The sequence below is a fragment of the Streptomyces sp. NPDC050264 genome, from assembly GCF_040655895.1.
Taxonomy (GTDB): Bacteria; Actinomycetota; Actinomycetes; order Streptomycetales; family Streptomycetaceae; genus Streptomyces.
The window spans coordinates 150,972-198,134 of sequence record NZ_JBFAKV010000016.1 but is presented as its reverse complement, the minus strand read 5'-3'; the positions used below and the strand labels follow the sequence as shown (position 1 = coordinate 198,134).

The 47,163-nt window shown below is 70.9% G+C and carries 39 protein-coding genes; 13 read left to right on the top strand and 26 right to left on the bottom strand.

Annotation, left to right across the window (positions count from 1 at the left end; all coding sequences use genetic code 11):
- Positions 1–85: 85 nt before the first annotated feature.
- The 4 genes from AB0J02_RS27225 to AB0J02_RS27210 form a co-directional block, all read right to left on the bottom strand.
- On the bottom strand, positions 86–1,174 hold the full coding sequence (locus AB0J02_RS27225; protein WP_363196400.1) for a PDZ domain-containing protein: 1,089 nt from the start codon (positions 1,172–1,174) through the stop codon (positions 86–88).
- A 56-nt stretch (positions 1,175–1,230) separates the two neighbouring features.
- A complete protein-coding gene (locus AB0J02_RS27220) occupies positions 1,231–1,395 on the bottom strand; it encodes a hypothetical protein (protein WP_363196399.1) in 165 nt (54 codons plus the stop codon).
- 102 nt (positions 1,396–1,497) lie between these two features.
- A complete protein-coding gene (locus tag AB0J02_RS27215; protein WP_363196398.1) occupies positions 1,498–1,962 on the bottom strand; it encodes a molybdenum cofactor biosynthesis protein MoaE in 465 nt (154 codons plus the stop codon).
- Positions 1,963–2,073: 111 nt separating this feature from the next.
- A complete protein-coding gene (locus tag AB0J02_RS27210; RefSeq protein ID WP_363196397.1) occupies positions 2,074–3,186 on the bottom strand; it encodes an SDR family oxidoreductase in 1,113 nt (370 codons plus the stop codon).
- A gap of 193 nt (positions 3,187–3,379) precedes the next feature.
- On the opposite strand from AB0J02_RS27210, the gene AB0J02_RS27205 reads away from it, so the two are divergent.
- Both AB0J02_RS27205 and AB0J02_RS27200 read left to right on the top strand, forming a co-directional pair.
- Positions 3,380–4,861 (top strand): zinc-dependent metalloprotease, encoded by a 1,482-nt coding sequence (locus AB0J02_RS27205; RefSeq protein ID WP_363196396.1) that lies wholly within the window; start codon positions 3,380–3,382, stop codon positions 4,859–4,861.
- Complete coding sequence (locus AB0J02_RS27200) at positions 4,858–5,382, top strand: NUDIX hydrolase (protein ID WP_363196395.1); 525 nt, start codon at positions 4,858–4,860, stop codon at positions 5,380–5,382. Before AB0J02_RS27205 ends, AB0J02_RS27200 begins: the two co-directional genes overlap by 4 nt.
- 90 nt (positions 5,383–5,472) lie before the next feature.
- Here the strand turns inward: AB0J02_RS27200 and AB0J02_RS27195 are convergent, their stop codons facing one another.
- The 4 genes from AB0J02_RS27195 to AB0J02_RS27180 all read right to left on the bottom strand — a co-directional run bounded on the left by AB0J02_RS27195 (position 5,473) and on the right by AB0J02_RS27180 (position 9,283).
- Positions 5,473–6,228, bottom strand: a complete 756-nt coding sequence (locus tag AB0J02_RS27195) for an AIM24 family protein (protein WP_363196394.1) — start codon at positions 6,226–6,228, stop codon at positions 5,473–5,475.
- Positions 6,229–6,245: 17 nt separating this feature from the next.
- Complete coding sequence (locus AB0J02_RS27190; protein ID WP_363196393.1) at positions 6,246–6,926, bottom strand: AIM24 family protein; 681 nt, start codon at positions 6,924–6,926, stop codon at positions 6,246–6,248.
- A gap of 11 nt (positions 6,927–6,937) precedes the next feature.
- The gene (locus AB0J02_RS27185; protein ID WP_363196392.1) at positions 6,938–8,572 is read right to left on the bottom strand and encodes a TerD family protein; all 1,635 of its coding nucleotides are present in this window, start codon (positions 8,570–8,572) and stop codon (positions 6,938–6,940) included.
- A gap of 114 nt (positions 8,573–8,686) precedes the next feature.
- On the bottom strand, positions 8,687–9,283 hold the full coding sequence (locus AB0J02_RS27180; RefSeq protein WP_363196391.1) for a M48 family metallopeptidase: 597 nt from the start codon (positions 9,281–9,283) through the stop codon (positions 8,687–8,689).
- Positions 9,284–9,492: 209 nt separating this feature from the next.
- Here AB0J02_RS27180 and AB0J02_RS27175 point away from each other — a divergent pair, with 209 nt between their 5' ends.
- Together AB0J02_RS27175 and AB0J02_RS27170 are read left to right on the top strand one after the other, a co-directional pair.
- On the top strand, positions 9,493–10,656 hold the full coding sequence (locus AB0J02_RS27175; protein ID WP_363196390.1) for a ThiF family adenylyltransferase: 1,164 nt from the start codon (positions 9,493–9,495) through the stop codon (positions 10,654–10,656).
- Positions 10,657–10,723: 67 nt separating this feature from the next.
- A complete protein-coding gene (locus AB0J02_RS27170; protein ID WP_363196389.1) occupies positions 10,724–12,088 on the top strand; it encodes an AarF/ABC1/UbiB kinase family protein in 1,365 nt (454 codons plus the stop codon).
- Here AB0J02_RS27170 and AB0J02_RS27165 read toward each other — a convergent pair whose 3' ends face one another.
- The 5 genes from AB0J02_RS27165 to AB0J02_RS27145 all read right to left on the bottom strand — a co-directional run bounded on the left by AB0J02_RS27165 (position 12,089) and on the right by AB0J02_RS27145 (position 16,012).
- On the bottom strand, positions 12,089–12,289 hold the full coding sequence (locus AB0J02_RS27165; RefSeq protein ID WP_363196409.1) for a hypothetical protein: 201 nt from the start codon (positions 12,287–12,289) through the stop codon (positions 12,089–12,091).
- 140 nt (positions 12,290–12,429) lie between these two features.
- Positions 12,430–12,753, bottom strand: a complete 324-nt coding sequence (locus AB0J02_RS27160; RefSeq protein ID WP_363196388.1) for a hypothetical protein — start codon at positions 12,751–12,753, stop codon at positions 12,430–12,432.
- The gene (locus AB0J02_RS27155; protein WP_363196387.1) at positions 12,750–13,118 is read right to left on the bottom strand and encodes a WhiB family transcriptional regulator; all 369 of its coding nucleotides are present in this window, start codon (positions 13,116–13,118) and stop codon (positions 12,750–12,752) included. The genes AB0J02_RS27160 and AB0J02_RS27155 overlap by 4 nt, the downstream gene beginning before the upstream one ends.
- Positions 13,119–13,305: 187 nt before the next feature.
- Entirely contained in the window at positions 13,306–13,629 is a 324-nt protein-coding gene (locus tag AB0J02_RS27150) for a hypothetical protein (RefSeq protein ID WP_363196386.1), read from the bottom strand.
- 163 nt (positions 13,630–13,792) lie between these two features.
- Positions 13,793–16,012, bottom strand: a complete 2,220-nt coding sequence (locus tag AB0J02_RS27145) for an ATP-dependent DNA helicase UvrD2 (protein ID WP_363196385.1) — start codon at positions 16,010–16,012, stop codon at positions 13,793–13,795.
- Between the two features lie 162 nt (positions 16,013–16,174).
- Between AB0J02_RS27145 and AB0J02_RS27140 the strand changes: the two genes are divergently transcribed.
- On the top strand, positions 16,175–16,417 hold the full coding sequence (locus AB0J02_RS27140; RefSeq protein WP_363196384.1) for a mycoredoxin: 243 nt from the start codon (positions 16,175–16,177) through the stop codon (positions 16,415–16,417).
- Between the two features lie 9 nt (positions 16,418–16,426).
- Here AB0J02_RS27140 and nudC read toward each other — a convergent pair whose 3' ends face one another.
- From nudC to AB0J02_RS27115, 5 genes are all read right to left on the bottom strand, one after another.
- On the bottom strand, positions 16,427–17,386 hold the full coding sequence (gene nudC / locus AB0J02_RS27135) for an NAD(+) diphosphatase (protein WP_363196383.1): 960 nt from the start codon (positions 17,384–17,386) through the stop codon (positions 16,427–16,429).
- Positions 17,387–17,469: 83 nt separating this feature from the next.
- Entirely contained in the window at positions 17,470–18,882 is a 1,413-nt protein-coding gene (locus AB0J02_RS27130) for a dipeptidase (RefSeq protein ID WP_363196382.1), read from the bottom strand.
- 10 nt (positions 18,883–18,892) lie between these two features.
- On the bottom strand, positions 18,893–22,441 hold the full coding sequence (locus AB0J02_RS27125) for an ATP-dependent DNA helicase (protein WP_363196381.1): 3,549 nt from the start codon (positions 22,439–22,441) through the stop codon (positions 18,893–18,895).
- 63 nt (positions 22,442–22,504) lie between these two features.
- The gene (locus tag AB0J02_RS27120) at positions 22,505–25,807 is read right to left on the bottom strand and encodes an ATP-dependent DNA helicase (RefSeq protein WP_363196380.1); all 3,303 of its coding nucleotides are present in this window, start codon (positions 25,805–25,807) and stop codon (positions 22,505–22,507) included.
- 278 nt (positions 25,808–26,085) lie between these two features.
- Positions 26,086–26,460: an MGMT family protein gene (locus AB0J02_RS27115; protein ID WP_363196408.1), complete on the bottom strand. Its 375-nt coding sequence runs from the start codon at positions 26,458–26,460 to the stop codon at positions 26,086–26,088.
- A gap of 155 nt (positions 26,461–26,615) precedes the next feature.
- Between AB0J02_RS27115 and AB0J02_RS27110 the strand changes: the two genes are divergently transcribed.
- The 3 genes from AB0J02_RS27110 to AB0J02_RS27100 all read left to right on the top strand — a co-directional run bounded on the left by AB0J02_RS27110 (position 26,616) and on the right by AB0J02_RS27100 (position 32,758).
- A complete protein-coding gene (locus AB0J02_RS27110; protein WP_363196379.1) occupies positions 26,616–29,384 on the top strand; it encodes a lysylphosphatidylglycerol synthase domain-containing protein in 2,769 nt (922 codons plus the stop codon).
- A gap of 107 nt (positions 29,385–29,491) precedes the next feature.
- Positions 29,492–31,036 carry an alpha/beta hydrolase gene (locus tag AB0J02_RS27105; RefSeq protein WP_363196378.1) on the top strand — a complete coding sequence of 515 codons (1,545 nt, stop codon included), beginning with the start codon at positions 29,492–29,494 and terminating at the stop codon, positions 31,034–31,036.
- Positions 31,037–31,132: 96 nt separating this feature from the next.
- Entirely contained in the window at positions 31,133–32,758 is a 1,626-nt protein-coding gene (locus AB0J02_RS27100) for an alpha/beta hydrolase (protein ID WP_363196377.1), read from the top strand.
- Between the two features lie 112 nt (positions 32,759–32,870).
- Here the strand turns inward: AB0J02_RS27100 and moeZ are convergent, their stop codons facing one another.
- The 7 genes from moeZ to AB0J02_RS27065 all read right to left on the bottom strand — a co-directional run bounded on the left by moeZ (position 32,871) and on the right by AB0J02_RS27065 (position 42,056).
- The gene (gene moeZ / locus AB0J02_RS27095) at positions 32,871–34,049 is read right to left on the bottom strand and encodes an adenylyltransferase/sulfurtransferase MoeZ (protein WP_363196376.1); all 1,179 of its coding nucleotides are present in this window, start codon (positions 34,047–34,049) and stop codon (positions 32,871–32,873) included.
- Between the two features lie 63 nt (positions 34,050–34,112).
- Positions 34,113–34,862 carry a spherulation-specific family 4 protein gene (locus AB0J02_RS27090; RefSeq protein ID WP_363196375.1) on the bottom strand — a complete coding sequence of 250 codons (750 nt, stop codon included), beginning with the start codon at positions 34,860–34,862 and terminating at the stop codon, positions 34,113–34,115.
- The gene (locus AB0J02_RS27085; RefSeq protein WP_363196374.1) at positions 34,850–35,821 is read right to left on the bottom strand and encodes an NAD-dependent epimerase/dehydratase family protein; all 972 of its coding nucleotides are present in this window, start codon (positions 35,819–35,821) and stop codon (positions 34,850–34,852) included. Before AB0J02_RS27085 ends, AB0J02_RS27090 begins: the two co-directional genes overlap by 13 nt.
- Before the next feature lie 253 nt (positions 35,822–36,074).
- A complete protein-coding gene (locus AB0J02_RS27080) occupies positions 36,075–37,571 on the bottom strand; it encodes a hypothetical protein (protein ID WP_363196373.1) in 1,497 nt (498 codons plus the stop codon).
- Positions 37,568–39,493 carry a DUF3492 domain-containing protein gene (locus AB0J02_RS27075; protein WP_363196372.1) on the bottom strand — a complete coding sequence of 642 codons (1,926 nt, stop codon included), beginning with the start codon at positions 39,491–39,493 and terminating at the stop codon, positions 37,568–37,570. The genes AB0J02_RS27080 and AB0J02_RS27075 overlap by 4 nt, the downstream gene beginning before the upstream one ends.
- A gap of 200 nt (positions 39,494–39,693) precedes the next feature.
- The gene (locus AB0J02_RS27070; RefSeq protein WP_363196371.1) at positions 39,694–41,010 is read right to left on the bottom strand and encodes a DUF3152 domain-containing protein; all 1,317 of its coding nucleotides are present in this window, start codon (positions 41,008–41,010) and stop codon (positions 39,694–39,696) included.
- An 8-nt stretch (positions 41,011–41,018) separates the two neighbouring features.
- Positions 41,019–42,056: an alpha/beta hydrolase gene (locus AB0J02_RS27065; RefSeq protein ID WP_363196370.1), complete on the bottom strand. Its 1,038-nt coding sequence runs from the start codon at positions 42,054–42,056 to the stop codon at positions 41,019–41,021.
- Positions 42,057–42,283: 227 nt separating this feature from the next.
- Here AB0J02_RS27065 and AB0J02_RS27060 point away from each other — a divergent pair, with 227 nt between their 5' ends.
- The 4 genes from AB0J02_RS27060 to AB0J02_RS27045 all read left to right on the top strand — a co-directional run bounded on the left by AB0J02_RS27060 (position 42,284) and on the right by AB0J02_RS27045 (position 44,257).
- On the top strand, positions 42,284–42,502 hold the full coding sequence (locus tag AB0J02_RS27060) for a hypothetical protein (RefSeq protein WP_363196407.1): 219 nt from the start codon (positions 42,284–42,286) through the stop codon (positions 42,500–42,502).
- Between the two features lie 176 nt (positions 42,503–42,678).
- On the top strand, positions 42,679–43,320 hold the full coding sequence (locus AB0J02_RS27055) for a TetR/AcrR family transcriptional regulator (protein WP_363196369.1): 642 nt from the start codon (positions 42,679–42,681) through the stop codon (positions 43,318–43,320).
- A gap of 204 nt (positions 43,321–43,524) precedes the next feature.
- A complete protein-coding gene (locus AB0J02_RS27050; RefSeq protein WP_363196368.1) occupies positions 43,525–43,752 on the top strand; it encodes a DUF3107 domain-containing protein in 228 nt (75 codons plus the stop codon).
- A 232-nt stretch (positions 43,753–43,984) separates the two neighbouring features.
- Positions 43,985–44,257 carry a hypothetical protein gene (locus AB0J02_RS27045; RefSeq protein WP_363196367.1) on the top strand — a complete coding sequence of 91 codons (273 nt, stop codon included), beginning with the start codon at positions 43,985–43,987 and terminating at the stop codon, positions 44,255–44,257.
- A 9-nt stretch (positions 44,258–44,266) separates the two neighbouring features.
- On the opposite strand, the gene AB0J02_RS27040 is transcribed toward AB0J02_RS27045, so the two are convergent.
- Positions 44,267–45,013, bottom strand: coding sequence for a ferritin-like fold-containing protein (locus tag AB0J02_RS27040; protein WP_363196366.1), 747 nt, complete (start codon positions 45,011–45,013; stop codon positions 44,267–44,269).
- 513 nt (positions 45,014–45,526) lie between these two features.
- Here AB0J02_RS27040 and AB0J02_RS27035 point away from each other — a divergent pair.
- On the top strand, positions 45,527–47,163 hold a 1,637-nt coding region (locus tag AB0J02_RS27035), incomplete at its 3' end, for a DEAD/DEAH box helicase (RefSeq protein WP_363196365.1).

Here is a 47,163-nt window from a genome sequence, read left to right as displayed (position 1 = left end):
GCACGGGCTGACGATGCGGCTGTTCTGCATGCGCTGGTTCCACTGGACCGTCGCGTAGAGACTCAGATCCTCGGCTTGCCTCGGCTCAGCCCTTGGTCGTGCACGAGGGCAGATCGGCCGTGTCGCCGCTGCGGATGTCCTTCAGGGCCTTCATCGCGTCGTCGATGGTGTTCACCTTGACGAGCGTGAGGCCGTCCGGGGTGTCCTTGGCAGCCGTGGCGCAGTTGTCCTTCGGCGTCAGGAAGTACCGTGCGCCCTTCTCGCGTGCGCCGACGGTCTTCATTCCGATGCCCCCGATGGGGCCGACCTTGCCGTCGTCGTCGATGGTGCCGGTGCCCGCCACGAACTTGCCGCCGGTCAGGTCGGTGGGCGAAAGCTTGTCGACGATGCCGAGGGAGAACATCAGGCCCGCGCTGGGGCCGCCCACGTCGGCGAGCTTGATGTCGATCTGGAACGGGAAGGTGTGGTCGGTTCCGGCCTGGATGCCGACGATCGCGCGGTTGTCCTCGGCCTTGTCCGTCTTGATCGTGACGTTCTCCGTACGGGTCGCCTCCTTGCCCTCCTTCTCGGCGGCGGCGGCGTCCTTGACGGGCACGACGGTGAAGACGACGTTCTCGCCGGCCTTGTGCTTGGTGACGAGCTTCGCGACATCGGCCGGCTTGGTGACCTTGGTGCCGTCGACCGCCTTGATGACGTCACCGGCGTGCAGCTTGCCCTCTGCCGGGCTGTCCTTGACGACGGTGGAGACGATCACCCAGGACTTCACGGGGATGCCCAGCTCGTCCAGGGCGGCGACCTTGGCGCTCTCCTGGGACTGGCTGAACTCCTCGGCGTTCTCCTGCGAGGACTGCTGCTCCGTCTGGCCGTCCGGGTAGAGCGTGTCGTGCGGCACCACGATGCTGTCGTGCGCGAGCCACCCGTAGACGGCGGACACCAGATTCATGTTGTAGTCGGCGCTCGTGACGCGGACCGTCGTCATGTTGAGGTGACCGGACGTCTCGTACGTCTTGTGACCGGAGATCTGGATCACGGGTTCACCCTCGTGGTCCGCGAGCGTGTTCACCGTCGGACCCGGCGACATCTCCGCGTAGGGCACTTTGATGAGCACCCCCGCACAGAGCAGCGCGATCAGCATCAGGGTCGAGGCGAGCATCGTCGCGGTGCGGCGTGGCATGGAACGACAGTACGGGACGTGTCTGTCGACGCACTTGTGGGGCCGGGGCGTTGCCCTCACGTCCCGGAGTGCGACTTCTCCATGGCTTCTCGGAAGCGGGCGTAGCCGCTGAGTTCGTTCACGTCACCCGTCTTGTGCCGGTTCCGGCCTGCCCAAGTGCCCCACAACCCGGCACCGATCGCAGCGACAACCGGAATCAGCAGCCACATGAGCGCTGCCATGCCGACCTCCCGACCCCATGAGCGACCGCAACTGACTGATCAGCAGATTAACCATCCGCACTGTCAACGCTCGCTGCCGGGGTGCGGTTACGCAAGCGGAGTTCAGCAGGCGCCGACCCACTCCTCGGTTCCGTCGGAGAATTCCTGGTGCTTCCAGATGGGTACTTCGTGCTTCAGGTCGTCGATGAGCCGGCGGCACGCCTCGAAGGCCTCGCCGCGGTGCGGGCACGACACGGCGACCACGACGGCCAGGTCGCCGACCGTCAGATCACCGATCCGGTGGACTGCCGCGAGGGCGCGCACGGGGTACGCGGCGACGATCTTCTCCGCGATGCGCCGCATCTCCGCCTCGGCGGTCGGGTGGCACGAATAGCCCAGCCGGTCCACGCCGGCCCCGCCGTCGTGGTTGCGCACCGTTCCCACGAAGAGCGCGGTGCCGCCCGCCGCGTCGTCCCCGACGGCCTTGAAGACCTCGTCGAGGGAGAGCGGCGTCTCACGGATGGCGAGCAGTTTGATCGGGTCCTGCGCCGCCTGCTCACCTGGGTGGTCGTGCTGGGTGCGTGCCATGGACTCATCGTGCCGTACGCCGCCGACAACCGTGAATAGCGTTTTCGACCGGCACACGCGCGTGGCGGCTTGGAGCCTCCTACAACAGGCCCGCGGACCCTCCCTCGGGCCTCAGATACGCCGTCTCGCCTTGCGCACCCGCCGTACGACAGCCGCCGTGCCCAGCAACGCCACCGTCGCGCCCGCGGCTCCGGCCGCCGTCGCGTCCTTGCGGCCGAGCCGTCGGCCGGCGACCGTACGCCGTCCCGCGACCTCTTCGAGAAGCTCGGCGAGAACCTCCTCGTTCGTCCACTGGGGGCGCCACCCGGCGTCGTGCAGCCGGCTCCCGCTCACCACCCACGGGTACATCGTGTAGGCGAGGTCCCCGGCCGGAGAGGGCGTCAGGCCGATCCGGTGCAGCCGCGCGGCCGCTCCGAGCGCGACGGCCGACGGCAGCTCCATGCGCCGGATCCCGCTGAGCTCCTCGACCTCCTCCTGCTCCAGCCACCCGTCGCAGCCGACCGTGAGCTCTCCGTCGACCTTCTCCAGAACCGCGTACTCCAAGGCACTGCACAGGTCCTCTACGTGACAGAACTGCCAGGCGGGCCGCGAACCGGCCACCACAAGAAGGCGCGGTGACTCGAAGTAACGCGTCAGGGCCGTGTCCGTGCCGCCGACGAGCACCGCGGGACGCATCACGGTGACATTGAGGCCCGGGTGCGCGCGCGGGGCCCGCCGCGCGAGCCGCTCGATCTCCAGAAGGTCGCCGACGCCCGTGGCCTCCGCCGTGGCACGCAGCTCGGCGTCCTCGGAGAGGGGCAGCTCGTTGTCGGCGAGCGCTCCGTAGACCATCGCCGAGGTGCACAGCACGACACGGTGCACTCCGGCGGCGGCCGCGGCGGTCAGCACGGTCTGGGTGCCGCGTACGTTGTACGCGGTGCGGGCCGCGGCGTCCGACTCCAGGTCGAGGTCGAGCGCCAGATGGACGACGACGTCCGCGCCGCGCAGCTTCTCGGCGATGGCCGGATCCCGTACGTCGAGGATGTGCCACGTCGCGGAGGCGCATGCGCCGCGCCGTTCGTCGATGGCGAGCACCTGTTTGATCTCGTCCGACGCGGCGAGCCGCTCGGTGAGCAGGGCGCCGATGCCGGACGCTGCACCGGTGACCGCGACGACGGGGCCGCGGACGGCCGGACTGGTTGAGGGGTTTCGCGCTGCGCGAACCTGCGGATCTGGGGAACTCACCGGGCGTCTCCAGCGGTTGTCTTCAGTACGTACGTGTATGACGCGTACGTACCAGGAGGCATCCATCCTGCCGCAGGCCATGAGTCGGCGAAGCACCGAGGCCCGATCCCGTCACGGTGTCTACGCTGGGTGTGTGTAGTCGGGCAGTCGCCGCCGGGACAGAAACCGGTGGCCTTACCAGCCGAGGAATCCCGTGAGTGACACCCCATTTGGTTTCGGCCTTCCGCCGGAGGAGCCGGACGACGGCGACGAGGGCAAGAAGAAGGACCAGCAGGGCGGTGGCGGTCAGGGACCGGCCAACCCCCTCGGATTCGGCTTCCCGGGCCTGCCCGGCGCGGGCGGCCCCGGCGGCGCGGGCGGGGACAACCCGTTCGCGGCGATGTTCGGCTCGATGGATCCGAACGATCTGGGGGCGGCCTTCCAGCAGCTCGGCCAGATGCTCTCGTACGAGGGCGGTCCGGTGAACTGGGACATGGCCAAGGACATCGCCCGCCAGACGGTCTCCCAGGGCACGCAGGACGGCGTGAAGGACGCGAGCGTCGGTCCCGCCGACCGCACCGCGGTCGAGGAGGCCGTCCGCCTGGCCGACCTGTGGCTGGACGACGCGACGTCGCTGCCGTCGGGCGCAGGTTCCGCGGTGGCCTGGAGCCGCGCCGAGTGGGTCGAGGCGACCCTCCCGGTGTGGAAGGAGCTCGTCGACCCGGTCGCCGAGCGCGTCGGCCTGGCCATGGGCGACGTCCTGCCCGAGGAGATGCAGGCCATGGCGGGCCCGCTCATCGGCATGATGCGCTCCATGGGCGGTGCCATGTTCGGCTCGCAGATCGGGCAGGCCCTGGGCGTGCTCGCGGGCGAGGTCGTCGGTTCCACGGACATCGGTCTGCCGCTGGCCCCCGCCGGCAAGGCGGCGCTGCTGCCGTTGAACATCGAGGCGTTCGGCAAGGACCTCGGCATCCCGAAGGAGGAGGTCCGCCTCTACCTGGCGCTGCGCGAGGCCGCTCACCAGCGGCTGTTCACGCACGTGCCGTGGCTGCGTTCGCACCTGTTCGGTGCGGTCGACGGGTACGCGCGCGGGATCAAGGTCGACACCTCGAAGCTGGAGGACGTGGTCGGCCAGTTCGACCCGCAGAACCCGGAGCAGCTGCAGGAGGCGCTGCAGCAGGGCATGTTCCAGCCGGAGGACACCCCGGAGCAGAAGGCCGCCCTGGCGCGCCTGGAGACGGCTCTCGCGCTCGTGGAGGGCTGGGTGGACGCGGTGGTCCACGCGGCCGCGAAGCCGCGTCTGTCGTCCGCCGACGCGCTGCGCGAGACGCTGCGCCGCCGCAGGGCGTCCGGCGGTCCCGCGGAGCAGACGTTCGCGACGCTGATCGGCCTGGAGCTGCGTCCGCGCCGCCTGCGGGACGCCTCGCGCCTGTGGGCCTCGCTCACGGACGCGCGCGGTGTGGACGGCCGTGACGGCCTGTGGGAGCACCCGGACATGCTGCCGACGGCCTCGGACCTGGACGACCCGGACGGCTTCGTGCACCGCGAGCAGCTGGACTTCTCCGAGCTGGACAAGATGCTCGGCGAAGCGGCCGGCGGCAGCGGAGAGAAGCCGAACCTCTCCAAGGACGACTCCAAGGGCGACTCCAAGAACGACGAGTCCGACAGCGACGGCAAGGGCGACAGCGACAAGTGACCCTGTACGACGACGCGGTCCTCGTGCTCAAGAGCTACGAGGACCAGCCGGAGCTGCGCCAGGCCTACCTGGACCATCTCGCCGCCCACGGTGACGCCGCGATGTGGAAGTCCTGCACCGCGGGTCACCTGACGGCCAGCGCGCTGGTGATCGACCCCGAGCGCGGGCGCGTCCTGCTCACGCTGCACAAGAAGCTGCAGATGTGGCTCCAGATGGGCGGGCACTGCGAGCCCGGCGACCCGACGCTGGCGGCCGCGGCCCTGCGCGAGGCGACCGAGGAATCCGGCATCGCGGGGCTCGCGCTGCTACCGGGCGGCCCGGTCCGCCTCGACCGGCACCCCATTCCGGGCCCGTGCACGCAGCACCTGGATACGCAGTACGCGGCGCTCGCCCCGGCGGACGCCACGGAGGCCATCAGCGACGAGTCCCTGGACCTGCGCTGGTTCTCGTACGACGAGGTCGCGGACGTGGCCGACGCCTCGGTCGTGCGGCTGGTCGAGGCGACGCGCGCCCGCCTTTGAGGCGTACGCGCATGTGTAAGGGGCGGGCGCCGGGCGCCCGCCCCTTACACATGCCCCTACCCGGTTCGCCGGGTAGTCGTCAGGCAGCCGTCAGCTCCAGACGTTTCCCTGGTTCTGGCCGCGGGCTCCCTGCTGGCCCATTCCGTACTGCGCCGCGATCCCCTGGCCGGCCACCGCGTTCTGCGGCGGCAGCAGCTCGCTGGGCTGGACGAGCGCGTAGCCCTGCCCCATGAAGCTGAGCTCCCAGCCCTCGCCGGTGTTGCCGCGGCGCCGCCAGACGCCCGAGGAGTGCGTCTGCGCCTGCATCTGCACCCGCAGGCCCGTCGACCAGGCGACGACGGCGTCAGCGTCGGCGTTGACGTAACGGTCGGGGGTGACCTGGAGCATCAGCGGCTGGCCGGACGTCATCAGCGCGACCTTGCCGCGCCCGGTGATGTTGAGCTGGTACTTGCCGGAGCCGGAGATGCCGAACTGGCTGTCCACGGCGATGACCTCATGGTGCAGCGACGAGTCCATCGCCAGCACGTAGTTGCTGTCGACGGTCAGTCCGTCCTGCTCGACATCCACTACGTGGATGTACTGGGCAAGGTTCGCCAGATAGACGCTGCCCTGCCCGTGGCAGCGCATCAGATCCAGGCCCTCGCCGGTGTGCGCGCGGGAGCGCCGCTGCCCGGACGTCTGGATCTCGCCGTCGAACTCCATCAGTCCCTGGTAGGCGACCATCGAGCCCTTACGGGCGAGGATGTCGTCGTGTCCTTCCAGGGCGACCCGCAGCATCTGCGGGTTCTGCACCGTGTAGCGCTCCTGGGACTGCTGCTCGGTGTACGCGAAAAGCGGACTCTGCATGGTGTGTTCGCTCCCCCTCAGCCCCGGGCTCGGAGGCGGTCGGTGCTGTCTTCACTGGGCTGTACGACGACGATGCCCTCCCCGGAGAAGCCCATCTGGTAGGCCTCGCCGCTGCCCCGCCCGATGAGCGAGCCGGCCTTGAAGCTGCGCTTGCCCTTCACCTTCAGGTTCGGTGACCAGGCGATGAGCGCGTCCGGGTCGACGTACGTCTCGTCCTCGCCGCGGCCGCAGTCGACGACGATGGGGGTGCCGCGCGAGGTCAGGGCGACGTGCCCCTGGCCACTGATCTTGATGTTCCACAGGCCCTGCCCCGCGAATTTGGCGAGGCCCTTCACGCGTTCGACGCCCCACTGGAGGTGGGCGTCGAAGGCGAGCAGGTTGGTGCCGTTGACGGAGATCGACTCGCCGCCGAGGTTGATGACGACGACGTCCGCTCCGTAGTCGGCGAGGTAGAGCAGGCCGTCACCGGAACACTTCATAAGAGGCGCGCCCTCGCCGGTGATCCAGTCGCGGGCGATCTGGCGTACGGCGGGCGGGTTGGGCTCGTACTGGACGAAGCCTTCGTAGGCGACCATCGAGCCCACGCGCGCGAAGAGGTCGTTTCCGGTCTGCATGGCGACCTTCAGCATGTTGCTGCCGTGGTTCTCCATGCGGGTGGCTACCGGGGTCGGGGCGAAGCCCGCGAGCGGCTGATTCATGACGGGCTCCCTCAGACCTCGTACGGCTGGACGACGATGAAGTTGCCGGGTGCGCCCCGGAACTGCAGGTTCACGCTCTCGCCGCTGTGTCCGGGATAGGCGTTGCGGCGCATCCGGACCTGGCTGGAGATGATCGCCTGCGCGGCCGCGGACCAGGCCACGACCGCGTTGCAGTCGGCGAACGTCGTCGGCGTCACCGGCAGCACGACGGGTGTCCCGTGGGTCTTGACGACGACCGTTCCGGTGCCCTGGAACTGCATCACGAACAGCGCGCCCCCGGGGATGCCGTGCCCCTCGATCCTGCGCACTTCGTACTGAAGGCTCTCGTCGAAGGCGAGGACGTTCTCGGCGGAGACGCAGATCGCGTCTCCTTGGAGTTCGATGGGGTGCAGGTGGGCGGCCTCTTCGGCGAGGAAGACCTGGCCGCGGCCGGTGCAGCGCATCAGCTGCATCTCCTGGCCGGTGGCGTTGCCCACGACGCGTCCGGCGAACCCGGCGCCCTTGTAGCCGAACTCGACCTTGCCCTGGTAGAGCACCATGCTGCCCTGCCGGGCGAGCACGGGCTGGTCGCCGCCGGCGCCGAGGTCGACCCGGATCAGCTTCTTGTTCTGGAGCGTCCAGCGCTGCCCGGTGGGGGCCTCGCGGTACTTCTCCAGCGCGGCCGCCACACCCGGCGCGACCGCCTGCTGCGGGACGCCCTGAGGCGCGCCGTACGGGGAGGGAGCGGCGGGCGGCTGTCCATAGCCGGGCGGTGCCGACGGCGACTGGGGCTGCTGGCCGTATCCGGGCGGCAGGGTCGCGCCGCCCTGGCCCGGCACCTGCCCGTACTGAGGCGGTTGTTGCCCGTACGGAGCGGGGGCTGGAGGCGGCGGCACCGCACCCGGGGGCGGTGCCAGCGGCGCGACGATGGTCGGCGCCGCGTGGACGGGAGGCACGGCCGGGGCGGGAGCCGGCGGGGGCGTCGGGCTCTGCGGCGGCGCGAAGGGCTGCGGCGTGGGCGCCGGGGCAGGAGCGGGCGCGGGTGCCGTCGGGGCCCCGAAGGCGGGCGGCGCGGAAGCCTGCGCGGGCGGCGCGAAGCCGGGAGCCGCGGCGGACTGCGGCTGCGCGGCGGGTTCCTCCTCCGCGACCTCGCCGCCGAAGTTCTGCAGCAGCGCGTCCAGGCCACCGTCGAAGCCCTGTCCGACGGCCGCGAAGCGCCACACGTCCTTCAGGTAGAAGTCACCCAGCATCACCGCACGCTCGGTGGAGAACTCGCCGCCCTGGAAGGAGTACCGCGCGACCTCTTCACCACCGGCGACGATACGGATGTAGCCGGGCGCCACCTGTGACATCTGACCGGCGCCGTCGAGCGTCGCGGTGAACGACAGCTTCTGGATGTTCGCGGGGATCTTGTCGAGCGTGACGCGGAAGGACTCGGTGTCACCGGCCTGCGCGCCGAGCAGCTGGACGGACTCCTCGGGCGTTTTGGGCTGGTTGAAGAAGACGAAGTACCGGTCGTCGGACAGCCGTTCCTCGGCGTCGAGGCCGAAGCAACTGATGTCGAAGGTCAGTCCGGGGCCGGTGATCTGCACGCCGACGTACAGATCCGTGCCCGCGGTGAGGTCGCTGATCTTGGCCTTGTGGCCGCGCTGGAATTCCCTGGCCATGCGTAACGACCGTCCCCCATCCCGATGGTGATTGCGTCGCGTCAGGCTAACTGCAAAGTCTGGGAACGGGAGAAGTCGGTACAGCCCTGGTACAGAAGCGGCCCCTGGGGCCCGTTATTCGCCGCGTGTGCTCGGCGGATGCGGCAGCCGGTCCGCCGCGACCACCCCTTCGAGGTATCCGCGCGCACGCTCGGTGCGGGGGTATGCCTCCAAAAGCCGCCAGAAGCGCGGTCCGTGGCCCGGGACCAACAAGTGCGCGAGCTCGTGGACGAGCACGTAGTCGACGACGTATTCGGGCATGCCCTGCAGGCGGTGCGATAGGCGGATACTGCCCTCCGCGGGCGTGCACGAGCCCCATCGGGTGTTCTGGTTGGTGACCCAGCGCACCGACGCCGGCCGGGCCTTGCCGCCGAGGTACTGCTGCGAGAGCCGTCCGGCGCGCTCGGCCAGCTCCGCGTCGCCGAGGACCCGCTTGCTCTCCTGCGCTGCGAGCTTGTCGAGCATGACGGTCACCCAGCGCTGCTCCTCGGCCTCGGACATCCGGGCCGGGATGAGGACCACGGTGCGATCGCCTTCGCGGTACGCGGACACCGTTCTGCGGCGCCGGGAACTCCGGCGGACCTCGACCGCGCTCGCCCCCGGACCGCCTGGCGGCGGGCTGGTCGTGCTGCGCTGTGTTTTCTTGGCACGGTGCAGAGGGTCGACGGGCACGCCCTGACGTTACCCGCTGAGCAGGGTGGAAGTCCCGTCTCCGGAACTGTTTCGGTGCGCTGCCGCACCCCGGCCGCTCGATTGGTACGACTATCACCCACAGCCTGTGGACAACCTCCGTCACGCATCTGGCCGAGCAGGCATGCTGGCCCTCGATCGACGTGATCGGCTGACGCAGTCGGCCGGACGGCACAGCACGGGGGACAACCATGCATCCGATCCTGAAGCCCGCGCTGCGGCGCGGCTGGCACGACCTGAACACGGTCCAGTTCGGGCTGACACCGGCGCACGCCGTGGTGCTCGGCCCGGTCGACACGGCCACGGGGAGCTTTCTGACCCTGCTCGACGGAACGCGCGGCGTACCGCTGCTGCGTGACGAGGCCCAGCGGATGGGCCTGCCCGAAGGGCACGTGGACGCGCTGCTGGAGCGGTTGACCAGGGCGGGTCTCCTCGACGACGCCACGGGAGGCGGCCCGGCCGCCGAAGCGCTGCGCAAGCAGACGGGGGTGATGGACCGGCTCCGAGCCGACCACGCCGCCCTGACGGTGACGACGTCCGAACCCGCCGAGGGCGCGCGCAGGCTGGCGGCACGCCACGGCATGCGGGTGCAGGTGAGAGGCGCCGGGCGGGTGGGCGCACTCGTGGCCTCGGTCCTTGGCGCGGCGGGCGTGGGCCATGTCGAAGTGCGGGACGGCGGTTGCGTCGAGCCGTGGGACGTGGCGCCGGGAGGTCATCCGGTGGAGGCGATCGGCGAGCGCCGGGACGTGTCCGCGCGGCAGCTGGTGCGCGCCGTCGCGCCGGCCCGGCCCCCGCGCCCTGACCGGCGCAGGACGCAGGCCCCTGCGGTGGACGAGGGGCAGGGGGAGCCGGCGCTCTCCCTCGTGATCCTCACCCCGCGTGACGGACTCGCGATCCACTCCCCCGACCCCGGCGCCGCTGCGGACCTGATCGCGGCGGGCATCCCCCACCTGTACGCGGGCGTGACCGAAGCCACCGGGATCGTGGGGCCCCTGGTACTGCCCGGCGGGACCGCCTGCGCGCACTGCCTGCTTCTCGCGCGCACGGATCGCTACGTGACGTGGCCGCGGTTGCTCGCCCAGTGGCGGTCGGGGCACTCCGCCCGCCAGATCCAGGCCTGTGACCTGGGCCTGGCCACCGCGGTCGCAGGCCTCGCCGCGGCCCACGGGCTGGCCTTCCTGGACGGGGAACTGCCGTCGAGCACAGGGTCCCGCTGGGAGGCGTCTACACCGGGGCTCGACTGGCATGCCCGGCCGGTGTGGCCACATCCGGAGTGCCCATGCGGTGCGGGTGAGGGAGGTAACGGGAAGGAGACCTCCGTGGAGGAAGGGCCGCACGACACAATGGCGGTGTAAGCAACGGCTGACGGCGTCATGACGCCTGGGCATGCGCGGCACGGCTGTCCGGCACTTGGAGGGGTGTATGTCTGATCTTCCCCGGAAGGCGGTTACCCGTACCGCCAAGCTGGCCGCACTACCGATCGGCTTCGCCGGCCGAGCGACCTGGGGCATCGGCAAGCGCATCGGCGGCAAGTCCGCCGAGATCGTCGGCCGCGAGCTGCAGCAGCGCACGGCGGAGCAGTTGTTCAAGGTGCTCGGCGAGCTGAAGGGCGGGGCCATGAAGTTCGGGCAGGCCATGTCCGTCTTCGAGTCCGCTCTGCCGGAGGAGGTCGCGGGCCCGTACCGCGCCGCGCTGACGAAGCTGCAGGAAGCCGCGCCTCCGATGCCGACGCGCACCGTGCACGCGGTGCTGGAGGAGCGACTCGGCGCGCAGTGGCAGGACCTGTTCCTGGAGTTCGAGGAGAAGCCGTCGGCCGCCGCATCGATCGGCCAGGTGCATCACGCCGTGTGGCACGACGGGCGCGAGGTCGCCGTCAAGGTGCAGTACCCGGGCGCGGGTGAGGCGCTGCTCTCGGACCTCACCCAACTGGGCCGCTTCGCGCGCCTGTTGGGGCCGCTGATTCCGGGGATGGACATCAAGCCTCTGATCGCGGAGCTGCGCGACCGGGTGACCGAGGAGTTGGACTACGCGCTGGAGGCGCAGGCCCAGCACGCCCATGCCGAGGAGTTCGAGGGCGACCCCGATGTCGTGGTGCCGCGCGTGGTGCATCAGTGCGAGCAGGTCCTGGTGACGGAGTGGATCGACGGGACGCCGCTCGCCGAGATCATCAACGACGGGAGTCAGGAACAGCGGGACCGCGCCGGCCAGTTGCTGGCGCGGTTCCTGTTCTCGGGCCCGGCGCGCACGGGCCTGTTGCACGCGGATCCGCACCCGGGCAACTTCCGGCTGCTGCCGGACGGCAAGGACGGCTGGCGCCTGGGCGTACTGGACTTCGGAACGGTGGACCGGCTGCCGGGCGGGCTGCCCGCCGTCATAGGCAGCTCGCTGCGGATGACGCTCGACGGCGAGGCGGGTTCGGTCTATGAGCTGCTGCGCGAGGAGGGCTTCGTCAGGGAGTCGATCGCACTCGAACCGGACGCGGTGCTCGACTACTTGCTGCCGATCATCGAGCCCGCTCAGGTCGACGCGTTCACGTTCACCCGTTCCTGGATGCGCAGTCAGGCCGCCCGGATCGCCGACCCCCGCTCCCCCGCCCACCAGCTCGGCAAGCAGCTCAACCTGCCGCCGTCGTACCTGCTGATCCACCGGGTGACGCTCAGCACGATCGGGGTGTTGTGCCAGCTCGGCGCCACGGTGCGGCTGCGGGACGAACTGGAGTCGTGGGTACCGGGGTTCGTGGCCGAGGCCGAAGAGGAGCCCGAGGAGGAGTCGGCCGCGGAGGCCTGATCACCACCGGTCCGAGTCGAGCCGGCCTTCGATGGCCCTGATGTTCTCCCGGGAACAGTCGTCGCAGAAGAGTCGGCGGACGCCACCCTCGACGGAGCACGTCCAGGTCAGCGGCGTCCCCGGGGCTGTCGCGCCGCACCGGGCGCACACGACGGCCTGCGGATCGGTCTGAGGCGCGGAGTCCCCGCCAGGAAGAGACATCACTCCGCGACGATAACTCCATGGACCGATGATCGTCCGGCACAACGCACCGCGGGGGCCGGTCCCTTCCGGACCGGCCCCCGCGGGAGCAGCCGCGTACCGCCGCGGCTCAAGTCGACGATGGTGGTGCCGACGGACTGTTACTGCATGACGGCCATGGCGAGTGCGCGCCGGGCCCGCAGCGAGGCGCGCTCGGCGCGGCGCTGCATCCGACGGGCGACCACCAGGCGCAGGGCCTGGCGCTCGGCGTGGGCGTCCCGCAGCTGCTCGTGCATATGCGCACGAGCCAGGGCTTCTGGGATGAGTTGCATCTGACGGGTCCTGTTCTGACGCGAGTCGTTCGCATCGGACATGGGGAAGTCCGGGATCGCGGAGCCGGCGGGCTCGCTCGTGGACGGCTTCATCGGGGCCTGCTTCTTGGGGTCGTGCGTCAGGGGGCGGTCGATCGTTCCTCGGATGGTCATGCCGCGACCGGGTTCTTGCGCGGGCGACCACGCGGCCGCTTCCGGGCGACAACGACGCCCTGGACGAACAGCTCGCCACCCCAGACGCCCCAGGGCTCACGCCGCTCCTTGGCGCCGGCCAGGCAGGCCTCCATCAGCGGGCAGGTACGGCAGAGGGACTTGGCGTACTCGACGTCCGCCGGCGACTCCGCGAAGAAGACCTCCGGGTCGTAGGCACGGCAGGGGACGGGCACGCCGAGGTTCTCGATGGCGTCGTCGAGCGCGGTGAGCGCAGTCAGCGGGTACAAGGTGGAGTCCTCCGTGGACACGGGCGGGGGAAGAGGGTCTGAAGGCGGTACGGACGGGGCGTGCGCTTCGAGTTGCACGGTGTTTTCTTCCTCGTCTGGTCATTCCGGCCGGTGGGCCGGGTGGCGGTGGTACCGGGTTCTTTTCTTGTCCCGAGGCCCCTTCGTTCTGGTCCCTCGGAAGATCGCTGGGTCTTCCGGGAAAACAGAAGGGCCGCGGATCCCGGGTGGGGTTCCGCGGCCCTGAAGGCGCCGGTCTGATCGTCGATCAGACTGGATCACTCCAGGGTTCGAGCCCACGGAAGGCCCACATCGTGTGATGCTGCGTCGTCTGCTTCCCGAATCCGGCACCGGCCGCGGCAAAGGCATAGGCCTGAGCCTGTGCCGTCGCTACTGCTTCCGGTGCCTTGGTCGGTCGCTCATTGCCCTCGCGAATGGGAAGACCCGCGAGAGACAGGCCGGACTCCGGACGCATGGCGCTGACGCCAGACAGACCAGTGCCCAGGTTCGAGAAGCCGAGCAGGCAGGAAGCGACGACCGAGCGATCGGTCATTTTCACGGTGCTGATGGAGCTGGCGTTGATGCTGATCACTGGAATCGCCTCCTCTCGGCGTCTAGGGGACCGGCGCGAACCGGTCCGACGGCTTTCAAGTACATCACGGAACCAGGGCCTTCGAGAAGGCCGCTGCTTTCGTGATTAAGAACCTATGGGGATTACTGGGGCATGCGCAAACTATTTTTTCGACGAGTTTGCATCAGTCCTCCTCGTCGGCTCCCCCGAGCTCCTCACCCATGACCTGACCTGCACAAATGGCCAGCACATCGGATCCGTGGGCGCGAAACTTCCGCACGCCGACGCCCGGGATGCGGGACAGCTCGCCCTCGTCCTCCGGCGCGGCCTCGGCGATGGCGATCAGGGTCTTGTCGGTGAAGACGCAGAACGCGGGCTGGCCGAGATCTGCCGCCGTACGGGCGCGCCACTCGATGAGCCGCTCGTACACTCCCTCGTCCATGTCGGACGGACAGTCCTCGCAGCGCATCAGCTTCATCTCGGCCGCTTCGAGCGTGCGCCCGCACATCCGGCAGCGCGCCACCTTTCTGGCACCCCTGCGGCGGGCGGCGGCACCCAGCGGCTCCAGGGCGTCCGGTCGCGTCCCGTGCTCGACACCACCGCGCCCCACGCTCGCGCTCCGCCCGGCCGCGCCCGTGGAGCCCGGCCGCAGTCCGTCGAGGAAACGGCTCGGTCGGCGACCGGGACGGCCGCCGGGCGAGCGGGACAGCGCCCAGGACAGGCCGAGGTGGTGCCGGGCCCGGGTCACGCCGACGTACAGCAGCCGGCGCTCCTCCTCGATCTGCTCATCGGTCTTGGCGTACGTGATCGGCATCATGCCCTCGGCGAGGCCGACGAGGAACACGGCGTCCCATTCGAGTCCCTTGGCGGCGTGCAAGGACGCGAGGGTGACGCCTTCCACGGTCGGGGCGTGCTGCGCGTTCGCCCGCTCGTCGAGCTCGGCCACGAAGTCGGCCAGCGTGGCCTCGGGCTTGGCCTGCGCGCAGTCCTCGGCGAGCCGGGCGAGGGCCGCGAGTGACTCCCAGCGGTCCCGGACCGCGCCCGAGCCCGCGGGCGGTTCGGTCGTCCAGCCCTCGCCGGACAGGACCGCCCTGACGAGCGAGGGCAGGTCGACCGCCGCGTCCAACCCTGCGTCGTTGTTTCCGAAGCGGGCTGCCGCACGCAGCGCGTGGCCTGCCTTGCGCACCTCCGCGCGCTCGAAGAACCGCTCCGCTCCGCGCAGCAGGTAGGGCACGCCGGCGTCGGCGAGTGCCTGTTCGTAGATGCCCGACTGGCTGTTCGTCCGGAACAGGATCGCGATCTCGCCCGCGGAGACACCGGAGGCGATCAGCTCGTGGATGCGGCGTGCCGCGCCTTCGGCTTCGGCCGGCTCGTCGGCGTACTCGACGTAGACCGGCTCGGGTCCTGTCTCGCGCTGCGAGATCAGCTCCAGGCGGTGGTCGGCCGCCCGGCCGCTGGCCCTGGCGAGGACGCCGTTGGCGAGGCGCACGACCTGGGGCGAGGAGCGGTAGTCGCGGACGAGCTTGACGACGGTGGCACCGGGGTGGCGGTTACGGAAGTTGAGCAGGTGGTCGGGGGTGGCACCGGTGAAGGAGTAGATCGTCTGGCTGGCGTCACCGACGACGCAGAGGCTGTCCCGCTCCCCGAGCCACAGATCGAGCAGGCGCTGCTGGAGCGGGCTGACGTCCTGGTACTCGTCGACGACGAAGTGCTGGTACTGGGCACGGATCTGGTCGGCGATGTCGTGCCGGTCCTGGAGGATGCCGACGGTCAGCAGCAGGACGTCCTCGAAGTCGATGACGCCCCGGTCGCGCTTCAGCGTCTCGTAATTGGCGTAGATCTGGGCGATCTCGGCGGGGTGACGGACGGCCTCGCGCCCGGCCTTGTGGGCCGCGGCCGCATAGTCCGAGGGGACGGTCTGAGTGACCTTGGACCACTCGATCTCCGCGGTCACGTCGCGCAGCTCGCCCCGGTCGAGGCGCAGCCCGCAGGCCACCGCGGCGTCGGAGACCAGCTGGATCTTGCGGTCGACGAGTCGGGGCAGCTCCCCGCCGACGGCCTTGGGCCAGAAGAACTGGAGCTGGCGCAGGGCCGCCGAGTGGAACGTACGGGCCTGGACTCCCCCCGCGCCGAGCTGTCGCAGGCGGCCGCGCATCTCGCCGGCCGCGCGGTTGGTGAAGGTGACGGCGAGCACACTGGCGGGCTGGAGGATCCCGGCGCGAACGCCGTACGCGATGCGATGGGTGATCGCGCGTGTCTTGCCCGTGCCCGCGCCCGCGAGCACGCACACCGGACCGTGCAGGGCCGTCGCCACGGCGCGCTGCTCGGGGTCGAGCCCGTCGAGCACCGCGTCGGCCGATTCCGGGACCTGCGGGAACAGGGTGGAGTGCGTTGCTGCTGTCACCCCGCCATGCTGCCAGGTCCGCGAGGGCGGGTGCGTCACGTTGTCCACAGGCAGCCAGGGTTAGTCGTACTGGCACGGCCGACGTGCGGGAATGGGGGCCGCGTCGCGTACGTTCGACTGATTGCGAACACGCACCCCCAGCCACGAAGGAGCGCGAGGAACATGCCGGGCACTGTGACGATGTACAGCACCACCTGGTGCGGCTACTGCCAGCGGTTGAAGAAGCAGATGGACCGCGAGGGCATCGGATACACCGAGATCAACATCGAGCACGACCCGGATTCGGCCGCGTTCGTCGAGAAGGCGAACGGTGGGAACCAGACGGTCCCGACCGTTCTCTTCGACGACGGCTCGACGCTCACCAACCCCTCGCTGGCGCAGGTCAAGCAGAAGATCGGCGCCTGATCCCGTCGCTCACAGCGCGTCGTTGGGCTTCGGCAGGGGCTTGCCGTACCAGAGTTCGATCAAGCGGGCCGCAATCGAGATTCCGTAGGGAGGCATGACCTCCCCGGTCTCGAAGGCGGCCCGCAGGTCGTCGCGGGAGAACCAGCGCGCTTCGTGGATCTCCTCACCGTCGACGTTGATCTCCGTCGAGGTCGCCTGCGCCATGAAGCCGAGCATCAGGCTGGAGGGGAACGGCCAGGGCTGGCTGGCGACGTATTCGACGTCACCGACGAGGACACCCGCCTCCTCGAAGACCTCGCGGCGCACCGACTGCTCGATGGACTCGCCGGGCTCCACGAAGCCCGCCAGCGTCGAGAAGCGGCCTTCGGGCCAGTGCACCTGGCGGCCGAGCAGGATGCGGTCCTGCTCGTCCATGACCGCCATGATCACGGCCGGGTCGGTGCGCGGGTAGTGCTCGGCCCCGCAGGCCTGGCAGCGGCGGATGTGGCCCGCGGCGGCAATGACGGTGCGCTCGCCGCAGCGGGAGCAGAAGCGGTGCAGTCGCTGCCAGTTCTCCAGAGCGACGGCGTGCACCATGAGGCCGGCGTCCCGCTGTGAGAGCAGCAGGCCCGCCTCGCGCAGTCCTGCGGGGCGCGCGGACTGGTCCATGCGCCCGGGAAGCGTGTCCTTCTGGAGCGCGAAGTAGCTCACGCCGTCCTCGTCGGTGCCCAGGAAGTAGCGGTGGGCCTCGGTGAGGGGCGCCTCGAAGGCCGGGGTCATGACCAGTTCCGTCGCGCCGTCCGGTGTCTCGTCGATGAGCACCTGGCCGCCGGAGACCACGAAGACACGGGTCGTCGGGTGGCTCCACGCGGCGGCGAGCCAGGCTTCGTCGAGGCGGTGGTGCGCGGCACGATCGATCCCGCTCGGCGCGGCGAGCGAGAGCGGCCGGTCTGCGGCGTTGTCGGCGGTGCGGTCGGTCCAGGTGGTCACAGGTGCTTCCAACTCCCCCGGTGGAAAGGGTGGTTCGGCGGGCGGTTCAGCAAGACGTACGGCGGGCGGGGGCGGGACTGCGTTCAGGGAGCATCCGTCCAGCTCTCCGCGAGATCGCCCCATAGGTAGGCGGTGGTTTCGACGCCCTTCATAAGGAGGTCGAGTTCGACCTTCTCGTTCGGGGCGTGCCAGCCGTCCGAGGGCACGGAGATGCCCAGGAAGAGCACGGGGGCCTCAAGGACGTCCTGAAGGTCGGCCGCCGGCCCCGACCCGCCTTCACGCGTGAAGCGGATCTCCTCTTCGAAGGCGCGGCCCATGGCGCGTACGACGGACTGCAGAGCCGGGTGATCGAGGGGCGTGAGGCACGGCCGGGTGGCGGCGCCGAAGGTGACGGTGTGGCTGATCCCCGCCGGCAACTGCTCGGCGACCCAGGCGGTGACCGCCTTCTCGATGTGGTCGGGGTCCTGCCCTGCGACGAGCCGGAAGGAGAGTTTGAGCTGGGCGGAGGACGGCACGATCGTCTTGCCGCCCGGGCCCTGATATCCGCCGCCGATGCCGTTGACCTCTGCGGTGGGGCGGGCCCAGATGCGCTCCAGGGTGCTGTGCCCGGCCTCTCCGTACGTGGCACGGGACTTGGCCGTGCGCAGCCACTGCGCCTCGTCGAAGGGCAGCTCCGCGAAGAGTTCGCGCTCCCGGTCGGTGAGCTCGATGATGCCGTCGTAGAAGCCGGGCACGGCCACGCGCGCGTGGTCGTCGTGCAGCGCGGCGACAAGGCGGGCGGCCGCGGTCGCCGGGTTCGGGACGGCGCCGCCGAACGAGCCGGAGTGGATGTCCTGGCCGGGACCGCGCAGCTCGATCTCGCAGTCGGCGAGGCCGCGCATGCCGGTGCACACCGTGGGGGTGTCCTCGGACCACATGCCGGTGTCGGAGACGATCACGGCGTCGGCGGCGAGACGCTGCTTTTCTGCCTCCACCAGGGCGCGGAAGTTCGGTGAGCCCGACTCCTCCTCGCCTTCGATCAACAACTTGAGGTTCACGGCGGGTGCGGTGCGCCCTGTGACGGCGAGGTGGGCGCGGACTCCGAGTGTGTGGAAGAACACTTGCCCCTTGTCGTCGGCGGCACCGCGCGCGTGGAGCCGGTTTCCGACGACGACGGGCTCGAAGGGCTCGGTGTCCCAGCCGTCCTCGCGGGCGGCGGGCTGCACGTCGTGGTGTCCGTAGACGAGGGCCGTGGGGGCCTTCGGGTCGCCGGAGGGCCACTCGGCGAACACGGCGGGGGCGCCGGGCGTTTCCCACACCTCGGTGGTCGGGAAGCCGGTCGCGGCCAGTTGGGCGGCGAGCCAGTCGGCGCTGCGTCGCACGTCCGGTGCGTGGGCGGGCTGGGCGGAGACGGAAGGGATCCGCAGCCAGGCCGCGAGGTCGTCGAGGAACGCCGCACGGTGGTTCTCGATGTACGCACGTACGGTGCTGACGGCGCTGTCAACGGGCTTGCTCATGCTCACGAGCCTAGTCCCCCACCGGAGCGTGCTCGTCCGGCGGCTCCTCGACGGACTCCCCCGCGGCCTGCGGTTCCTCCGTGAGGAGCCGCTCCAGCTCCGCACGGCCGGGCAGCCGTCGCGGGCGGACCGTCTCGCCACTGCGCACGTACACGAAGGCGGCGCTCACCGACTCCAGGGGCACCCCCTGAAGCTCGGCCCAGGCGAGCCGGTAGACGGCGAGCTGGAGGGGGTCCCCGGTCTGCTGATGGCCGGTCTTCCAGTCGACGATCTCGTACGCCACCTCGTCGCCGTCGCCCCTCTTGTAGACGGCGTCGATGCGGCCGCGCACCACGCGGCCCGCGACGGCCAGCTGGAAAGGCAGCTCGACCCGGTAGGGAGCCAGGTGCGCGTACGGGGTGCGCTCGAAGGCTTCCTTGAGAGCCTCCAAGTCCTGCTCGTCCGCGATCTCCGCGTCGCTGCCGGGCAGCTCCTCCGGGCCGAGCATGGGAAGACGCAGTTCCTCGAAGCGCGATTCGACCCAGGCGTGGAAGCGGGTGCCCCGGCGGGCCGCCGGCTGGGGCGGGCGTGGCATGGGGCGGGCCAGCTCCTGGGCGAAACCGTCGGGGTCGGCGGCCATGCGCAGCACCTGGGACGCGGTGAGCGAGTGCGGCACGGGCACATCGCGCACGCCCGCACGGGCACGCAGCAGCTCACCCGCGAGGGCGTCCAGATCGCGGTCCCAGGACGCGATGGTGCGGGCCTCCTCCGGAGTGGGCATGGTCTCCGGGGCGGGCGCGGGGTGCGGGACGACGACGGGCGCTGTGCCCGCCTCATGGGGCTCCACCGCGCGCGCGTGGATCGGCGGCTCCGGTGCGGGGTGCGGGACGGTGGGACGCTCGGCGGACAGGTCCTCCCAGTCGTCCGCGGCATCGCCCAGGAACTCTTCGTCCTCGAAGAGAAGCTCGTCGTCGTCGGGTGGGGGCGGCCAGTCCGGGTCTTCGAAGGGCGGCTCATCGTAAGCGGCGGGGTGGGTCTGCGTGTGCGCGCGGGCTTCCGCGGTGCCGCCGGTGTGCGCGGCACGCTCCAAGTAGGCGAGAACCGTGTCGGCCGCCGCGCGGCGGCGGGCCAGGGACGCCTCGTCGAGCGGCAGCGGCCAGGCGTGCTCGGCCGACGCCTCCTGGAGTGCCGGGTTCTCCTCGTCCTCCGCCGGTTCGTCCGCCCAGACCTCGATCTCGCCGTATCCGGCGGCGCAGTGCTCGTACAGCGCCTGAAGGAAGGCGGACGGCCCGCGCCGCTTCTTCTGGGAGGGCCCCCACCAGTGGCCGGAACCGAGCAGCAGCGTGCGAGGGCGCGTGAAGGTGACGTACCCCAGGCGGAGTTCCTCGGTGTGCTGGTGGTCCTTCATGTCGGCGTGGAAGGCCTTCATGCTCCTGGAGTCCCAGGCTTCTATGCCCGGCAGGATCGCCGCGTCCCCGCGCAGTTCGTGCGGCAGGACCTTGCCCTGTGCCGTCCACTTCTCGCGGCCCTGGGCGCTCGGGAACGTGCCGTTGACGAGCCCGGGGACGGCGACGACGTCCCACTCCAGGCCTTTGGACTTGTGGGCGGTGAGCACCTTCACGGTGTTCTCGCCGCCCGGGAGCGCGTTGTCGAGGCCCTTCTCGTACTGGGCCGCGGTGCGCAGGAATCCGAGGAAGGCGAGCAAGGACGCGGAGCTGTCGTTGGCCGCGAAGGAGGCGGCGACGTCGAGGAAGTTGGACAGCGTCTCGCGGCGGCGGGCCGCCAACGCGTGCGGGGACGCCGAAAGTTCGACCTCCAGACCGGTGACGGCCAGCACACGGTGCAGGACGTCCATGAGCGGGTCGGACAACGAGCGGCGCAGGTCGCGCAGTTCGGTGGCGAGCCGGGCGAAGCGCACGCGCGCGTCGGGCGAGAAGGGCAGCCCGTCGGCGTCCCTGTCCGCCTCGGCGGAGGTCTCGAGGAACGTGTCGAGCGCGTCCGCGAGCGATATCACTTCGGACGGGTCGACGCCCTCGACGGCCTCGGCGAGGCGGCGGTCCGGATCGTCTTCGTCGCCTCCGCGCGCGTGGGAGACCAGCAAGCGGGCCCTGCGTCCCAGCAGGGCGAGGTCGCGCGGACCGATGCGCCACCGGGGGCCGGTCAGCAGCCGCACCAGAGAGGCGTTGGCCCCGGGGTCCTGGAGCACCTCGCACACGGCGACCAGATCGGCGACTTCGGGGAGGTGCAACAGCCCCGAGAGGCCGACCACCTCGACGGGGATGTCGCGGGCGACGAGTGCGCCCTGGATCTCGGCGAAGTCAGTGGCGGTACGGCACAGGACAGCGATCTCGCCGGGCTCCTTCCCCGTGGCGACGAGATGGGCGATGGAGTCGGCGAGCCAGTCGATCTCCTCGCTGTGGGTGCCCAGGAGGGCGCAGCGCACGGTGCCGTCGCGCTCGGCCCCGGGGGCGGGCCGCAGTGCCTCCACGCCCGCGTGCATCGCCCGCAACGGCTCGGCCAGTCCGTTGGCCAGGTCGAGGAGGCGGCCGCCGCTGCGCCGGTTCTCGCTGAGCGCGAAGCGGGTGGCCGGACGGCCGTCGCCGTAGGCGAAGTGGCGCGGGAAGTCGTCGAGGTTGGCGACCGAGGCGCCGCGCCATCCGTAGATCGCCTGGCAGGGGTCGCCCACGGCCGTCACGGCGTGGCCGGTGCCGGCGCCGAACAGGCCCGCCAACAGGATTCGTTGGGCCACGGACGTGTCCTGGTACTCGTCGAGCAGGACGACCCGGAACTCGTCGCGCAGGATCTCGCCGACCTCGGGCCGCGTGCCGGCGAGCGTGGCCGACAGCGCGATCTGATCACCGAAGTCGAGGACGTCCCGCGCCCGCTTGGCCTCCCTGTAGTGGCCCACCAGTTCGGCCAGCTCCAGTCGGGCGGCGGCGGCCTCGGGGACCTTGCGCAGATCCGCGTTGCTCAGCTTGGCGCCTTCGAGGGCGCGCAGCAGTTCGTGGTCGTACGCCCGCAGTTTTTCGGGCCGCACGAGGTGCTCGGACAGCTCGGCGTCGAGGGCGAGCAGATCGCTGATCAGGTCGGCGAAGGAGCGGGTGAGGGCGGGGTACGGGCCCGGTGCCTCGCGCAGCACACGCGCGGCGAGCTGGAAGCGGGTGGCGTCGGCGAGCAGCCGCGTCGTGGGTTCGAGGCCGATGCGCAGCCCGTGGTCGGTCAGGAGGCGGCCGGCGAAGGCGTGGTAGGTCGAGATCACGGGCTCGCCGGGAGGGTTGTCCGGGTCGATGGTGTCGGGGTCGGTGACGCCCGCCTTGACGAGGGCCTTGCGGACGCGCTCGGCCAGCTCGCCCGCGGCCTTGTTGGTGAACGTGAGGCCGAGCACCTGCTCGGGCGCGACCTGCCCGGTGCCCACCAGCCAGACCACCCGCGCGGCCATCACCGTCGTCTTGCCGGAACCGGCCCCGGCCACGATCACCTGCGGAGCGGGCGGCGCGATGATGCAGGCCGTTTGCTCCGGGGTGAATGGGATGCCCAGCAGCTCCTTGAGCTGCTCGGGGTCGGTGAGGCGTGTGGTCACCTCATCGAGGCTAACCGGCACCACTGACAGCGCCAGCCTGTTTTGGCCCGGCGGAGGCGTACGTCACTCCACGACGTGATGGCCCTCGGGCCGTGCGCTGCACGAGGCGCGGAAGGCGCAGTGCGTGCAGTGCTGTCCGGTGGTCGGTGCGAAGCGCTCGTCGAGCACCTTGCCCGCGGCGGTGGCGAGGAGGTCGCCGACCCACTCCCCTTCGAGGGGCTCCTGCGCCTGCACCTTGGGGAGCGTCTCGCCGCCGTCCTTCTTGGGTGCGCCCTGACGCAACTGCACCAGTTCGGCTCCCCCGGGGTGGGGGCGGGCCCCGTCGAAGAGCTCGTCCACAGCGCCCTCGCGCACGGCGAGCTGATATACGGCGAGCTGCGGATGGCGGGCGACGTCGGCCGCGCTGGGGACCTGCTTACCGGTCTTGAAGTCGACTACGTAGGCGCGCCCTTCGGTGTCGTGCTCGACGCGGTCCATGGATCCGCGGATGCGTACTTCGTAGGAGCCTGCTTCGAGGGTCACGTCGAAGCCGTGCTCGCTGGCGACCGGAGTGCGGCCGGTGCGGTCCATGACGTGCCATTGAAGGAAGCGCTCGAGCGCCACGCGCGCGTGCTCCTTCTCCTGGGCCGACTTCCACGGCGCGTCGAAGGCGAGGGCGTCCCATACGGAGTCGAGGCGCTCCATGAGGACCGCGAGATCGGCCGGCGTGCGGCCGGATGCGACCTCGTCGGCCAGGACGTGCACGACGTTGCCGAAGCCCTGGGCGGCAGTGGCGGGGGCGTCGGCCTTCACCTCACGGCCCAGGAACCATTGCAGCGAACACGTGTTGGCGAGTTGATCGAGGGCGCTTCCCGACAGCACGACGGGCTTGTCCCGGTCCCGCAGCGGGACCTTGCTCTCGGTGGGCTCGTACATGCCCCACCAGCGGTACGGGTGAGCGGACGGCACGAGCGGACGGCCGTCGTCGTCACTGAGTGCGGCGAGGCGGGCGAGGCGACGGGCAGCGGCCTCCCTCAGGGCGTCGGAGATGCGGGGGTCGACCGTGGTGGCACGCAGTTCCGCGACGAGAGCCGCCACCGACAGCGGACGTCGTGGACGGCCGGCGACGTCCTTGGGCTCGATGCCGAGTTCGGTCAGGAACCGGGAGGGCTGGTCGCCGTCGTCCGCGGGCGCCTTCACCGCGGTGACGACCAGCCGCTCCCGCGCGCGCGTGGCAGCCACGTAGAACAGGCGCCGCTCCTCGGCCAGCAACGCGCCCGGGGTGAGGGGCTCGGCGAGACCGTCGCGTCCGATGCGGTCGGCCTCCAGGAGGGAGCCTCGACGGCGCAGATCCGGCCACAGGCCCTCTTGTACGCCTGCGACGACGACCAGCCGCCACTCCAGCCCCTTGGAGCGGTGCGCGGTCATCAGGCGCACGGCATCGGGACGTACCGCTCGTCCGGCGAGGGTGTCGGCGGCGATGTCCTGGGCGTCCAGCTCCGCAAGGAAGTTGCGGGCGCCACGGCCTCCGGTGCGCTCCTCCGCGCGGGAGGCGATGGCGAACAGGGCGCAGGCGGCGTCCAGGTCACGGTCCGCGTTGCGCCCTGCCGCGCCGCCGCGTCGGGCGGCACGCTCCAGACGCTGCGGCCACGGTGTGCCGTTCCACAGCTCCCAGAGGGCTTCCTCCGCGGTGCCGCCGTCGTCGAGCTTCTCGCGGGCCGTCGCCAGCAGTGCGCCGAGGCGTTGTGCACCGCGCGCGTACGCCGGATCGTGCAGGGCGAGGCGCCCCGGCTCGGCGAGCGCGCGGGCGAGCAGTTCGTCGGAGGGCGGCGGCACATGGTTGCCGGCCGCGCGCTCCTCCTCGCGCAGGGCGCGTCCCAAGCGGCGCAGATCGGCGGCGTCCATGCCGGCCAGTGGCGAGGCCAGGAGCGTGAGCGCGGTCTCGGTGTCGAACCGCAGCCCGCCTTCGGTGTCGTCCTCCGCGTCGCCCTCGGGCGGGCTCTGTGCCACCGCCTTCAACGCGGTGAGCAGGGGCGCGACCGCCGGCTCATGGCGCAGCGGCAGGTCGTCGCCGTCGATGTCCAGGGGAACACCGGCCGCCGTGAGCGCGCGCCGCACCGAAGGGATGCTGCGCGTGCCCGCGCGCACCAGCACGGCCATGTCGCTCCACGGAACGCCGTCCTCCAGGTGGGCCCTGCGCAGGATGTCCGCGATGTTGTCGAGCTCGGTGCCCGAGGTCGGGTACGTGCAGACCTCGGCCCGGCCGCCGTCGCGCACAGGGGTGAGCGCGCGGTGGGCGCGCACCTTCTGGGTGGGCAGGCGGGTCAGCGGCATGCGCTGGGTGATGCGGCGGGTGGCTTCCAGCAGGTGGCTTCCGGAGCGCCGGGACGTGGTGAGGACCTCGACCGGGGCGGGGGCGCCGTCCGCGCGCGGGAAGTCGTCGGGGAAGTCCAGGATGCCGTTCACGTCGGCGCCGCGGAACGTGTAGATCGACTGGTCCGGGTCGCCGAACGCGACCAGGGTCCGGCCGCCGCCCGCGAGCGCGTGCAGCAGCCGGACCTGGGCCGGATCGGTGTCCTGGTACTCGTCGACGAACACGGCGTCGTACTGCGCGGCGAGTTGGTCGGCGACTTCCTGCTGCCGGGCGAGGAGCACGGCGCGATGGACGAGTTCCGCGTAGTCGAGCACGCCCTGCATGTCGAGCACGTCCAGGTACTCGGCGAGGAATGTGGCGGCCGCGCGCCAGTCTGGGCGCCCGATGCGGCGCGCGAAGGCGTCCAGGGACTCGGGTCCCAGGCCCAGCTCACGGCTGCGGGCGAGGACCGCGCGCACCTCGTCGGCGAAACCCCGCGTGGTGAGGCAGGCGCGCAGCTCGTCGGGCCAGCGCACATGCGCGAGCCCGGCCTTGTCCAGGTCGACCTGGCCCGCGAGCAGTTCGCGGACGGCGACATCCTGTTCGGGGCCGGACAGGAGGCGGAGGGGTTCCGCGAAGAGGTCCGCATCCTGGTGGGCACGTACGAGTGCGTAACAGAACGAGTGAAACGTCGTCGCCTGTGGGGCGCGTGCGGCTCCTATGCGCAGCGCCATACGGTCGCGCAGTTCGACGGCCGCCTTGCGGCTGAACGTGAGCACAAGAATGCGAGCGGGTTCGGTGCCCTTGGCGATGCGCGCCGACACCGCTTCTACAAGAGTCGTGGTTTTGCCCGTCCCCGGTCCGGCCAGGACGAGCATCGGTCCATGGCCGTGGTCAACCACAGCACGCTGAGGTGCGTCCAGACGAGGGGGGTCCACGGCAGCCGCCGGGGTACGCACCAGGCGATACGCGCCCGGGACCGCCTGTCGAACCTGGTGGTGCGACAGGTGCCGGGTGGACGAAGAGGAACTCACGTGGATCGCTGGTCCTGGTGGGTGTGCTGGTGGTCGAATCGCTGTCCGCGCGGTGCGGTGGCTACGGGGCGAAGGAGGTGTCTGCCATCGATGGTGCCGTCGACGCTACGCCGTCGAGTGTGGCGGAAGCCGAGCTTCCGACGCCTCCCTCTCGTCGCTTTCGGCGCAGGTGTGCCCTGTCTCACGAACGGGCACTGCCGTGGCGAAGTGCCCCGAGTGCCCCTTTTCCCCCGTACGGGTCACCGGCACCCCGCCCGCGGCAAGGATGGTCGAAGGTGTCAATTGTGAGCTTCCGTACGCGTCCGGCCGTCCCACCGCGCCCGCTTCATGTCGAGGCGCGGCAGGTGGCCCTCCGCGGCACGGGAGGCATCGCGCAGCGGCGTGCTCTCCTCCCTGTAGTGGCCGAGCGCCCGCAGTTCGTGGCCCGGGAGCAGCGCCCCGTCGGCGCGCACCACGCGCCACCACGGCACGGCCCCTCCGTAGAGGGCCATCACGCGCCCCACTTGGCGCGGGCCGCCCTCCTCCAGCCACTCGGCGACGTCCCCGTACGTCATGACCCGGCCCGGCGGAATCAGCTCGGCGACCTCGAGGACCCGCTCCGCGTATTCGGGCAGTGCAGCTGTCGGCTCGCTCTCCTCGCTCATCCGGCCCATCCTGCCCCACGACACCGACAACATGGAGAGACGTACAAGCGGCCTCCTGGAGAGACATACAAGAAGGCGCTTGCCGACGACTTCGCGCTCCTCGAATGCACCCTGATACCTCCCTGTGGCGAGAGGACATGCCACCATCGTGCGGGCGGTGACTGGTGATACGAGATCAAGAAGAGACGACGGAGCAGCAGAGCGTGGACCCCGAGAAGGCGGAGGGCCCCTCTGTGACACCGGCGCGCCCTGAGGATCCGGCCGAGGAGGCCGCCGAGGCGAAACACGAGCAGCCACTGCACGATCCCGACTGCGTGGACGCGGATACGCATGTGGAGCGGGTCGACGGTGACGAACCGTTGCTTCCCGCGCGCGTGCACCGCCCCTCCGACCTGATGCGCCTGCTCGTGGGTGTGCTCGCGGTCGCCGTGCTGCTGGCCATCGCCGCGTTCGCGCACGCCACGACCTCGGGCTTCGCCCAGGACATCAACAAGGGCACAGGGCAGGCCCCGGACCTGCTCACCAAGTTCGCGGGGCTCGCCTCGAGCATCGCGATCCTTCTCGTGCCGGTCGCGTTCGCCATCGAGCGGCTCATCAAGCGCGACGGCCTGCGGATCGCCGACGGGGTGCTCGCGGCGGTCCTCGCCCACGGGGTGACGCTCGCGACCGACCTCTGGGTCGCCAAGGCCGCGCCGCAGTCCATCCAGGACGCGCTCACCAAGGTGTCGCCCGGCGACATCCATGCGCTCACCGACCCGGTGCACGGCTACTTGGCGCCCGTCATCGCCTACATGACCGCCGTCGGCATGTCCCGGCGACCACGATGGCGCGTGGTCCTGTGGGTGGTGCTGCTGCTCGACGCGTTCGCGATGCTGGTCACCGGTTACACCACGCCGTTCTCGATCATCCTGACGATCCTCATCGGCTGGACCGTCGCCTACGGAACGCTCTATGCCGTCGGCTCCCCCAACGTGCGCCCTACAGGACAGACGCTCCTGGCCGGCCTGCGGCATGTCGGCTTCCATCCCGTCAGTGCCTCGCGCGAGGAGGCCCACGAAGGCGCGACGGAGAACGGCGACAGAGGCCGGCGCTACTTCGTCACCTTGGAGGACGGCCCACCGCTGGACGTCACCGTCGTCGACCGCGAACAGCAGGCGCAGGGCTTCTTCTACCGCGTGTGGCGGCGCCTGACGCTGCGCGGCATCACCCAGCGCCGCAGCCTCCAGTCGCTGCGCCAGGCACTGGAGCAGGAGGCGCTGCTCGCCTACGCGGCGATCTCGGCGGGCGCGAACGCGCCGAAGCTGATCGCCACCTCCGAGCTGGGCCCCGACGCCGTGATCCTCGTGTACGAGCACATCGGCGGCCGGTCCCTGGACACGATGCCGGACGAGGAGATCACCGATGACCTGCTGCGCGACACCTGGCACCAGGTGCAGGCGCTGCAGTCCAGGAGGATCGCGCACCGGCGGCTCGCGGGCGACGCGATTTTGGTGGATCGTTCCGGCACGGTGATCCTCACGGACCTGCGCGGCGGCGAGATCGCCGCGGGCGATCTGGTCCTGCGCATGGACACCGCGCAGCTGCTCACCACGCTGGGCCTGCGCGTGGGCGCCGAACGGTCCGTCGCCTCCGCCGTAGGAGTCCTCGGCCCCGACACCGTCGCCGACTGTCTGCCGCTGCTGCAGCCGATCGCGCTCACCCGCTCCACCAGGGCGACGCTGCGCAAGCTCGGGCGGGAGCGCGCCCAGCGCGAGCGCGAGGCCGTTCTGGAGGCGTCCAGCAAGGCCAAACAGGCACGCCTGGAAGAAAGCGCCGAGGTCGACAGCGACGAGAGAAAGTCCGTACGCGCCGAGAAGAAGTCCGAGAAGGCCGAGCGGCAGGCCGAGAAGCGGGCCATCGACGTGGCCCTCGACGAAGCGCGCGAGGAGGATCTGCTCACGCAGATCCGCCATCAGGTGCTGCGCATCCGACCCCAGGCACCCGTCGAACCGGCCCGCCTGGAGCGCATCCGACCGCGCACGCTGATCAGTTTCATCGCCGGTGCGATCGGCGCGTACTTCCTGTTGTCGCAGCTCACCCACATGGACTTGGGCGCGATCGTCAGCGAGGCCGAGTGGGGCTGGGTGGGCCTGGCGGTGCTGTTCTCCGCACTCAGCTACGTAGCGGCGGCCATGAGCCTGCTGGGCTTCGTGCCCGAACGGGTTCCCTTCATGCGGACCGTCGCGGCTCAGGTCGCCGGGTCGTTCGTGAAGATCGTGGCTCCCGCTGCGGTCGGCGGCGTGGCGCTCAATACACGCTTCCTGCAGCGTGCCGGTGTGCGCCCCGGACTCGCGGTCGCCAGTGTCGGCGCCTCCCAGCTGTTCGGCATGGGCAGCCACATCCTGCTGCTGCTCACCTTCGGCTACCTGACAGGGACCGAAAAGACGCCTTCCTTGTCGCCGTCCCGTACGGTCATCGCGGGTCTGCTGACGGTCGCCGTACTTGTCCTCGTCATGACGTCGATTCCCTTCCTACGTAAGTTCGTCGTCACGCGCGTGCGGTCGCTGTTCGCCGGTGTCGTGCCGCGCATGCTCGACGTGCTGCAGCGGCCTCGCAAGCTGCTCACGGGCATCGGCGGCATGCTGCTGCTGACCGCCTGCTTCGTGATGTGTCTGGACGCCTCGATCCGTGCTTTCGGCGACAACACGACGAGTCTGAGCCTGGCCAGCGTCGCGGTGGTCTTCCTGGCCGGCAACGCGCTCGGTTCCGCCGCGCCGACCCCCGGCGGCGTGGGCGCCGTCGAGGCCACACTGACGGTGGGTCTCATCGCGGTGGGACTTCCCAAGGAAGTGGCCGCTCCGGCGGTGCTGCTGTACCGATTGCTCACCTTGTGGCTGCCCGTGCTGCCCGGCTGGCTGTTCTTCAACCACCTGACGCGCAAGGGCGCTCTGTAGAGAGGCCTTTGCAGGAGTCCGCGTCCTGGACGAAACGGCCTGAAGGGACCTCACCCGCACAGCCCGTACCCCGAGCGCGCCGCACGCGGCCGCCGCAGGATGGACGCATGCCCAATCCGTCCCGGCCCCGCGCCGCTGCCCTGGCCGTCACCGCCGCCCTGCTGTCCGCCTCACTCGCGGCCTGCAGCGAGTCCGAGGACGCCGTGGATCTGCCGTCCCAGACCCTGAGCTGGAAGGACTGCCCCGCACCGGCGGAGTCCGAGGGCGGCGGCGCTGCCCCGTCCCCGCTGCCCGGCGGCACCACCTGGCAGTGCGCCACCATGAAGGCCCCCCTCAACTGGGGCGACCCCAAGGGCAAGACGATCGGCCTCGCGCTGATCCGTGCGAAGGCGAGCGGCGACAAGGACCGGCGCATCGGCTCGCTCGTCTTCAACTTCGGTGGCCCGGGCGGCTCGGGCGTCACCACCCTGCCCGCGTTCGGCACCGACTACGCGCAGCTGCGCACCCGCTACGACCTGGTCAGCTTCGACCCGCGCGGGGTGGGCCGCAGCGCCGGCATCGAGTGCGAGGACGACGAGGAGCTCGACGAGTACTTCCAGCAGGACTCGACACCGGACGACACGGCGGAACAGACGAAGTTCGTCGACAACATCACGTCGTTCAACGGCGCCTGCGAGAAGAATTCCGGCGCGGTCCTCCCCCATGTCCGCACCACCGACGCTGCCCGCGACATGGATCTGATGCGTCAGGTCCTCGGCGACGACAAACTGCACTACTTCGGCATCTCCTACGGCACCGAACTCGGCGGTGTCTACGCCCACTTGTTCCCCAAGAACGTGGGCCGCGCCGTGTTCGACGGAGTCGTCGACCCCACGCAGGACGCGGAGCAGAGCTCGCTCGGCCAGGCCAAGGGGTTCCAGCTCGCCCTCGACAACTACGCGAAGGACTGCACGTCCAAAGCCGAGGACTGCCCGGTCGGCGATACTTCTCAGGACGTCAAGGACAAGATCGCCAAGCTGCTCGACGAGCTCGACGACAAGCCCATCCCGGGTATCTTTCCGCGCGATCTGACACAGACCGCCGCGACCAACGGGATCGCGCAGTCCTTGTACTCGCAGGACTTCTGGGAGTACCTCACCGAGGGGCTCCAGCAGGCGTACGACGGCGACGGCAAGATCCTCATGCTGCTGTCCGACTCGATGAACGGGCGCAACGAGGACGGCAAGTACAGCAACATCCAGGCCGCCAACGTCTCCGTCAACTGCGCCGACGACAAGCCGCGCTACACGACGAAGGACATCGAGGCGAAGCTGCCCGAGTTCCGTGCCGCATCCCCGTTGTTCGGTGACTACCTGGCCTGGGGCATGCTCGGCTGCACCGACTGGGCCGTCGACGGAGCCGCCGCCCACCCGGACGTGAGCGCGCCCGGCTCCGCGCCGATCCTCGTCGTCGGCAACACCGGTGACCCGGCGACCCCGTACGAGGGCGCGCGGAAGATGGCGGCCGCGCTGGGTGACGGCGTGGGTGTCGAGCTGACGTACAAGGGCCAGGGCCATGGCGCGTACGACAGCGGGAACAAGTGCGTGCACACCGCTGTGAACAGCTATCTCCTCGACGGGACGGCCCCGAAAGAGGGAACGGTCTGCTCGTGATCGCGGAGTTGTCCACAGGCCGGAGCGGATGTCCGCGTCCCCTCCTACGATGGCCTGACTGTCTCTCGAACGGGGGCGGTTGAGGGGGGAGGTGCCATGGCACCAAGGGATTCGCGTGCCCGCGCAGGCGCACGCACACATGTGGGAACAGGGGCCAGGGCAGTCGCGCTGGCAGCGGCCGTCGTCCTCACGACCGGTCTGCTCACAGGCTGCACTGGCTCAGGCGGGGGCAGGGGCGGAGGGGACGATCCGAAGCCGTCGACGGGCGGTGCCTCGCGATCCACCGCGTCGGCACCACCCCGCGCGGCCGCGCTGCCTCCTCTTCCCTCGTCGCTCACGAGTCAGCGTCTGAGTTGGGGCCGTTGCGGGGCGACCGCGGGCGCGCCCGCGCCCGGGTCCGACTGGCAGTGCGCGACGCTCAAGGCCCCGCTCGACTACGCGAAGCCGGACGGGCCGGCCATCGGCCTCGCCCTCATCCGCGCCAAGGCCCGCGGCGGCGGGGACGATCGGATCGGCTCGCTCTTGTTCAACTTCGGCGGCCCCGGCGGTTCCGGTGTCGATCTGATGCCGGCCTTCGCCCCGCAGTACGCGAAGCTGCGCGAGCGCTACGACCTGGTGAGCTTCGACCCGCGCGGGGTCTCGGCCAGCGAAGGGATACGGTGCCGCGGCGACAAGGACATGCGGGCCGCCGAATCCGTCGACCTCACCCCCGACACCGCGGCCGAGGAGAGGGCGTACCTCAAGGACGCCGAGGACTTCGGTGCGGGCTGCGAGAAGGCCGGAAAGTTGCTCGGCCATGTGTCGACGACCGAAGCGGCTCGCGACCTGGACCTGATGCGTGAGGTTCTCGGGGACGACGAGTTGCACTACATGGGCGTCTCGTACGGGACCGAACTCGGAGGCGTCTACGCCCGCTTGTTCCCAGGCAAGGCCGGCCGACTCGTCCTGGACGCCGTCGTCGACCCGACGGCGGGGCGGGTCGGCGAGGCCGAGAACCAGGCACGCGGTTTCCAGCGCGCCCTCGACAACTACTTCACGTCCCGCGGCAAGGACCCGAAGGAGGGATCACGCGAGATCGCGGCGCTCCTGAAACGGCTCGACGCACAGCCACTGCCCGCATCGGGCGGCCGCGAGCTGACCGAGTCGCTCGCGACCACGGGCATAGCCGTCACCCTTTACAGCAAGACCAGTTGGTCGGCCCTCACGAGGGGGCTGCACGACGCGGAGAAGGGCGACGGCACGACACTGCTGGCACTCGCCGACTCCTACAACGACCGTGACGGGAGCGGGCATTACGGCACGGCCAGTCACTCGCAGCGGGCGATCTCCTGCCTCGACGACAAGGCACGGCCGACGATCGCGCAGACGAAGGCACGGCTTGCGAAGTTCCGCGCCATCTCCCCCGTCTTCGGGCAGTACATGGGCTGGGACACTGCGGGCTGGTGCCACGACTGGCCGGTGCCGGGGCAATGGACCGACCCGGACGTGAGCGCGCCGAGTGCGGCGCCGGTACTCGTCGTCGGCAACACCGGCGATCCGGCGACGCCTTATGAAGGCGCGCGGCGCATGGCGGACGAGTTGGGCAAGGGCGTCGGCGTCGAGCTGACCTGGAAGGGCGAGGGACACGGGGCGTACGGCTCCGGCAGCTCCTGTGTCGACTCGACGGTGAACTCGTATCTGCTGGAGGGGCGAATACCGCGCGACGGCAAGGTGTGCTCCTGACCGTGGGCGGCCCGGACGCGCTGCGGGACCCCGACATGCCGGACGGGCCCCGCGCACTGTGCGCGGGGCCCGTCCGGGAAGGTCATGGCCGAGTGGCGGCTCGGCCGACCGGCTAGTACACCGGCTTGTCGGGCTCGATCTGGTTGACCCAGCCGATGACGCCGCCGCCGACGTGCACGGCGTCCGCGAAGCCCGCGGACTTGAGCACGGCGAGGACTTCCGCACTGCGGACACCCGTCTTGCAATGCAGGACGATCTTCTTGTCCTGCGGGAGCCCCTCCAGGGCGGTGCCCATGAGGAACTCGTTCTTCGGGATCAGCTTGGCGCCCGGGATGGAGACGATCTCGTACTCGTTCGGCTCGCGGACATCGATGATCTCGATGCTCTCACCGTCGTCGATCCACTCCTTGAGCTGCTTGGGAGTGATCGTCGAACCGGCGGCGGCTTCCTGCGCCTCCTCGGACACGACGCCGCAGAAGGCCTCGTAGTCGATGAGTTCGGTGACGGTCGGGTTCTCGCCGCAGACCGCGCAGTCGGGGTCCTTGCGGACCTTGACCTGGCGGTACTGCATCTCCAGGGCGTCGTAGATCATGAGGCGGCCGACCAGCGGGTCGCCGACGCCGGCCAGCACCTTGATCGCCTCGGTGACCTGGATGGAGCCGATGGACGCGCACAGCACGCCCAGGACACCGCCCTCGGCACAGGAGGGGACCATGCCGGGGGGCGGGGGCTCCGGGTACAGGCAGCGGTAGCACGGACCGTGCTCGGACCAGAAGACCGAGGCCTGGCCGTCGAAGCGGTAGATGGAACCCCATACGTACGGCTTGTTGAGCAGAACGCACGCGTCGTTGACCAGGTAGCGCGTCGCGAAGTTGTCCGTGCCGTCGACGATCAGGTCGTACTGGCTGAAGATGTCCATCACGTTCTCGGCTTCGAGCCGCTCTTCGTGGAGGATCACGTTCACGTACGGGTTGATGCCGAGGACCGAGTCCTTCGCGGACTCCGCCTTGGACCGGCCGATGTCGGCCTGGCTGTGAATGATCTGGCGCTGCAGGTTCGACTCGTCGACCTCGTCGAACTCCACGATGCCGAGCGTGCCCACGCCGGCCGCGGCCAGATACATCAAGGCCGGCGACCCGAGGCCGCCGGCGCCCACACAGAGCACCTTGGCGTTCTTCAGCCGCTTCTGCCCGTCCATCCCGACATCCGGGATGATCAGGTGGCGGGAGTACCTGCGGACCTCGTCTACGGTGAGCTCAGCAGCTGGCTCGACCAGGGGTGGCAGCGACACGGGGACTCCGTTGGTCGGTATCTACGTACGGTTGTTCCGTCTGTAACACTGCCACGCCCCTCGTCATTCCGAGACACCAGGTCCGATACGCGAGACGATCTCGTCCCAGTAGCCGGGCATCGACTCCCAGGGGTCCGCCGCACCGTCGCGGTCCGTGTGATCCGTGAAGTAGATCGTGCCCGCGCCCTGCCAGCGCGCGATGCGCAGCGCCTCGTCGAGGTGGCCTCGGGGCATGCCGTGGACGAAGTGGCAGAACCGCTCGGGCGGATAGTCGGCCGTCCACTCCGCGACCTGGGACCAGCGGTAGTCGCTCCAGGAACCGGTGAACGTCACCAACTGGTCGGCGGTCTCGGCGAATCCAGGGTATGGGTGGGTGCCGTGCCCGAGCACGATGTACGCGTCGTCGACGAGCGCGCGCAGCGTCGTGACGGTGCGCCGGACCTCGGGCAGCGCGGCTCGCTCGGTGGGGCAGCGGTCGAGGCTGAACCCGTCGACCTGGTACCAGTCGAGGTAGCGGTGGGCGTCCGAGACGAGTTCACCGAAGGAGCGGGCGCCATAGGTCATGTCGACGTGACCAAGCACACGCACCCCCGCGTTGCGGAGCCGGCCTGCCGCCTCCAGGCAGTGCGGGTCGGGGCGGGCGCCAGGGCCGCTCGCGACATTCAGGACGACCCAGTGCAAAGGGGTTGCGGGGCGGGTGAGTTCGGCCCACTCCGCGGGAGCGACGAGCGGGTGGGCGAAGCCGGGGATGCCGAAGCCGAGGCGTACGTCGGTGCTCGACAGGCCGGTCGTGGTGGGGGTCAGATACGGCATGCCGCCTCCATCCAGATGTCGGCGAGGGACTCTTCGAGGTTGATGCGGGGACGCCAGCCGAGCCGGTCGCGGGCCGTTCGCACGTCGGCCTGCTGCCAGCTGCCGCAGCCGTCGGGGTACGGGTACGCGGCGGCCGGAGGGCCCTGCATCCCGTGGTCGGATTCGGAGCGGGGGTGGCCGATGGATTGCCGGAGTCCGACAGATGGCGTGTCGAGTTCGTGGAGGGCGCCGCCGAAGCCGGCGACCCGGGCCAGCACGGCGGCGGCATCGCGCAGCCGCACGGCACGGCCCGAGCCGATGTTGATGACCCCCTGGGCGGCGGAGAGCGACGCGGCGTGCACGGCGCGCGCGACATCGCGTACGTCGATGAAGTCGCGCTGGGCGCCGAGGCCACCGAGCTTCAGTTCTCCGTCACCGGCCTGCATCGCGCGGCGCATGGCCTCGGCGAGCCTGCCGAGCGGGGAGCCGGCGGGGGTCGCGGGGCCCGCGGGCGAGAAGACGCGCAGGACGACGGCGTCGAGGCCGGAGCCGAGGACGAGTTCGGTGGCGGCGAGCTTGCTGACGCCGTATGGGCCGCCGGGGCGGGGTACCGCGTCCTCCGCCGTGGACGAGCCGGGCTGCGAGGGGCCGTACTCGGCGCCGCAGCCGATCTGTACGAGGCGGGCGCCGCAGCCGCTGCGGCGCAGTGCCTCGCAGATGGTGGCGACGGCGACGGTGTTGTGCCGGGTGAGGTCGCGGGCGCCGCCGCGAGTGGCGCCGGCGCAGTTGATGACGACTCCGGGGTGGACGGCGTCCAGGAAGCGGGTGAGCGCTCCCGGGCTGCCGGTGGCCAGGTCGAAGCGGACGTCGGCGTCGTCGCCCCGGCCGAGTGCGGTGAGCTGTACGGCGGGGTCCGCCAGGAGGCGGTCGGCGACGAAGCGGCCGAGGTATCCGTTGGCTCCGATCAGCAGAACCCTCATCGGACGCCTCCCGGGGTTCGCGCTGCGCGCACTGCACGCCGTGCGCGCGAACCGTGGGTGTCGCGCTGCCCGTGAGGTCCGGAGTATCCGGCGTATCCGGCGCCTCCGGGAGGAGGGGTGGTCATCTGGCGTTCTCCTTATGAGTGGTGCCGTGAGTCGTGGGATGGGCCCGCGGTGTCGGCCCCGCGGGAGAGGGGTGTTACTGGTCATGCGGCAGATGGCGCGGTGCGCTCGGCAGGAGGCTCCGCGGTGGTTATGGCGCGCCCCCGCTCGCGCCGTCGGCGCTCGCGTGGGCGGAGGCCCGGGTCAGCGTGCGGGTGGCGTGGACGAGCAGCGTCAGGGCCGCAACGCCGCAGGCGACACCGGGTACGACGGCCGCGCCCAGGGCCTCGACGGCTGCCTCGACCGGTGTGCCCAGGGCGTCGCAGCCGGGCAGGCGCGCGGCGAAGACGGAGGCGACGGCCAGGGTCTCGACGGCGGCGGCCGCGCCGAGCACGACCGCGGGGGCGTGCGTACGGCCGTGGGCGCAGAGGAGACGGGCGAGCAGCAGCAGGACCCCGAGAGCTCCCGGTCCGGCGTAGTCCACGCTCTGGTCGAGCACGGCTGCGGACAGGCCGAGCAGCGCGGCCAGAACAACGGTGAACAGGGCGACGGTGCCGAGGAGCAACGGCCGTGCGGAGGCGGCGAACTCGGCGAGTCCGCGGCTGACGGCGAGCCTGCGTCGGGCCCCGGCCGTGTAGAGCCGGGCGCACCAGACCGCGGGCGCCACGGCGACGGCGAGCGCGAGGAGTGGTGCGGTCGCCGGAGTCCAGGATTCGTCGGGGCCACCGGTCAGCGCGGCGTTCAGCAGGCCGTCGCCGAGCAGGGCGTAGGCGAGCAGCCAGCAGACCCACAGCCGGGTCGCGGGGACGGGCGGCCCGTCCCCGGCGCGGAGCGGTCCGCGCCGCAGGGTCGTGCGCAGGGCGGCGGCGACGGCGAGTGCTCCGCCGATGCCGACGGCCAGCCGCGCGGCGGCCGTGGTGGCGTCCAGTGCCGGGAGTGTCAGCGCGCAGACGGCGCCCGGCAGCAGCGCGAACAGGGCCCATGCGCCGCGTGCGCCGCTGCGGGGAGCGGGGGCGGCGGCGACCGGCTCGCTCTGTTCGCCGTCGCGCGGCACGCGGGCGTACATCTCCTCGGCGAGCGAGAACACGTCCTTGTGGCGGAAGCGGGCGGCGGTCCGGTCGGTCACGCCGAGGGCCTCGAGGCCGGCGGCGATCTCCAGGGGGTCGACAGCGCGCTCGCACAGTTCGCGGTGCCGCTGCATCAGGATCTTGACCGGGTCGGCGCCCGAGCGGCGGTGGGGCGCCCGGGAGACGGAGTTCCGGCCGTCCATACGGGACGCCGGGTCCCGCGACGGTCTGGGAGCGGGCAGGGTGCGCCCGCTCTCCGCGCCGTGTGCCCGCGTTTCGCTCCGCCCGGCTGCCGCCGCGCCGTCGACGTCATGGTCCTCGTCGGTGCTGTCGGTGCTGTCGGCCTCGACCGCGGCAGGGGTATCGGCATCGGCCTTCCACGCCCCCGGGTCGCGCAGCAACTCACCACCGTGGTCGGCCGATTCGGCGTCCGTAATATCCGGGATAGCGGGGGTATCCGGGACGTCCCGCAGCGCCTGCGTCGATCCGGCCCCCCAGGCCCCGGCGCTCATCGGCACGCGCGGCAGGTCCGCCCCGATGCCGGCGTCCGATCCGCGCCCCGCGCTCTCACGCCCGCTCATGCGTCACCCTCCCCGCCGCCCTGCGTCACTCCGGCCAGTTGCTCGCGCTCACCGCCGCCGGCACCGCCGCCCGCACCGCCGTCGGTGTCACCGGCAGTGCTGATGTCGGACCTCCCGACGCCGGCGGCCGCGATGTCGGCGGCCGCGACGTCCGACGCCCAACTGGGCGCCCCCGCACCGGTGGTCCGTCCGGCGAGCCACGCCCCGCCGACGGCACCGGTGGCCGCGGCCGTCCACCGCCCCGGCACATGGGCCTCGGGCGGGTGGGCGAACGGCAGGGGCTCGCCCGCGTCGTCCAGGGCCTCTCGGCGCACGGGACAGTGCGAGACGATCTCCAGGTAAATGCCGTGAAATGCCGTGATGTTCTGCTCGACGGTGAAGAGCTCCAGCGCCCGGGCCCGGGCCGCCGCCCCGAGCCGCTCCCGTCGCCCGGAGTCGCGCAGCAGCGCCACGCAGGCCTCGGCGAGCGCCCGTGGGTTGCGCGGCGGCACGACGAGACCGGTACCGCCGATGACCTCGACGACGGCGCCCACATCGGTCGACACGGTCGCGCGCCCGCAGAACATGGCTTCGACCAGGCTGATCGGGAACCCCTCGACGACGCTGGAGAGGACGACGACGCCGCCCGCGCCGTAGACGTCGGCGAGGTCCGGCGCCTCGGGTGCGCCGAGCTCCTCGAAGGAGACCGGGTTCTCGCCGACGGCGTGGATCCCCTCGGCCTCGTCGGGGAAGAGCTGCGCGGCCAGGGCTTTGCAGTGCCCGAGGTACGCCTCGGCCTCGTGGTCCGAGGGGCGGCCCTGGTCGGTTCCGCCCGCAGCCCGCCGGGGCGGCATCGCCCCCACGATGCGCAGCCGCGCCTTCGGTTCTTCCTTGCGGATCTCCGCGAACGCGTGCAGCAGGGAGATGAGGTCCTTGGAGGGGTCGATGCGTCCGACCCAGACGAGGGTGTCCGGCTCCCCCGGCTCCTCGCGTTCGCCGACCTCCGCGAAGCGCGAGGCCTCCATGCCGGGGTGGACGGTGCGCAGCTTGGCGCGGTCGGCGCCGCACCGCTCCTGCCAGCGCCGGGCGTGCGCGTTCCCCGGAGTGATCACGGCGGCCTGCCGGTACACCTCGGCGGCGAGCAGGCCGTGGAAGGCGGCGAGGAGCGCGCGCACCGGCGCACTCAACTCGGCGTCGCCCGCGGCGATATAGCGGGCCCGGAGCTGTACCCCGTACTCGGTGACGAGCAGCGGGACGCCGAAGAACCGCTTGGCGATCAGGCCGGGCAGGGCCGCCGCGCCGCCCGACGTCGCGTGGCACAGGTCGACGGAGCCGAGCCCGCCGTCCTCGAAGCCACCCGGAGCGTCCTGGTACCAGTCGAGGGAGAGGGGGCGCAGCGCGCGCTCCACGTGCCCGGCGAAAGCGAGCAGGTCGGGCACCCGGGCGGCGCGGGCGGTGCGCTGCGCGCCGGGCGCACGGCAGGCGCGCTCCAGGATGCGTACGGCCGCCTCGGAGCGGAGGGAGGGGCCCAGCGTCCCCGCGTCACGGGCGAGTTCGGCGAGCCCGTACAGCGCCGTGGCGAAACGGTCCGCCTCGCCGCCCGAGCCGCTCGCGCCGCCCGCCTCTCCGCCTGGGCCACGGGCGACCGCGGTCGCCAGCTCCTCGTACAGGGAGGCGAATCGCCGCCGGGCCCGCCGCCCGAATGCGCCGCTGCGCGCGCCGCACTCGTTCCCCTGGCCGCCCGCCCACATCGGCGCGGTCCGCACCCGGCTGACCTGCGGGGGCAGTTCGAGCCAGCCGGCGTCTTCCTGCTCCTGGCTGTGGCTGAGCGCGTAGATGTGGAATTCGTGCTGCTCGAGCCCGCGCACGAGCCGGTCGCACCAGAGCCTGGCCTCACCGCTCACATACGGGTAGCCACCCTCTGTCAACAGTCCGATACGCACGTGTACACCCCCGATCTCCCGCATGGGGAGCCGCCGTTGACCCGGCGGCTCGCAGCGGGATGAACGTATGCGGACATGCCGGTGGCGCGGTGGACGGTTGTCCATCGCGCCACCAAAAGGGGTGAACGGTCGTAACTTTCGCGTGCGCGTGACGTTCAGTCGCGCTAAGAGATCGCTCCGCTACAGAACGCTACGGAGCGTCAAGCCTTGGGAAACACCCAGGGGTTGGGCTTGCACGTGATCCCGTCGAAGCTCAGGAACTTGGTCTGCTGCTGCATGACGGGCGCGAGCGCGCCCTTCTGCGTGCAGGTCACGTGGTTGAAGCCGAGCCGGTGGCCGACCTCGTGGTTGATGAGCATCTGCCGGTACGGGTAGATGGCGGCGCCGTGGAGCACGTCATCGTAGGTCTTCGAACCCTGCGCCCAGCGATAGGCGTTGATCATCACGCGCTCGGTGGCGGCGGAGTCGCACGACACGTTGTCCTCGGTCGTGTCGAGTCCCGACTTGGCGCACCAGGTGGCCGTGGTCCCTGGGCTGGCGAGTGTGATCACGAAGTCCGGATGGCCCGAGGAGACCCGCTCGAAGGTGCGGGCGCTGTCGTGGGCCCAACTCCGCTTGTCGTTCAGGGTCTTCTGGACGGCCTGCGCGAACAGGTCGCTGTCGAGGCCGAGCCCCTTCTCCACGTCGATGCGATAGCGGAACTTCTGCCCCTTACCGGGCGCCTTGGCGAAGCCGGGGACCGCTTCGAAATCCCCCGAGCCCTTCATTTTCGCGGCCAGCGGGTACTTCTTGCTCATCTTCTGCGCGTACGTCGCCGGGGCGGCCTGCGCCGTCTTCGACGGGGTGGGCCGGTCGTCCGAGCGCGAGGCCGAGCCGTCGTGGACGCGCGAGCCGTCGGCGGCCTGCGCCTGCGCGTCGTCGCCGGAACCCCCGTCCCCGTCGGTGACCTGACCGGCGACGACGACGGCGAGGACGGTGGTGACGGCCGCCGCGGCGATGCCTGTGTAGGTGAGCCCCTTGCCGCGCTTCTCGCGCCCGCCGTCCGGCACGGCCAAGGCCGGATCGGGCGCCGCGGGCGAGGGCTCCTCGGAAGAAGCCGCCTGCGTCCGGTCGTCCCAGTCGGTCACGGACGCGTACGGGTCCCTGGAGGCGCCCTTGTCGAAGGCGTCGACGTACTCCTGCCGGGGCCGCGGCACCGACGGAGTCCCGTCGGGCGCCGTGAACCCACGACCGGCGCTCTCACGGGAGCCGGACGCCCCCCGGCCCCCGCCCGGCTCCCGCCGCTCGGGGTGGCCGCCGCGGACACGCGGCGCGGACCGTGCGGGTGGATGTGCGGACTGATGCGTGGAGGCGGGCGCCTCGGCAGGCGTCCTGCGGCGGCGCCCACTGCCCGGATGGGCCGGGCCGGGCGCCTCAGGGCTTAGCGATGGGCCTGCGGACGGACTCGAGGATGGACTTACGGATATGTCGGCGGTGTCGCCATTGTCTGCCGATTCTCGGCGGCTGTGCCGTCCCACTGGCCGCCTCAGCTCCCCTGCTCTGTGATGCTCTCGGCGCTCCCGGCCTTCTCGCCCGTCGCTCCGAGATCGTACTGTCCGTCCAACGCCCCGGCGTCGGCGACAAGTTCCCGGAACGCCGTCGCGACTCTCTCCGGGTACTCCATCATCGCGACGTGCCCAGCGTCCGGCAGCGTGAGGAGGCGCGAGTCCCGGAAGGTGCGCGCGGCGCGCGCCGCCATCCGGTACGAGACCAACAGGTCGCGCCCCCCGTAGATGAGCAGCGTCGGCGCGAGCACGCGCTCGGCCTGGCGCCACAGTCCGTGCTGGCCGCCGAGCGTGTACGCGTTCACCACTCCGCGCGCGGAACGGGCCATCGCGTCCCAGAAGTACGGGAGTTGCAGGCGCCGCTCCATCTCCTCCACGGCGGCCTGGAAACCATCGGCCGAGACCCGGCCGGGATCGCCGTAGCAAAGGGCCGTGACGCCACGCACCCGTTGCTCGGGCGTCCACTCCTTCGTCAGGCGCGTGAAGAGCGCGGCGATGCCGGGCACGGCGAGCAGTCCGGTCGGCAGCGCGGTGCGCTGCACGCGGAGCTCGGGCAGGGCCGGCGACACCAGCGTCAACGTCCGTACGAGGTCAGGACGCACGGCGGCGACGCGCGTGGTGACGGCTCCGCCCAGCGAGTTCCCGAAGAGGTGGACGGGACCGCGGCCGCGCGCGTCGAGAAAGCGGATGACGGCGCGCGCGTGCCCGGTCACCGAGTAGTTGCCGTCGTCCGGCGGCGGCGAGTCACCGAAGCCGGGGAGATCGAGGGCCTCGCCGTCCACACTGTCCTCGAGCAGCGGCATCAGCGCCGACCAGTTCTGCGAGGAGCCGCCGAGCCCGTGGACGTACAGCGCGGGCGGCAGGTCCGTGCGGGTGCCCGGCCGGGACCGGACCGACAGTGTCAGACCCGGCAGAGCGACCGATCGGAGCTTTTCTCCCTCAGCGACCCTGACGGTGCCCGGCTTGGGCACCGCGGCGGCTACGGCAAGAGGCACACGCGGCGGCTCGGTCGAAGACATGCGGCATATGTTACGAGACGATCACGCAGTGATTCGTGTGTTCGCCGTCACAGATAGCTCATAGCCCTGCCCAGAGCTCCTTCGGCGCAGACCAATGCCCGCTCACCTGTCTACAAAGAGACCGCATAGCGCCCCCTTCTTGTGTCTCCTACGCTCGATTCAGGGCACCCGCCCACGCACGGAACAGGTGAGTAAGGGAGCCATTCATGACAGTCGACCCCGATGACATGACCGTCGACCCCAGCGACCCCGAGACCTTCGCGGTGGACGAACCCCCGGAGATCGATGTGGAGGCCCCGGAGGCGGACGCCGCCGAGCAGCTCACGGAGGTTTCCCCCGGCCAGGACGGTGCGCCGGACGAGGCGGCCGACCCGGACGGCTCCGACGAGGCGGACCGGGCCGAGCAGGCGCGGGTCGTCGCGCTCGACGAGGACGACTATCGATGAGGACCACGGCACAGCACGCGGCAGTATGCACCGCTTTGCGTATGTAGATGTGCTACGTGCGTCCTACACAGCCGTCCGGTCCGTGAAATTCTGCGCTCGCACCGCGCACATCACGGTTACCCAAAAGTACGATGACGACGCGGTGCACACCGCATACGGACGATTTGGGAGGCGGCGTGACAGCCATCGAGCAGACGGAGGCAGCACGCCCCAAGGGCACGCGCCTGCCGCGCCGTGCCCGACGCAACCAACTCCTGGGCGCGGCCCAGGAAGTTTTTGTCGCGCAGGGGTATCACGCGGCCGCGATGGACGACATCGCGGAGCGGGCCGGTGTCAGCAAGCCGGTGCTCTACCAGCATTTCCCGGGCAAACTCGACCTCTACCTGGCCCTGCTCGACCAGCACTGCGAGTCACTGCTGCAGTCGGTCCGCACGGCGCTCGCCTCCACGACGGACAACAAGCAGCGCGTGGCGGCGACGATGGACGCGTATTTCGCGTACGTCCAGGACGACGGCGGCGCGTTCCGGCTCGTCTTCGAGTCGGACCTGACGAACGAGCCGGCGGTGCGTGAGCGCGTCGACCGGGTCAGCCTTCAGTGCGCCGAGGCCATCTCGGACGTGATCGCCGAGGACACGGGCCTGTCCAAGGACGAGTCGATGCTGCTGGCCGTGGGGCTGGGCGGCGTCTCGCAGGTCGTCGCGCGCTACTGGCTGTCCAGCGCGAGCCCGGTCGAGCGTGACAAGGCGGTCGAGCTTCTGACGTCGCTGGCCTGGCGGGGCATCGCCGGGTTCCCGCTGCACGGCGTCGAGCCGCATTGAGGGGCGCCGCCCAGCCCCCGGCAGCACCACTGAGCAACAGCACCGAGCACCAGTAATACGCCGCTACGCACTTTTGTTCCCGTCCCGCTGTTCGCTCTTGGCGTGCAGCCGGGACGTCGGGACCCTCGCCTCACCGGGCTAATGTTTGCTGCGTACGGCGCGCGGTCATCCGCGCACATCACGGATCGTCGGAGGGACAAGGCCGTGGAGGTCAAGATCGGCGTGCTGCACACGCCCCGCGAGATCGTTCTGGAGAGCGGCCAGTCCGCCGAGGAGGTCGAGAGCGCGGTGTCCGAGGCGTTGGCCGGCAAGGCGCAGCTGCTCTCCCTGACGGACGAGAAGGGTCGCAAGGTGCTGATCCCGGCCGAGCGCCTCGCCTACGTGGAGATCGGTGAGCCGGCGGTGCGCAAGGTGGGCTTCGGCCCGCTGTAGGGCACTGAAAAGCACAAAGGCGGCACCTAGCACCACCAAGAAGCACCGAGCAGCACTGAAGGGGCCTGACGGCATCGCGCCGTCAGGCCCTTTCGGCATTCACAGGCAGAGCACAGGTCGAGCACAGTTCGGGCACAGTGGACCCGCGCGGCGATGATTGCACCCAGGGTGCCGGGGGTAGACCGGCTACGACCGATTTGCACCCACTGGCAGCGCGGGAGGGACCCTCACCATGCTTCTTGAAGCACTCGGCTCCGCACTGCTCGGCCTGGCCCTCGCATGGGCCGCGGGCCTGCGTATGCCGCACCGGCTTCCGTCGCGCACCCTGGTGCTGCCGACCGGAGTCGCAGGCGCCCTCTTCGGGGCGTTCGTCACACACAGCGCGCTGGGCGCGGGCCACGAGATCGCCACGCTCGTCGGAGCGCTCGTCCTGTCGGCGGCTCTGCTGTCGCTGCTGCTCCGCCCTACCGCGGGCAGAGCCCACCGGCTGAGCCCTAACGCGTAGGAGCCCGTCCTAGGCGGCGAGTCCCAGCGCCGCCATCCGCTTGGTGTGCGCCTCGGTGATGCGCGAGAACATCCGGCCGACCTCGGCCAGGTCGAAGCCGTCGGCCACGCCCCCGACCAGCATCGTCGACAGTGCGTCGCGGTCCGCGACCACCCGCTGCGACTGGGACAGTGCCTCGCCCATCAGCCGTCGCGCCCACAGGGCGAGGCGTCCGCCCACGCGCGGGTCGGCGTCGATCGCCGCGCGCACCTTCTCCACGGCGAACGAGGCGTGCCCCGTGTCGTCGAGGACGGCGAGCACCAGGGAGCGGGTGTCCGAGTCGAGCCGGGCCGCGACCTCGCGGTAGAAGTCACTGGCGATCGAGTCCCCGACGTACGCCTTGACCAGGCCTTCCAGCCAGTCCGACGGGGCGGTCTGCTTGTGGAAGCCGTCGAGGGCGCCGACGAACGGGTCCATGGCCTCGGTCGGCTCGACACCGATCTCCAAGAGCCGGTTGCTCAGCTGCTCGAAGTGGTGGAACTCGGCGGACGCCATCTTCGCCAGCTCCGCCTTGTCGCCCAGCGTCGGCGCCAGTTTGGCGTCCTCCGCGAGCCGCTCGAACGCGGCCAGCTCGCCGTACGCGAGGGCGCCGAGCAGGTCGACGACGGCGGCACGGTAGTTCGCGTCCGCGGACGCGGTGGCCCAGTCCTGGGCGGCGATTCCGGTGAGCCCGGGAGTTGCTTCGGCGGTCGGCGTGGCGTTGTCAGGCGTCTCCATGAAGCGCACAATAGCCCGCTCGCCGCCCCGCGGAACTCCCTGGTCAAGGAGTGTGACGACGGCTACGTGACCAATTCGGCCATCGCACATGCGGGTTTCCGGGGTATGGTGGTAAAGAGCCCGCCGAGTGCAAGCGCGAATTCATGGCGCTTGCGCGCACATGCGACGGGCCTCACGAATGAGGATGCCCGGTCGGAGGCCCGATCGGCTCCGACCCGACAGCCCTCCAGCTCGTCCGTCACACGACGTAGAGCATGAGGAGGGGCCCTCAGCGGCACGAGCGCTCGAGCGTCGGCAGTGGTCCCGCGTCACCCGGTCCACCCGCACCCGCGGATCGAGACCGGCGTAACACCGGCACGGTCACGACCCCCGCGTTCGCCTCGCACCGCACCTCACAGAAGAGGCAGCACCCTGACTACGCAGACTTCGACATTCCGTCAGCTCGGGATTCTTCCCGAGACCGCCGAAGCCCTCGAGGCCGTCGGCATCATCAACCCCTTCCCCATCCAGGAGATGACGCTCCCCGTCGCCCTCTCGGGCTCGGACGTCATCGGCCAGGCCAAGACCGGCACGGGCAAGACCCTCGGTTTCGGTCTGCCGATCCTGGAGCGCGTCACCGTCCCCGCGGACGTCGAGGCGGGCCGGGCCAAGCCCGAGCAGCTCACCGACGCCCCGCAGGCGCTCGTCGTCGTCCCGACGCGCGAGCTGTGCACGCAGGTGACCAATGACCTGCTGACCGCGGGCAAGGTGCGCAATGTGCGCGTTCTCGCCATATATGGCGGTCGCGCCTACGAGCCCCAGGTCGAGGCCCTGAAGAAGGGCGTCGATGTGATCGTCGGCACCCCGGGCCGCCTGCTCGACCTCGCCGGCCAGAAGAAGCTCAACCTCTCGCACGTGAAGGCGCTCGTCCTCGACGAGGCCGACGAGATGCTCGACCTGGGCTTCCTGCCCGACGTCGAGAAGATCATCAATCACCTGCCGGCGAAGCGTCAGACGATGCTGTTCTCGGCGACCATGCCGGGCGCCGTCATCGGCCTCGCCCGTCGTTACATGTCGCAGCCCACCCACATCCGCGCCACCGCGCCGGACGACGAGGGCGCGACCGTGCGCAACACGGCGCAGCACGTGTACCGCGCGCACAACATGGACAAGCCCGAGATGGTCTCGCGCATCCTGCAGGCCGACGGCCGCGGGCTCACGATGATCTTCTGCCGGACGAAGCGGACCGCCGCCGACATCGCCGAGCAGCTGCAGAAGCGCGGCTTCGCCTCCGGCGCCGTCCACGGCGACCTCGGGCAGGGCGCGCGTGAGCAGGCGCTGCGCGCGTTCCGCAACGGCAAGGTGGACGTGCTCGTGTGCACCGACGTCGCCGCGCGCGGTATCGACGTCGACGACGTGACGCACGTCATCAACTACCAGTCCCCGGAGGACGAGAAGACGTACCTCCACCGCATCGGCCGCACCGGCCGCGCGGGCAAGAAGGGCATCGCGATCACGCTGGTCGACTGGGACGACATCCCGCGCTGGCAGCTGATCAACAAGGCTCTCGACCTGAAGTTCAACGACCCGGTCGAGACGTACTCCTCCTCGCCGCACCTGTACGAGGAGCTCAACATCCCGGTCGGCACCAAGGGTGTGCTGCCGCGCTCCGAGCGCACGCGCGCCGGGCTCGGGGCCGAGGAGATCGAGGACCTGGGCGAGACCGGTGGCCGGGGCGCTTCGCCGCGCGGCCGCGGTGGCCGTCCCACCCAGGACCGCGACCGTGACCGGGACCGCGACCGCGGTGGCCGGGATCGTGATCGTGATCAGGAGCGTTCCGCGCGGACGCCGCGTCGCCGCCGCCGTACACGCAACGGCGAGCCGGTCGCCGCGGAGACGGCAGCCGCCCCCGCAGCTCCCGTGACTCCCGTCGCGCCCGCCGCGGAGGACGCCTCCGAGCCGCGGACGCCGCGTCGTCGCCGTCGTACGCGCGGTGCAGCGCAGGCCGCGCCCGTCGCCGAGGCTCTCGTCGAGTCGGTCGAGACCGTCGTCGCGCCGGTGCCCGAGCCGGCCGTCGAGGTCGAGGCCCCGGCCGCGCCGCGTCGTCGTACGCGCAGGAAGGCCGAAGTCGCCGCGGAGACCGCCGAGCCGGTGGCGCCCGTCGCGGAGTA

Excerpts from the sequence above, each read along its gene's own strand:
- AB0J02_RS27165 (WP_363196409.1), bottom strand. The coding sequence starts at position 12,289 with ATGTCTCTTCCTGGCGGGGACTCCGCGCCTCAGACCGATCCGCAGGCC.
- AB0J02_RS27130 (WP_363196382.1), bottom strand. The coding sequence starts at position 18,882 with ATGAGCAAGCCCGTTGACAGCGCCGTCAGCACCGTACGTGCGTACATC.
- AB0J02_RS27195 (WP_363196394.1), bottom strand. The coding sequence starts at position 6,228 with ATGCAGAGTCCGCTTTTCGCGTACACCGAGCAGCAGTCCCAGGAGCGC.
- AB0J02_RS27085 (WP_363196374.1), bottom strand. The coding sequence starts at position 35,821 with ATGAGGGTTCTGCTGATCGGAGCCAACGGATACCTCGGCCGCTTCGTC.
- AB0J02_RS27065 (WP_363196370.1), bottom strand. The coding sequence starts at position 42,056 with ATGTCTTCGACCGAGCCGCCGCGTGTGCCTCTTGCCGTAGCCGCCGCG.
- AB0J02_RS27170 (WP_363196389.1), top strand. The coding sequence starts at position 10,724 with ATGTCTGATCTTCCCCGGAAGGCGGTTACCCGTACCGCCAAGCTGGCC.
- AB0J02_RS27045 (WP_363196367.1), top strand. The coding sequence starts at position 43,985 with ATGCTTCTTGAAGCACTCGGCTCCGCACTGCTCGGCCTGGCCCTCGCA.
- AB0J02_RS27140 (WP_363196384.1), top strand. The coding sequence starts at position 16,175 with ATGCCGGGCACTGTGACGATGTACAGCACCACCTGGTGCGGCTACTGC.
- AB0J02_RS27160 (WP_363196388.1), bottom strand. The coding sequence starts at position 12,753 with ATGACCATCCGAGGAACGATCGACCGCCCCCTGACGCACGACCCCAAG.
- AB0J02_RS27190 (WP_363196393.1), bottom strand. The coding sequence starts at position 6,926 with ATGAATCAGCCGCTCGCGGGCTTCGCCCCGACCCCGGTAGCCACCCGC.
- AB0J02_RS27175 (WP_363196390.1), top strand. The coding sequence starts at position 9,493 with ATGCATCCGATCCTGAAGCCCGCGCTGCGGCGCGGCTGGCACGACCTG.
- AB0J02_RS27080 (WP_363196373.1), bottom strand. The coding sequence starts at position 37,571 with ATGAGCGGGCGTGAGAGCGCGGGGCGCGGATCGGACGCCGGCATCGGG.
- AB0J02_RS27100 (WP_363196377.1), top strand. The coding sequence starts at position 31,133 with ATGGCACCAAGGGATTCGCGTGCCCGCGCAGGCGCACGCACACATGTG.
- AB0J02_RS27090 (WP_363196375.1), bottom strand. The coding sequence starts at position 34,862 with ATGCCGTATCTGACCCCCACCACGACCGGCCTGTCGAGCACCGACGTA.
- AB0J02_RS27040 (WP_363196366.1), bottom strand. The coding sequence starts at position 45,013 with ATGGAGACGCCTGACAACGCCACGCCGACCGCCGAAGCAACTCCCGGG.
- AB0J02_RS27105 (WP_363196378.1), top strand. The coding sequence starts at position 29,492 with ATGCCCAATCCGTCCCGGCCCCGCGCCGCTGCCCTGGCCGTCACCGCC.
- AB0J02_RS27225 (WP_363196400.1), bottom strand. The coding sequence starts at position 1,174 with ATGCCACGCCGCACCGCGACGATGCTCGCCTCGACCCTGATGCTGATC.
- AB0J02_RS27215 (WP_363196398.1), bottom strand. The coding sequence starts at position 1,962 with ATGGCACGCACCCAGCACGACCACCCAGGTGAGCAGGCGGCGCAGGAC.
- AB0J02_RS27060 (WP_363196407.1), top strand. The coding sequence starts at position 42,284 with ATGACCGTCGACCCCAGCGACCCCGAGACCTTCGCGGTGGACGAACCC.
- AB0J02_RS27115 (WP_363196408.1), bottom strand. The coding sequence starts at position 26,460 with ATGGGCCGGATGAGCGAGGAGAGCGAGCCGACAGCTGCACTGCCCGAA.
- AB0J02_RS27185 (WP_363196392.1), bottom strand. The coding sequence starts at position 8,572 with ATGGCCAGGGAATTCCAGCGCGGCCACAAGGCCAAGATCAGCGACCTC.
- AB0J02_RS27220 (WP_363196399.1), bottom strand. The coding sequence starts at position 1,395 with ATGGCAGCGCTCATGTGGCTGCTGATTCCGGTTGTCGCTGCGATCGGT.